A 57,671-nucleotide genomic window follows, 5' to 3' on the forward strand; every position below is an offset into this window, starting at 1 on the left:
GCTGTCTCTCTATTTCTCGCTTATTTGTCTCTTACTTAGTCGCTTGCTTGTTTCTTACTTGGTCGCTTGCTTGTTTCTTAGCTTGTCCCTGGCCTTGAGCACAACAGCGACCTACTCGCTATGCGCCAAGTCGAGTTCACCGCCGATAAACTTACACACGAATACCGCCTTGCCCCACTTCTGGTGCGCCGCCGCCATCTCTTTGGCAAGCATGGCCATGACGTCCGGGTAATCGCCGCACACCTGGGTCGCCATGGCGTTGGTGACCCTCTCTATGTTGGGGTAGGCATCGACCCGGGCGATGAACCACCTTATGGGGTCCAGGTAATTGTCTTGCAGCGGGTACATGCTGATTTCTGCCGTGAGTTTCATCTCTATCTCCGGATTGCGTGCTTTACTTTGGCTTGTGCCGGAACCGGCACAAGCCTAGAGTCATTGGCCTTGTCGTCAACTGTGATGACCGCCAGCCCTACAGATAATCGTATCTGAAGCTGATCCCCAACTGCCTGGGATCACCGTAACGTATATATTGTTGTTGCGATGCCCAGCCCAGGTTGGGTTCGTTGCCGAAGAAGAAACCGCGCACCCCGTAGGCTTCATCTGTCAGGTTGCGGCCCCAGAGATACACGGACCAGCTGGGCGTTTGGTATCCGAGGCGGGCATTGACTAACCTATAGTCGTTCGAGACAGAGTCATTGCTGTCAGAATAGTAGAAGGCGTCCATCCCCGTCAGGTTCAGGTTGGCGAACCAGCCGGTGTCGCTATGCCAGGTGCCGCCCAACTGGTAATTATAGTTGGGGGCATGGGCGAGCTCACGCCCGGACAGATCGACCAGACCGCCATAACCATCGTCATAGCTGTATTGATCATATTTGGCCTTGAGCAAGCCAAGGGAGCCATAGAGCTCCAGATTGCTGCTCAGATACCAGGTGGCTTCGGCTTCCAGACCATAGTTGGTCGAGCTGCTGGCATTGGCCGTGTACAACCGGAAATCGCCGCTGTTGGGAATTTGCACCGAGGCATCGACCTGTTGATCTTGTCTGTCCATGTAGAACACGGATACCCGGCTGGCGAGTGCGCCATCGAACCAAGAGCCGCTGTGGCCCAGTTCATAGTTGTACAAGGTCTCTGAGTCGAAGTTGCGGTACTGGCTCAATGCCACCGGCAGATCCATGTTGAAGCCGCCCGACTTATAACCACGGGACACCTTGGCGTAAAGCATCTGATCCGATTCGAATTGATAGCTCACAGACACATGGCCGCCCCACAGGTTTTCCGAGGGCGAGAAACGGTTGTCGGCTTGCTTCGAATCATCCTGATAATCGCTCTGCCAATGCTCGAAACGCACACCGGCGGAATAGTGCCACTGGCCCAGGTAGGTATCCAGTTGGGCAAAGCCGGCCAGCTTAGTGGCGTTGTAATCGCTGTTGAGGTTGCTCACATCCAGGGGATCCGGACTGTAACGCTGCTCTATCTGTAACGCATTGCCTTCGGACAAGCGATTGTAATAGCCGCCGAACAACCAATCTGTGGTGCCGGCGAAAATCCGCCCTGCCTGGCTGGACAGCAATCTCAGCTCCTGGGTGAAATTCTGCCTGTCGGCGGTCTTGTCCCACCAATAATCATAGACACAGGGCGCACCATAACAGCTCAGCTTATCCCAGTATTCAGGGTTGGCCCAGTCGCCGTCGTAGGCCTGACGCTGCTTGGTGTCGGCAAAGCTGGTGCGTGACTCGAGTGACCAATTGTCATTGGCCTGCCAAGTCACTTTCAGGCCAGCGGCCGTGGTGTCCTGGGTATCGACACCGGGTCTGTCCGAGTAGGTCGTATCGCCGTTGCTGTCCAAGGACCAGGCATCATAGCCATTGTCAAAATTGCCCTGCAACAGGGTGAAATCCAGCTGCAGTGCATCCGTGGCGTACCAACGCAGTTTGGCCTTGGCCGACAGCTCGTCACGGGCATTGGTATCGTCGCGTCCCAGGTAGGCGTTGTCCATGAAACCATCTTCCTTATGGGAAGAAACAGACACCCGCCCAAGCAAGGTCTCGTCGGCATTCAAGGCGCCGCTGGCATACGCCCCGGCGCTCCAGAGAGCGTCTGTACCCAGGGTCAACTCGGCGCCGGCTTCCGTCACGGCGGTTGGCTCGGCACTCTTGAGGTAAATCGCCCCGGCCAATGCATTGCCCCCGAACAGGGTGCTCTGTGGGCCACGCAGTACTTCCACCTGCTCTATGTCAAACAGATTGGATGCCATGCCCAGGCCGGACAAGTCTATGTCATCGATGAAGAAGCCGACCGAAGAGTTGGGCGCGCCCTGGTATTCTTCCTGATCGCCGACACCGCGAATTTGGAAATACCTGGCCCTGGAGCTGCCGCCGGACCAGTTCATGTTGGGAATGGCATTGAGCACATCCTGGAAGTTTTGTCCGCCATCGTCCAGCAAGCGCTGGCGATCCAGCACGCTGAGACTCGCAGGTACGTCTTCGATGGAGGTGGCACGAAAGTCGGCGGTCACGACCATGACTTCCATTTTTTCTTCGGGAAGGGTTTCGGTGAGCGTGGCGGTTTGTGCCAGTGCGGCCGGAGACAAGGCGGCTAAGATAGCCAGTGACAGCACGGACTCGGGTTTCAGGGTAAACATAGGACCTCAAATATTCAGTTTGAGATCCGGCAAAGTGTAAGCGATTCAGAAGTGCGCAATTGACAGGCCCATTCCTACGCCGGTATTAGCCGGATCAGGTTCTAAGGGTTCATCGTTCGACATCTCAGTTCGGTGCTTGGCACAGAACACCCCTTGGCGCCGGCAAGTATACCCGAGTTAGGCAACAAGATGACAGGTTTGTATCACTTTGATGTGGAACTCATTGCGGCAAAAAACAAAACGCCGGCAAAGCGGCGTTTTTATCTTCAGTTGGCCGCCAATGACGGGGCCTGCCTCAGTTGGAGATGGCTTCCCTGACATAGACTTCGAAGGCGACCGCATTGGCATTGGGTGCCAGCGCATTGACCTGCAGCTGCTGTTTGCCATGCAGCTTGAGCGGCTTCCAGCTGCCGGCCTCCCCTTCCAGGCTATAACCGCCGGCATCGAACCAGGTGAACTTGTACTGCAAATGCAGATCTGTGCCGACCTTGCTGGCAACGACCGCCGAGCCTTGCAACAGCCCGGCCTGCAGCCTGCTGCCGGCATGCTCGACCGCCACCTGGCGGGCCAGGCCGGCATTGTCTACCCTGACGTCGCCAGCGGAATTCACTGCGACCCCGGCGGTATGGGGGGCACAGGCGCTTAAGCCAACCAAGGCGGATGTCACCATGGCCGCCAATAACAGATGTGTCGCTTTCATCTCTACTCTCCCTGTTTGCTTAACTTGCTCGATACACTAGTCGACCAGGAAGTGAGCCCTGGCGGTAGCGATCAACTGTTTGCGGTTGGTCTGCCAACAGTTGATGTTGACGTTGGCGACCCTGCGTCCCTGACGGGTGATGCGGCATTCGGCGAAGGTATCCTTATGATAGCCGGCCCTCAGGTAGTCGATGGAGAAATCCACCACCTTAGGCACCTTGGAGGTCTGCATGAACACCATCAGCTGGACTATCGCCGACATCTCCATGAACCCGGCTATCACCCCGCCGTGGATCGCCGGCAACACGGGATTGCCTATGTTGTCGTCCTTGGCCGGCAATTTAAACACCAGCTCATCACCGAAACGCTCCACCGCCATGCCGACAAACTTGGCATAGGGCACATGCTCCAGCAGGTGACCGAAGTCGTTCAGCTCAGTGGCGCGTTTGACTATGCCCTTGACGTCCAGCGGGCCTTTCACATCCAGGGAAGTATGGGGCTGGGTCACGCTGGCCTCGTTGGCCTGGCCCTTGTCGCCATCCTTGCCCATCAGGGCCTTGCGAAACTCGTCGCCGACCATCTCAGGGCTGATGCGCATGAAGGACCCCACGGCATGGGCTATGGGATCGTCTATGCTGTCCTGGTAGGCGATCGCCCGGGTGAAGGCGATGCTGGAGGCCAGCTTATAGCATTCGGCGAACGCATAGACAGGCTTGTTGGGCTCGGCCGGTTTCATATAGTCGACCCGCAAGTCCAGGGTCGGCGAGATCTCCAGCGAGGCAAACTTGTCGAAGATGGCACACACCACGGCGCTGCCACAGGCGGTGTCCATCAGGGTGGTAATCACACCACCGTGGATCACCCCGGTATCTGGGTAACCTATCAATTCTTGGCTGTAGGGCAACTCGATCAACACATGATGCTCGCTGGCCTCATGCACCGTCAGCCCCAGACGCCGGCACTGGGCCAGCTGGTTGACGAAACGCCCCGCCAGCTGGGTCAGGGGAAAAAAGTCCGGGTTGACCTTCATAGACGCTGGCTCAGCATGGGGCCAAGCGGTGCGCCACCGAGCAGGTGCATGTGAATGTGATACACCTCCTGGCCACCGTGACTGTTGCAGTTCATTATCAGCCGATAGCCATCCTCGGCTATGCCTGCCTCGGCGGCCAACTTGGCCGCCACTGTGACCATGCGCCCCAGCGCCAGTTCATCCGATGCCTTGACATCGTTGGCGGTGGCGATCAAATGGTTGGGGACTATCAATATGTGGAGCGGCGCTTTGGGGAAGATGTCACGAAATGCGGTGACCAATTCATCCTGATACAGGATATCGGCCGGGATCTCACGACGAATAATTTTACTGAAAATGGTTTCTTCTGCCATGGGTCATTCCTCCTTGGGGCAACTTGGCTAGTATACTCGTAATTCAACACTTTGTGACGCGCCAATTGCAGCCAACGCCGTTTTTTGGCAGCATGTGGGCCACTGGCTCAAGCCGTATTCTAACAATAGCCGCTCAGGACAACAGATGATTAACTACCGGATAATTCCGCTGGACCCCAACGCCCATCTCTTTCAGGTCGAAATGACCCTGCTCAAACCCAACCCGGTACAACAGCTGTCGCTGCCGGCCTGGTTGCCCGGCAGCTATATGGTGCGGGACTTTGCCAAAAACATCATAGATCTGCAGGCAAAGGATGAGAAAGATAACAGCCTGACGCTGGAACAGCTGGATAAACAGACCTGGGCAGTGCTGGGCAATGGCCACGAGCTGCACCTGAGCTACAGGGTATATGCCTGGGACCTGTCGGTACGCACCGCCCACCTGGACAGCCGTCATGGTTTCTTCAACGGCAGCAGTGTGTTCCTGGCGGCCAAGGGCTTCGAGGCCAGTGAGCATAAGCTGGAGATCTGCGCCCCCGACGGCGAGCGCTTCACCTCCTGGCGCCTGGCCACCGCCATGACGCGCGCCTCGGGCGACGACTTCGCTTTCGGTAGCTTCACTGCCGCCAGCTATGATGAGCTGATAGATCATCCGGTGGAAATGGGTGATTTCAGCCTCGGCAGTTTCGAGGCCGGCGGCGTGCGCCACGACGTGGTGCTCAACGGCCGCCACCTATGCTGCATGGAACGCCTATGCCAGGATCTCAAGGCCATCTGCGACTATCAGGTAGCCCTGTTCGGCACCCCAGCCCCCTTCGAGCGCTACCTCTTCATGACCACAGTGCTGGACAATGGCTTCGGCGGCCTGGAGCATAGGGCCTCCACCGCGCTCATGTGTTCGCGCAAAGATCTGCCGCTGTCCATGACGGCAGAAGTCAACAAGGACTATCGCACTTACCTGTCGCTATGCAGCCATGAATATTTCCACAGTTGGAACGTCAAGCGCATCAAACCCGCGGCATTCGTGCCCTACAAACTGGACAGCGAGAGCTATACCGAGCAGCTCTGGGCCTACGAAGGCATCACCTCCTATTACGATGACTTCCTCACCTTCAGGGCCGGGCTGGTCGATGAGGCGAGCTACCTGGAGATGCTCAGCCAGACCATGACCCGGGTGCAGCGCAGCCGCGGCCGCTTCATCCAGAGCCTCAAGGACTCGAGCTTCAACGCCTGGACCAAGTTCTACAAGCAAGATGAGAATGCCGACAACGCCATCATCAGCTATTACACCAAGGGCGCCCTGTTTGCCCTGTACCTGGACTTGACCCTGCGTCTCGAGACCCAGGGGCAATACAACCTGGACCACCTGATGCGGGCCCTGTGGCAGGAGTTCGGCCTGACGGGCCGCGGCACGGACAACGACAGCCACCAGCGCATAGTCGAGCGTCTGCTCGGTCGCAACTGTGACGACATCTTCAGCTTCCTCAGCCGCACCGACGACATCCCCCTGGCCCCCTTGCTGGCGCAATTCGGGGTGGCCCTCAACCTCAGGGCCAGCAGCGGCCAACAGGATCTTGGCGGCGCCGCCCCAACGGGGCTCAAGCTGAGCCTGGGTGCCAAGTTCAAGGCCGAGACAATGGGGCTGAGACTCACCAGCGTGAGCCAGGGCGGCGCCGCCCACCGGGCGGGACTCAGTGCCGGCGACTTGTTGCTCGCCGCCGACAACTTGCAGGTGACCGCCCAGTTCGAGCAATTGCTGCAGAACTATCATGAAGGCGAGACCCTGACGCTGCACTGGTTCAGACGCGACGAGCTGATGACAGGCGAACTGCCGCTGCTGGCCGCGCCGTTGGATACAGTGTCACTGAGCATCACCCAGGCGGAACTCGCCGCCCGCTGGTTAACACGCTAACCAGCGCGCCATATCGGAAGGCCCGGCATGGCCGCCGCGCCATGGCACAGTTCCATGGCATGACGGCCATGCCGTAAACCCGTTCCTGCACACATAAAAAAGGGAGGCTTTCGCCTCCCAAACACACTTCAAACCTGGTTAACCTTATTAGCTTGCCTTCAGCGCCGCGATGCGCTTCTCCAGTGGCGGATGGCTCATCAGCATCTCGGCCATGGAACGTTTGCCGTTGATGCCGAATGCCGCCATCTGCGCCGGCATGGCGCCGCTCTCGGGCCCCTGACGCAGGCGCTCCAGCGCCGCTATCATCTTGTTCTTGCCTGCCAGGCGCGCCGCACCTGCATCGGCCTTGAACTCACGCACCCTGGAGAAATAGGCCACTATGATGGACGCCAGGATCCCCAGCAGCATGTCCAGCACGAACACCACAGCCATGTAAGCGAACATGCCCAGGCCTTCGCCTTCTTCATCGTTGCTGGCGACGAAGTTGTTGATTATGCCGGCAACAACCCGGGCGGCGAAGATCACGAAGGTATTGACCACGCCCTGGATCAGGGTCAGGGTCACCATATCGCCGTTGGCGACGTGGCTGACCTCATGGGCCAACACACCTTCAATTTCATCCTGGCTCATGCCGTAGAGCAAGCCTGTGCTCACGGCCACCAAGGCATTGTCTTTGCTTGGGCCTGTGGCGAAGGCATTCATCTCGGGCGATTGATACACAGCCACTTCCGGCATCTTGATGCCGGACTGCTTGGCCTGACGCGCCACAGTGTCCAGCAACCAACGCTCGGTATTGTCCCTCGGGCTGGTGATGACCTCACAGCCCATGGTCTTCTTGGCCATCCACTTGGAAATTGCCAGGCTGATGAAGGCGCCACCGAAACCGAAAATAGCCGCAAACACCAACAGGCCCGTCATGCTGGAAGTATTCACCCCAAGCAGGGACATCACAATAGAGGCCACCAGCAACACAGCCAGGTTGGTCCCTACCAACAATAATATACGCTTCATTCGAGCTCCTTAACGGCAACGAGATGCCAATACATGTTCTTGCAAGACATAATATGTCAGAACCAAATAAATTCAAGAGGCAGAAGATAAATATTTGTTCATCTGGGATAAATCGGTTACCCCAACGCTACCCGGGCAATGATGTGTTAAGCCTGTGTCGATTGGCTGGGATCTTTGTTAGCATAAGCAGATACCTCCCTTACAGGACATAAGAATGACAATCAACACCTTACTCATCAGCAGCTCCCGGGTGGGCGACACCCCCTACCTGGCCCACGCCATCCCCTTTATCAAGCCCCTGACCGCCAAGGCCCAGAAATGGGTATTCATCCCCTACGCAGGTGTCAGCATGAGCTACGACGCTTATCTGGCCAAAGTGGTCAGCGGCCTGAGCGAACTGCGCCTGGACATCTCTGGCATACATCAGCATGCGGATCCGCGTCAGGCACTGCTGGACGCCGACGGCATAATGGTCGGTGGCGGCAACACCTTCCACCTGTTGCATGAGTTGTATCGCTACGATTTGCTGCACCTGATCCGTGAGCAGGTCGCCAACGGCAAGCCCTACATAGGCTGGAGCGCAGGCTCGAACATCGCCGGCCTGAGCATACGCACCACCAACGACATGCCCATCATAGAGCCGCCGTCCTTCACCGCCCTGGGACTGGTGCCCTTCCAGCTGAACCCACATTACAGCAACTTCCAGCCGCCGGGACACAATGGCGAGACCCGCGCCCAACGCTTGTTGGAATTCACCCTGGTGGATCCGCTCACGCCTGTGGTCGGCATCCAGGAAGGCACGGCGCTGTGGCGCCAGGGCGATAAGTTATCCCTCATAGGCGACAAGCAAGGGGTGCTCTTCTGCGGCCAGCAACAGGAAATCCCCATTCCGGTCGGCAGCGATCTGTCGCACATGCTGAAGGCGAAATAACCACGCCCAAGCCAGCGGGCGGCTTAATCGCCGCCAAGTGTCCGGCTCAGAAGTTCATGGTGACGTTCAAGCCCGGCCCATCCTTGTCGCATAGCGCATTGTACGTTTAGTTGAAGATGCCTGCCGGCAATCGCATCGGCATTGGAGTTCAAGCTCCTTGTCTCTCTAGGCTCGGTGGCGCACCAGTGCCATTTGGGAAATGGATGGCTGTCAGCTTTATTTGTTTATTTCTTGAACATCAGATTTCCTTGTTCAAGTCATTGCATTGAAATACTGGATGTTCACACGATTGATTTTTTAGTCCCTGTCTAACATTGCGCGTTTGCACGGGAAACTATCAGCTCAATACGCACCCAAATCCCCTTTCTCTGGTCACGGCTAATTGTGATTTGCCAGCGCCTCCAGGCTGAGGAATTCGGCGGCCCTGGCCGGGTTGGCTTCCTCCAGGAAGGGGATGCAGCCAAGCATGGGCGCACTCATGATCTCCTTCAGGCTGTCGAGATTTTCCTCGAACATGCTCATCTCAGGGTCGACACAGTTGGCGACCCAGCCGGCGATCTCCAGGCCGTCGGCCAGTATCGCTTCCTGGGTCAGCAAGGCATGGTTGAGACAACCGAGCTTCATGCCGACCACCAAGATCACAGGGATAGACAGGCTCTGCACCAGCTCCGACAGGTAACGTCCCTGCCCCAGTGGCAAGCGCCAGCCACCGGCGCCTTCTATCAGGCAGAAATCGGCCTCGGCGAAGGCGGCTAAATCCAGCTGCGCCAACACCCCCTCTGGGCTCAGGGCCCCCCCCACCTTGGCCGCCGCTATATGCGGCGCTATGGCGGGTTCGAAGGCTATGGGATTGATCTGCCCGTACGTCAGCTTGACTGACGAGGCCGCCAGCAGCTGCAAGGCATCGCTGTTTCTCAGCCCGGCCGGTGTTAACATGCAACCAGAGGCTATGGGTTTGATCCCCAGGGTCGACATGGGCCGGTCCGTCTCGGACATTAGCCCTTTCGCCGCCAACAGGAGTGCCGAGCTCACCAGGGTCTTGCCGCTGTCGGTGTCTGTGCCTGCGACGAAGTACATCATATTAAGGCTCCAAGCGCCGGGCGCGGATCTGCGCTATGTGATAGGTCAAGGGCAAGCCTTGGGGGGTGCGCAGCGCTTCTGCCGCAGCCACCAGCCTGAGCCAGTCCCGGCGGCCGCGCAGCCCTTTTGCTGTGCCGGTCGCTGTACTGCCCGCTGGGCTGGCCGGGAGTCTGGCCTGGGAGTTAATGTTCTCGGCTGTGCCCTGCGGCGTTGGTGTCACATGAATAGAGGCCCCTACCCCCTTGATGGAATACAAGAGGCTCCTCAGATCCGGGAAGTAGACTGTCATGGGGACCAACTCGGCCGAGAGCACTTGCCACCGTGCCCTCTCTGAGCCTGGACCTGAGTCTGAACCAGTGCCATTGCCAGAGCCACAACCAGTGCCTGAGTCAGTGCATGGGCCAGAGCCGGGCGCACGCTCGAAGGCGCCGCGCAGCGCCGGCAGTGATCGGAAGCCATTGACCGCCAAACCGAGTTGACTGAGTTCGAACAGGCTGTCTTGCGCCACCAGGCTCAGATGAAACTCACCATCGGGGCGCAGCACCCGCGCCGCTTCCGCTACCGCTTGGGGAAAATCCGCACACCATTGCAACGCCAGGTTGGAATAGAGGCAATCGAAGCTGGCATCCTGGAAGGGCAGTCGCTGGGCGTCGCCCGCTACCGCAATGTAATCCGGATAAGATAGCGCCAAGGTTTCGAGCATGCCCTGGGCGATATCCAGGGCAAAGACTTGGGCACTGCCCGGAAAATCCGTGCCGGGTCCGGCGCCTATGTCGAGCAATCTGCCCTTGGGGCTGAAATGGCTCAACAGCGAACGGGCGCTGAGACGCTGCAACACATCGTGTTGCTTGTAGCGCCTGGCGGCGGCAGAAAAACGCGCGCCGACCTGCACCAGGCCGCCATCCGTTGCCCCCCTGTTTTGTGGACAAGTATTTTGTGGGCAAGTGTCTTGTGAACAAGTGTCCTGTGAACCCGTGTCTCGTGAATAAGTCTCTCGCTTCATACCTTGATTCATATCTTGCTGCAAAATGTTGGGCTGGTGCCCGGACTATGACTTGGGGCCACCTGCCTGGGTCAGCACCTGTGACAGCGCCGCGACACAGAATTCTATGTCCGCCCGGGTATGGCGGGCACTCAGGGTCAGCCGCAGCCGCGCAGAGCCGGCCGGCACAGTCGGCGGACGAATGGCGCCGACCCAGAGGCCGAGTTCGCGCAGCGCCTGGGCCACAGCCATGGTCTTGGTCGCATCCCCTATGATCACCGGCTGGATGGCGGTAGCCGACGCCAGCAGCGGCACCTTGGCCTCCCGGCATAGCCGGGTGAAGCAGCCGATGTTCTCCGTGAGTCCGGCCAGCAGCTGCGGATTATCCAGGGCAAAGCGGCTCGCCGCCAGCGCCAATGCCGCATTGGCGGGCGACAGGGCGGTGGAGTATATGTATTCACGGGCGTTGCTCACCAGGAAATCGATCAGCTCCCGGCTGCCGAGCACGGCCGCGCCCTGGCAGCCCAGGGCCTTGCCGAAGGTGATCACCTGCACGTCGACTCCGGCGGCATCAGCCTCTTGGCATAAGGCGTTCGCGCCCAGCCCCTGCTCACCCAGTACGCCGAAACCATGGGCGTCATCGACGATCAGCCAGCTGCCATGCTGCCGACATAGGGCAGACAACTCGGCCAAGGGGGCGATGTCGCCATCCATGCTGAACACACTTTCGGTGATCAGCGCCGCCGCCCCATGCCGGGCCAGCAAGCGCCCGGCGCCCTCTGTCGAATTATGCAGGAAGCGCTTCAGGGTCGCGCCGCTGTCCCTGAGGCCGTCGATCACCGAGGCATGCACCAGCTTGTCGGCCAGTACAGTGTCTTGGGCATCGAACAATGTCTTCATCAGGGCGCCGTTGGCACTGAAACCCGAACAAAACAGCAGCGCCGCCTCATGGCCGGTGAGCACACACAAGTGTTGCTCCAGCGCCTGGTGGGCCTCGCTGTAGCCCGTAACCAAAGGCGAAGCGCCGCTGCCGACGCCATAGCGTTTGGCCGCCAGATGCAAGGCATCGGCCAGCGCCGGCTCCAGGGACAAGCCAAGATAGTCGTTACTGCTGAAGTTGAGAAAGGACTTGCCCTCGAGCACGAAGCGCGGGCCGGCGCATGCCTGAGGCTGCGCCGGGGGCGATACCGCCAACGCCTGGCGGCGGCGCAGCAATCCCTGGGATGCCAGGGCGTACTGGCGGGCGGCTATCTTTGCCGTCAGTGGGCTCATCGACCGGCTCTTGAACAGGCTATCGCGGCATACATAGGGCGCAGATCACAGCGCCGCGGCGTCGTAGAATTGCGCCTCGGCCTTGTCCTGATGCGCGGCGGCCTTGGCCAGCAGCGCCTCTTCGGCTTCCAGGCTGTCCAGCGCCGGATTGCTGCTCCTGGCTTGCTCGGGACGCAGGCCCAAGCGGCGGAACAGGCTCATATCATCGTTTTCTTCCGGATTGGGGGTGGTCAGCAACTTGCAGCCGTAGAAAATCGAGTTGGCGCCGGCGAAGAAACACATGGCCTGCAGCTCATCGCTCATGCTTTCACGCCCCGCCGACAAGCGCACCCGCGACTTGGGCATCAGGATGCGGGCCACGGCTATGGTGCGGACGAATTCCAATGGATCCAGATCGTCAAGCTTCTCGAACGGGGTACCAGCCACCTTCACCAGCATGTTGATCGGTACTGAGTCCGGATGTTGTGGCAGGTTGGCCAGCTGTTGCAACAAACCCGCCCTGTCGGTGGCCTGTTCGCCCATGCCGACTATGCCGCCGGAGCAGACTTTCATGCCGGAGGCGCGCACATTGCTCAGGGTATCCAGGCGGTTCTGGTAGGTACGAGTGGTGATCACATCGCCATAGTATTCCGGCGAGGTATCCAGGTTATGGTTGTAATAGTCCAGGCCGGCACCGGCCAGCTCGTTGGCCTGCTCGGGTGACAGCATGCCCAGGGTCATGCAGGTTTCCATGCCCAGCGCCTTGACTTCCTGCACCATCTGCTTGAGATAAGGCATGTCTTTTTCTTTCGGGTTACGCCAGGCGGCGCCCATGCAGAAGCGTGACGCCCCGGCGGCCTTGGCGCTGCGGGCCTCGGTCAACACGGTTTCCATCGCCAGCAGACGTTCTTTTTCCAGGCCGGTATCGTATCTGGCGCTCTGGGGGCAATACTTGCAATCCTCGGGGCAGGCACCCGTCTTGATCGACAACAAACGGCTGATCTGCACCTCGTTGGGATCGTACACCTCACGGTGGATGCTGTGTGCCTTAAAGAGAAGATCATTCATTGGCAACGCAAATAACGCTTCTATTTCAGCGCGTTTCCAATCGTGGCGAACCTGCAATGACGACATGGTGTTTACCTTAATTTTCTGTTTTATCTTGGCTAGCATACCTTGAGGCCTTAAACTGTCAACGCCAACCAGTGTTTCACCTTTACTAATGATTAAAAATTAGGCGGAAATGTGAGCAAGCATCCCCAAGACAAGATAGATTTCGACTTCGACCGGCAGCATATCTGGCATCCTTATACCTCCATGACCCAGGCCCTGCCTGTGTTCGGCGTGAGTTCGGCCAAGGGGTGTGAACTCACGCTCGAGGATGGCCGCACCCTGATCGACGGCACCAGTTCCTGGTGGGCCTGCGTCCACGGCTATGGCCAGGAGCAGATACTGGCGGCCATGCAAGCCCAGCTTTCCCGCCTCAGTCATGTGATGTTTGGTGGCATCACCCACCAGCCGGCGGTGGAACTGTCGAAGAAACTCATCGCCATGACCTGCGAGCCGCTCACCAAGGTATTCCTGTGCGATTCGGGCTCGATCGCCGTCGAAGTGGCACTCAAGATGGCGCTGCAATACTGGCAGGGCCGCGGCCAACCCGCAAAGCAGCGCATTCTTACGGTCAAACATGGCTACCACGGCGATACCTTCGCCGCCATGAGTGTCTGCGATCCCGAAGGCGGCATGCATGCCATGTTCGGCCAGGCCGTCACCCAACAGCTATTCGCCCCCGCACCCCAGACCCCGTTCGGCGAGCCGCTGCGCAGCGATGATCTCCATGCCATGCGGGCCCTGATGGCCGAACAGCATCACAGCATAGCGGCGGTGATCCTCGAGCCTGTGTTGCAGGGTGCCGGCGGCATGCGCTGCTATGCGCCCGAGTATCTGGTCGAATTGCGGGCCCTGTGTGATGAATTCGATATCCTCTTGGTCCTGGATGAAATAGCCACTGGCTTCGGCCGTACCGGCAAGCTGTTCGCCTATGAACACGCTGGCATAGCCCCGGATCTCCTCTGCCTTGGCAAGGCCCTGACCGGCGGTTATATCAGCCTGGCCGCGACCCTGTGCAGCGACGAAGTGGCGGCCGGCATAAGCGACTCCCCCGCCGGGGTCTTCATGCATGGCCCGACCTTCATGGGCAATCCCCTGGCCTGCGCCGCCGCCTGCGCCAGCCTGGAGTTGATCAACACGAATCGATGGCAGGCGCAGGTGAGCCGAATCGAGGCCCAGCTCAAGGCCGAGCTGGCCGAGGCCGCCGACTATCCGGCAGTGAAGCAAGTGCGGGTGCTGGGCGCCATGGGGGTGCTGGAGATGCACCAAGCGGTAAACACCGCCCGATTGCAGCAGCAATTCGTCGATCTCGGCGTGTGGATCCGCCCCTTCGCCAACCTCATCTATATCATGCCGCCCTACGTCATAGATGAGGCGCAGCTGAGCCGACTGACCGCGGCGATGAAGCATGTCGCCCAGGCGTTGACGGCCAATGCCGGACAAGGCACTGAGCAAAGCACTGAGCAAGGCGCCGGTTTTATCAGCCACGGCTAGCCGCCAAGCAAAAAGCACCAACCATGGCGGGTGCTTTTCAGTGTCTAATGCGCTGTTTCACCAGGCTGTTTCACCAGACAGTTGTGCCAGATAATATCCCTGCTATTTCACCAGGCTGGAGATCAGCGCCCGCAGCGCCGCCGGCTTGATCATCTTGGCCATGTAATGATAGCCGCGGCGTTCCACGTCTTCGATAAGCTCCTTGCGGGTATTGGCCGTGATGAGAATACCGGGCAAATGCTGGCCATAGAGGCCACGTATGCCGTCCATGGCATCGACACCGTTCTGATCTTCGTCCAGATGATAGTCCGCCAGCACTATGTCCGGCGCCAGTCCCTTGAGCCCCAGCTTGATGCGCGCATCGGCCAGATCTTTGGCACAGACCACCTCACACTGCCAGCGGCTGAGCAGGCTCTCCAGCCCGGCGAGGATCGTCTCCTCGTTGTCGATGCAGAGCACCTTCACCCCGGCCAGAGGTTGCAACAGGGAAGACACTGCCTTGGGCTGAGCCAGGCTGACGCCCTGCCCCATGGGCACGCTCAGCAGCGGCACCCGGATCCAGAATACCGACCCCTTGCCCAGGATGGACGACACCCCTATGCTATGCTCCAGCACCTTGCTGATCCTATCCGCAATCGCCAGCCCCAGCCCCAAGCCACTGACGCTGTTGCTCTTGGGGTTATTCAGCCGCTTGAACTCCTTGAAGATTTCATGCACTTCCCCGGCATCGATACCACAGCCCGTGTCCAGTACCTGAATTTCCAGCTCGCTGCCACGGCGCCGACAACCCATCAGCACCCTGCTGCCCCTGGCATAACGATAGGCATTGGTCAGGAAGTTCTGCAGTACCCGCCTGAGCAAGGAGGGATCCGAGTTGACCGTCATGCCGGAGCCCATCATACAAAAGTCGATGTGATTGTCCTTGGCCATAGCCTCGAATTCCACCGCCAGGCCGTTGAGCAGCTCGGCGATGGCGAAATCCCGCCGGTTAACCTGCACCATGCCGGAGTCCAGCTTGGAGATATCCAGCAAGTCGGTCAGCAGCTCGCCGGCAATCTTCAATGAGCTGTTGACATGGGACAGCGTGGTTCTGGCCTCCAGATCCAGGTTGGCGTATTGGGACAGGGACGCGGTGAAGAGTCGCGCCGCATTCAGCGGCTGCATCAGATCATGACCCACGGCAGCGAGGAAACGGCTCTTGGAGGCGTTGGCCATTTCCTCCTGGGTCTTGGCCTCCAGCAGCTGGCTGTTGAGCAGCGCCAGCTCATAGGTGCGCTCCCTGACCCGGCTCTCCAGGGTCTCGTTGGCCTCCAGCAGGGCTTTTTCCTGTTGCCGATACTGGGTGATATCTGTGAAGGTCATCACGAAACCACCATCCGGCATGGGGTTGCCCTGGATCTTGATCACCTTGCCATCCCGGCGATGGCGCTCCGAGGTATGGGGGGTGCCGTTGCGCATGTGTTGCACCCGAGTCGCCACCTGCTCCTCTATCTCGCCCTCACCGCAATAGCCACGGGCGGCGTTGAAACGTATCACCTCGCTGATGGGCATACCCTGCTGCAGGAAATGCTCGGGATATTGATACAGTTCGACGTATTTGTAGTTCCAGGCGACCAGGTTCAGATCTTTGTCTATCACGCTCATGCCTTCGTAGGCGTGTTCTATGGCGCCGCGCAACATGTCCTGGCTGAGCATGATCTTGGACGAGGCCTCGTCCACCAGGCTGAAGACTTCATCCAGCGCCAGATCCCGGCCCCGCAATACCGAGTCCATCACCAGCGCCGCACTGGACGCGCCTAGCACCCCGGCCAACATATGTTCTGTGTGGGCGACCAGCTCGGGCGACGCCGCCCTATGGCCGCTCTCTGGCTTTACCGTCTCGGGGGAGAAACGGTTGAAGCTCTCATAGGCGCGGTTGGGGCTGACGAAACGACTCGCCAACAGCAGGAGATCTTGCTGGGAGATGGGGCCATGCTTCTTATGCTTGTCCGTGTCCTTCTTCAGCCTGCCAGGGGTGACGAAGGCACTGGCCTGGATGCGCTCGGCCACCCCGGCCCTGAACCAGACGGAGCCGAGCACATAGCAGGATAAATTGGCGAACAGGGCCGTCAGCGCATCGCGCACATTAGGGGTGATGGAGTCGAGCAGCGCCACCCCGGACAACATGCCGGCATTGTGATCCAGCCCCTGCAGCAAGATGTAGCCCCAGAGCCCGAAGCCGGCGCCCAGGCCGAGAAATACCCCGGCACGGTTGCCATGCTTCCAGTAAAGGCCGCCGATCAATGCCGGCGCCAACTGGGCAAAGGCGCCGAATGACAGCAAGCCAAGGTGCGACAACGAGTCGCTGTCCACCAGGCTGAGGTAACTGCCATAGCCCAGGGCGAGTATGATGATGATCGCCAGTCGCCTGGCGTTGAGCAGCAAGGATGAAAACTGGCTGAAGTTCTGCTCCCGTATCTGCCCGGTACGCAGCAGCATGGGCACCAGCCACTCGTTGCTGACCATCACGCTTATGGTCACCACCGCCACCAGCACCATGCCTGTGGCGGCAGACAAGGTGCCGAGCAGCGCCACCACGGCCAACAGGGGTTGATCCAATGCCAGCGGCAGGTTGATCACATAGGTATCGGCGGCCACAGAGTTGCCCAGCAGCAGTTTGCCGGCCAAGGCCAATGGCGCCACGAACAGGCCGAACAGCAGCAGATACAAGGGGAAAATCCACCTCGCCTTGGTCAACATGGCTTCTTCGGCGCACTCGACCACCATCACATGGAACTGGCGCGGCATGCAGAGAAAGGCCGCCATGCCCACCAACAGCTCAGGCATCAAGGCGCTGAGCTTCACCCCTGAATGGTCGAGCATGGCTTGCTGGCTCGCCTGCTGCCAGATGTCACCGAAGCCATCGAACACCCCGAAGCTGATGACTAAGCCTATCAGCAGAAAGGCCGCCAGCTTGACCACAGACTCGAAGGCGATGGCCAGCATCATCCCAGGGTTATGTTCGGTGGCATCCAGCTTGCGGGTGCCGAAGAGAATGGCGAATATCGCCAGCAGCGCCGTGATGATCAGCGGCACTGTCACCCCGTCGAGTGGCGCGTCCTGGGGCTGAAACAGGTTGAGGCTGAACACCATGGCCTTCAGCTGCAGCGCTATGTAGGGCATGATGCCAAACAAGGCGATCAGCGTGACCAGCGCCGCCAGCAGCTGCGACTTGCCATAACGGGCGGCGATGAAGTCGGCCACTGAGGTGATGTTCTGCGCCTTGGAGACGATCACCATCTTGCGCAGCATGCCGAACCCCAGGCTGAACACCAGAATGGGGCCGACAAAGATAGGCAGGAATGACCAGAGATCCTGCGCCGACTGGCCGACCGTGCCGAGAAAACTCCAGGAGGAACAATAGACAGCCAGGCTCAGGCCATAGATCCATACCTGCAGCTTTCTGGTGATGTTGCTGAACCAGCGCTCGGCGCCCCAGGCCAGCAGGAATAAGAGCGACACATAACAGAGGGCGATAATGGCCACTATCAGGGTTAAATTCATCTAATTCTCTTTTCTGGTTAATTCATTGCCGCTGCATACTCAGTTGATGCTAAAGTGTTAAAAGCCGCATCCTAGCCTGCCAGATTATAGGGTGCAACAGGTTAAATACTAAGGATATTTTTACACTAGACCAAGGTCTAATGGAGTGACCACAACAGGCGCCCCATACTCATATAACGCAATTTCTTAACTGGGAAGCCCTATGAGCACGCAGTCTCTCTATAAAGTCCCCGGCGATATCGCTGCCAATGCACTTATCAATAACGAACAATATAAAAAGATGTACCAGGAGTCGATCGTTAATCCCGATGGATTCTGGCGCGAGCAGGGCAAACGCATCGACTGGATCAAGCCCTACACCAAGATCAAACAGACCTCATTCGATGACAAAGACCTGTCGATCAACTGGTTCTATGACGGCACACTCAACGCCTCGGCCAATTGCCTCGACCGCCACTTAGCCGATGGCAGCGATAAAATCGCCATCATCTGGGAAGGCGACGACGCCAGGGATCAACGCACCCTCACCTATGGGCAGCTGCATGACCAGGTATGCAGGTTCGCCAACGTGCTGCGCAGCCAAGGGGTATGCCGCGGTGATGTCGTCACCATTTATATGCCCATGGTGCCTGAGACCGCCGTTGCCATGTTGGCCTGCGCCCGCATCGGCGCCATACATTCTGTGGTCTTCGGCGGCTTCTCGCCCGATTCCATCGCCTCGCGGGTCAACGATGGCCAGTCCAGGGTGATCATCACCGCCGACGAAGGGGTTCGTGGCGGGCGCAGCATTCCGCTCAAGCATAACGTCGACCTGGCCCTGGAGCACCCGGATGTCCAGTGCGTCGAAAAAGTCATAGTGCTGAAACGCACCGGCAGCGACATCTACTGGGTAGAAGGCAGGGATATCTGGTGGCATAGCCTGATGGAACTCGCCTCTGAGCATTGCCCGCCGGAAGAGATGGGCGCCGAAGATCCCCTGTTCCTGCTCTATACCTCGGGCTCAACCGGTAACCCCAAAGGCGTGTTGCACACCACGGGCGGTTATCTGGTGTATGCCGCCATGAGCCATGAATATGTGTTCGATTACAAGCCAGGCGAAGTCTATTGGTGCACCGCAGATGTGGGCTGGATCACCGGCCATTCCTACATGGTCTACGGCCCCTTTGCCAATGGCGCCACTGTACTGATGCACGAAGGTGTGCCCAACTACCCCAGTCCGGCCCGTTTGGGGGAGATGATCGACAGGCATAAGGTCAACATACTCTATACGGCACCGACTCTGGTGCGCGCCCTGATGGCCGAAGGCAAGGAGCATTTCGAAGAATACGATGGCAGTTCGCTGCGCATCATGGGCTCGGTCGGCGAGCCTATCAATCCAGAGGCCTGGCGCTGGTATCATGAGGTCATAGGACATGAACACTGCCCCATAGTGGATACCTGGTGGCAAACCGAAACCGGCGGCATATTGATCACCCCGCTGCCGGGCGCGACAGACACCAAGCCGGGTTCTGCGACCCGCCCCTTCTTCGGCGTGAAGCCGGCACTGGTGGATAATCAGGGCAACATACTCGAAGGTGCCAACGAAGGTAACCTGGTGCTGCTCGACTCCTGGCCTGGGCAGATGCGCACCATATATGGCGATCACGACAGATTCGTGTTGACCTACTTCAAGACCTTCCGCGGCATGTATTTTACCGGCGACGGGGCGCGGCGCGACGAGGACGGTTACTACTGGATCACGGGACGGGTGGATGATGTGATCAACGTCTCGGGTCACAGGCTGGGCACGGCGGAAGTTGAGAGCGCCCTGGTCGCCCATGAGAAGGTCGCCGAGGCAGCTGTAGTTGGCTATCCCCATGATATTAAAGGTCAAGGCATCTACGCCTATGTCACCCTGATCCACGACACAGAGCCAAGCGAAGAGCTGCGCCAAGAGTTGCGTCAATGGGTACGCAAGGAAATAGGCGCCTTGGCGACCCCGGATCTCATTCAGTGGGCCAGCGGCCTGCCCAAGACACGTTCGGGCAAGATAATGCGCCGTTTCCTGCGCAAGATCGCCGCCAACGAAGTGACCAATCTCGGCGATGCCTCGACCCTGGCGGATCCCGCGGTGATAGATACGCTGATCGAGTCCCGCCTAAATCGCAGCGAATAGCCTGGAGCGCTGCAGTTAAACCTTGTTTATCACCCTAAGCTTGGCCCCTCCCCGTGAGGGGCTTTTTTTCATCCCAATTCTCGACAGCCAGGTTTTATTCTGCGCCTGTGCAGGCCTGTGCTAGAGTAGCGCCATCCAATTCTTACCAGCAACGACTCCATCAGCGTGAAGCTCAGAGACTATCAACGAGACGCCGTCGATGCCGCGGTGCGGCATTTCAAAGCCAGCCAAGACTCGGCCGTCATAGTATTGCCAACCGGCGCCGGCAAGAGCCTGGTGATCGCCGAACTGGCGCGGATCGCCAAGGGACGGGTGTTGGTACTCACCCATGTGAAAGAGCTGGTCGCGCAGAATGCCGATAAAGTCGGCTTGTTAACCGACGAGGCCAGCATTTATTCCGCCGGGCTGAAACAAAAATCGGCCAAGGGCAAGACAGTCGTCGCCAGCGTACAATCGGCGGCGCGCTCGCCACAGAAGTTCGACAGCCCCTTCTCGCTGGTCATCATAGACGAATGCCATAGGGTCAGTGGCGATAAAGACAGTCAATATCAGCTGCTGCTGCAACACTTACGCAAGCAAAACCCGGGCCTCAGGCTTCTGGGCCTGACCGCTACCCCCTATCGCTTGGGCCTGGGGTGGATCTATCGCTTCCACTACCATGGCAGAGTGGGCAACATGGACAAGAGTGTGTTCGAGCACTGCATCTTCGAGCTACCGCTCAGGCCACTGATAAAACAAGGTTTCCTGACTCCGCCTAAGCTATTCGATGGCCTCAGCGCCCAATATGATTTCAACCAGTTGAAACCCGGCGAGAACGGCGAATATCGCGAGGCCGAAGTCAACAGCCTGCTGGGGCATTATGGCCGGGCAACCACAGAGATAGTCAAGCAGCTGATAGCACTCGGCAAGCAACGTCAGGGGGTGATCATCTTCGCCGCGACGGTCAGGCATGCCCAGGAGATCATGACCCTATTGGGAACCGAGTCGGCGGCACTGCTCACCGCCGATACCCCCCACAAGGAGCGGGATGAGCTCATAGGCCAGTTCAAGCAGCGGCAAATCAAGTTTCTGGTCAATGTCGCCGTGCTGACCACGGGCTTCGATGCCCCCCACGTCGATCTCATCGCCATATTGCGTCCCACCGCCTCCGTCAGCCTGTTTCAGCAGATGGTAGGTCGGGGCCTGCGCATCGCCGCCAACAAGTCAGAGTGCCTGGTGATTGACTACGCCGCCAACGGCTATGATCTGTATTTTCCCGAAGTGGGCCAGAGCAAACCCAACAGCAAGTCGGTACCGGTGCAAGTTCACTGCCCTGTGTGCGACTTTGCCAATATCTTCTGGGGTCTGGTGGATGAGGATGGCGATATCGTCGAACATTTCGGGCGTCGCTGCCAGGCTCTGATTGAAGCGCGGGGACAAAGATACCAGTGCGATTTTCGTTTCAGAGCCAAAGCCTGCCCGGATTGCGGTGAAGAGAACGATATCGCCGCCCGTATCTGCCACCACTGCGGCTCGACCCTGATAGATCCGGACACCCGCCTCAGGCAGGTCCTGAGTCAACAACATCATCACCTGTTTCGCTGCCAGGACATGCTGCTCTTCGCCGAAGAAGGCAAGTTGAAGGTGCAATACCTGGATGATGAGGGTAACGATTTTGTCCGCCGCTTCATGATGCAAACCCAGGCGCAGCGTCGTGCCTTGTATGCACTCTTCCTGCTGCCTCATAGCCGGACTCCCGGGATTAAATCACCCAATTATCAAACCCCTGAGGCGATAGTGCAGGATGCCGCCAGCTTCAAGAGGCCGGATCTGCTGTTACTGAAGAAGCACAAGCTGGGCTGGGATCTCCTGGAAACATTTTTCGATTACCAGGGACGCTATCGTACACCCAATAACCTGTAGCTATGATTATGAATTCCGCAGAGCCTATGGTATAAAGCCTGTGTTACTTTTCAAAGGAGCTAATATGTTTGTTGTTATTTTTGGTCGCCCTGGCTGCCCTTACTGCGTACGTGCGGTACAACTATCTGAGCAACTGGTTGAACAGCGTGATGATTTCAAGTTCAAGTATGTCGACATCCATGCTGAAGGGATCACTAAGGCAGATCTGGAGAAGACAGTTGGCAAGCCGGTAGAAACCGTGCCGCAGATCTTCATCGATGAGAAACATGTTGGCGGTTGTACCGATTTCGAACAATATGTCAGAGAGAATGAGCTGCTGGCTTTCGCCTAACCAGCCAATGCTTATCGATGACAGTAAAGAGGAGACCCTGAGTCTCCTTTTTCATTGGCGCGCAATCCAGAACAGGAGAATAAGGACAGGAGAGTAAATAGGGTTTACGCGACATGGCCACAGAGGCAAACAGGCATTAGCCAAAGCTGGCATTGACGAAAATAGATGTCGATTCTATATAATAAGGAAGCTGGGGTAAAAAGGGAAACATGAGGGAAATAACAAGAGAGTGGTGGTTCGTATCGGATTACAACCAATCGACTGACTGGTTAAAAGCCAACTGCCCTTTCTCTTACAAGAAGCGACTGAGCTAACGACCCATCTAGGTACTGCAATTTGTCTTTATCTAAGCTGAGATAAAGTGGTGGGTCGTGAAGGATTCGAACCTTCGACCAATTGGTTAAAAGCCAACTGCTCTACCGACTGAGCTAACGACCCATCTGGTATATCTCACTGATTTCAACACTTGAGTGTTCACTTTCAGCAAAGTGGTGGTTCGCATCGGATTACACCCAATCGACCGACTGGTTAAAGCCAACTGCCCTCGCGCTTACAAGAAGCGACTGAGCCAACGACCATCTAGGTACTGCGATTTGTCTTTATCTAAGCTGAGATAAAGTGGTGGGTCGTGAAGGATTCGAACCTTCGACCAATTGGTTAAAAGCCAACTGCTCTACCGACTGAGCTAACGACCCATCTGGTATATCTCACTGATTTCAACACCTGAGTGTTCACTTTCAGCAAAGTGGTGGGTCGTGAAGGATTCGAACCTTCGACCAATTGGTTAAAAGCCAACTGCTCTACCGACTGAGCTAACGACCCACTGATTTCGCACCCCGAACGGCCATGCCGCTCTGAGGGCGCCTATAATACCTTTTTCATCTTCTCATGCAAGCGCAAATTCCCGATTTTTTATCGTTTGCATGAAAAACAGACTAAGCGTCTGTTTTTTAGTTAATTAGCCTTTAATTGCGGCTAATTGTTGTTGTGCAATGCGGGCTGCAGCGCTGTTTGCATATTCTTTGACGACTCTGCGGTAATAACTTTTAGCCGCCGCCATATCACCGGTTTTTTCGGCGATCAGACCCAATTTAACCAGGCTATCTCCCCGCTTATTGGAGTCGCTAAAACGCTCGACCACAGTACTGAAAGCTTGCTTGGCTTCGGCGAACTCGCTCTTGTTGTAAAGCAACTGTCCTAACCAGTAATTGGCGTTGGCCGCATAGCCTGAATCCGGGTACTGCTTGATGAAGGCCCTGAATGCCGGAATAGCTTCATCATACTGACGCTCTTTCAGCACCAGGTTGACCGCATGTTCATAACTGGCGGTTTCCCCCAGACTGGAACTCGCCGCCGCACCGTTACCTGTGTCTACAGTGACAGATGTGGCAGAAGACTTGGCAGAAAGATTGGCAATTTCATCATACAACTGGCGCTGACGTTGTTGCATTTGGTTGATTTGGTAGTTCTGCTGCTCTGACAGCCCACGCAACTCCAGCACTTCCTGTTGCAGGGTATCCAGACGACGCTGCATGTCCAGCTCTGCTTGCTGGCGGGCCTTAATGATGCGCTCCAGCTTAGCGACTCTGTCGTTACCCGCGCCTGTAGCAATATCCTCAACGGGTGCGGGCGCTGCCATGGCAGCGCCCGTTCCCAAGAACATTGCCGCGATTAAAACGGCATGTTTCATTGTATTACTCCCCGAAATTCAATCTTAGTAAACTAAAACTGCACGACGGTTTTTACCAAAACCTTCATCGGTACGGGACATGTCCAGTGGCTTCTCTTCACCATAGCTGACGATACTCATCTGGCTGGGTTGCACACCCATGCCTTGCAGGTACTTGGCGACAGACTTGGCACGACGCTCGCCCAGGGCGATGTTGTACTCGGGCGTGCCACGCTCGTCTGCATGCCCTTCGATCAACACCCGCACGTTCGGATGCTCGACCAGATAAGTGCCATGGGCTTCCAGAATTTCAGCAAACTCGGTTTGCACTTCACTGCGGTCGAAGTCGAAGTAGATGATGTGCTCTCTTCTCAGTTCCTGTAACTTCAGACGTTGTTGCTCCGCAGGTGACAACACAGGCGCCACACCGCCGGTTTCAACACCACCCGTGCCATATTCAGTGCCGGAGGTACCACTCATGGAGCCAGATGCATCTGTTTCTGATTCAGAAGTTGAGCTACATGCACTGATAGCCATAATTGGAAGTGCTACCAACATAGCTTTTAACAACTTGTTCAGATCCATTATGTATTCCTTAATAAATGTTAGAGAAATGGGGACCAGGATGGTGATTTCACCTCGCCCTGACCTACTGGCAATCTTGCCTTGAAGCGACCATCCATTGAAACTGCGGCCAATACCTGCTTGCCTTGATGCGTCGTACCATAGATCACCATGGTACCGTTGGGGGCCACACTCGGCGACTCATCCAAACGGGTCGACGTCAGCACCTGCATGAAACGGCTTTCCAAATCCATACGGGCAATGTTGAACTTGCCATTGGTACGGTTCACCATGATGATGCTGCGGCCATCCGGGGTTATCGAACCACCCAGATTCCACTCGCCTTCAAATGTCATACGTGACACTTTGCCTGAGTCCAAATGTACGCGATATAACTGAGGTTTACCACCCCGCTCAGACGTGAATAACAAAGACTTACCATCGGGAAACCAGGCCGGCTCTGTATCTATGGCGTAGTGATTGGTCACCCGCTTGATGGCCTTAGTGGCTATGTCGATCACATAAATCTCCGGCTGACCGTCCTTGGACAGGGTCACTGCCAACTTTTTCCCATCGGGAGAAAATACCGGTGCGCCATTGATACCGGGAAAGCTGCTCACCTTGACTCTGGTCTGGGTGTAGAGATCCTGAATGAAAATCTCGGCTTTCCTGTTCTCGAAACTGACGTAGGCCAGGCTGCGACCGTCCGGTGACCAGGTCGGAGACATCAGGGGCTCGGGTGAACGCAGCAGCATCTGCTCGTTGTAGCCATCGTAATCGGCGATCATCAACTTGTAGGGAGATTTGTCACCATGATTGACCACCACATAGGCGATACGGGTCAGGAAGGCACCACGAATACCCGTCAGTTTCTCGTAAACGATATCGCTGATCCTATGCCCGTATTGGCGGAATTGCGCGGCGCTGAGCACAGTTTCCCGGCTGTCGAGCAGAAAATCCCTGGGGATTTTAGTGCCGGCCGCCAGTTGCTGTTGCATCTTAACCAAGTCGACCAGATCGAAGGTCACCAGGTACTGATCCGGGCCATAGGGCTTAATCGCCCCCATCACAGCCGCCTCGGCGGTCACACCGGCCCACGCCTTGGGCGAGAAACTGCTGACGGCGCCAATATCACGCTGTGGCAATGCCAGCTCGTCCACGGGCTTGAAGCTGCCGCTGCGTGCCAAATCCGACATCACCACATCGGAGATCTGTTGCGGCACAGGGCCGGTTCCCTGCCATACGAAGGGCACTACGGCGATGGGACGCGCCGCGTCCACCCCTTCGGTGATAACTATGTCCAACGCCGCTTGTGCCGACCAGGCACCCAGCACGAACAACAGTGCCAACCCTCTTGCCAAGATTTTCATGGGACTCCTTTAATTGAATTCCGGTGATACGGTTAAATTGATTTCTTTGAGTTGACTATACACATTCGCATCGCTCGATACAGGTAAACGTCCCGCCTTGTTGATCGCCGCTTTCGCGGCACGGCACACCACAGGATCGCCATCGAGTGTTTGACTGGCCGTCACGAAGCCATCATGGGCCAAGCGAATGAACACCCGGCAACTCTTGCCCCGCATCGACTCATCGATCAACAGGTTACGTTGAATCGTCGCCATGATCATCGCTTTATACTTACTGACTTCACTCAGCACTTGCCTGTTGCGGGTCTGCGACAGTGCCGCCTGCTCGGCGGCTAAGGCTTCGGCCATCTCACGTTCCTGCTGCGCCCTGGCTTCGGCCTCGGCTTTACGCTTACGTTCTGCCTCTTCCTTCTGCTTACGCTCCGCGGCGGCCTTGGCCGCCGCAGCCTCTTCGGCCTTACGTTTCTCGGCCGCCTTCTTCGCCGCCGCTTCGGCCGCCTGGCGCTCCTGTTCTTTCTGCTTGCGTACCGCCTCGGCTTGTTGGGCCTTTTCCTTTTCCTGCTGCTCTTTCAGTTGCGCCGCCTTGGCCGCCGCATTGGCTTTCTGGGTCTCGACTTCCTTGAGCTTACGTTCGGTTTCCAGGCGCTTGATCTGTTCCTGCTCCCTCTCCCTGGCCTTTTTCGCCTGCTGAGCCTTGCGTTCCAGCTCGGCCTGACGTTCCTGCTCCTTCCGCTCGCTGGCGAGCTTCTGCTGCTTGAGCCTTTCGACCTGCTCGGCGACCTTCTGTTGATCTACTATCACGGCCTGAACCGCGGGGGCACTGGCCTGTGGCGTGGGCTCAGGTTTCTCGGAAAAATCGATACCCAAGGCCAAGATCACTATCACACCCAGATGCAGGCCGGCAGAAATCGTCAGTGGGATGGTAAAACTCGTGTTATCGGCCACCTACTTCTTCTCCTTGGGGGAATCTGTCATCAGGCCGACCGAGGGCACGCCTGCGCCTTGCAATGTCACCATCAACTGGATCACTTTATCGTAGGCTATGCTTCTGTCGGCCTTGACCACCACGGGACGTTCGGGTTCGAGCTGGATGAGCGCCGCGACCCGCGTCGCTATCTCTTCCAGATCCAACACTTCGTTGTTGGCACCGCCACCCATGTTGAGAAAATAATCCCCTTCGGCATCGATAGAGGCCACCACAGGCGGCTTGCTGTCTGCCGGCAATTTTTCGGCCCGGCCCTGCGGCAGGTCGACCTTGACCCCCTGGGTCACTATCGGCGCCGTCACCATGAAGATAATCAACAGCACCAGCATCACATCGATATAAGGCACCACATTGATTTCCGCAACGGGACGGCGACGTTTACGCTGATATCCTTGCATCACGCTTCATCCTTTTCAGAATATGCCTGGCGATGCAAGATGCTGGAAAACTCTTCCATGAAGTTGGCATAGGCCATTTCCAACTTGTCGACCTGGGTCGAAAAACGGTTATAGCCGATCACCGCCGGAATAGCGGCAAACAGACCCATGGCGGTAGCGATCAGCGCTTCGGCGATCCCGGGTGCCACCATGGCCAGAGTGGCATTTTCGACGGCTCCCAAGGCGATGAAGGAGTTCATGATCCCCCACACGGTACCGAACAGGCCTATATAGGGGCTGGTCGAGCCTATGGTCGCCAACAGCGGCAGATGGGTCTCCAGCTTTTCCATTTCCCGCGACAGGGTCACCCGCATGGCGCGTGAAGTGCCATCCATCACGGCATCCGGTACCCGGCCATTGAGCTTGGTCAGGCGCGAGTATTCCTTGAAACCTGTGACGAACAGGGACTCGAGCCCGGTATTGCCTTCGGGACGGGCAGACAATTCCTTGTAGAGGCGGTTAAGGTCGACGCCGGACCAAAACTTGTCCTCGAAACGCTGCGACTTGCTTCTGGCCCCCGTCAGCAGCTTACGCCGCTGCAAAATAACGGCCCATGACATGATGGACAGGCTGAGCAAGGCCAGCATGACGAACTTCACCAACAGACTGGCTTGTAAAAATAATCCAATAAACGAAATTTCAGCTTGCACCGTTAAACTCCTGCACAATATTGAGGGGAATGGCCCGGGGACGCATACGCGAGAGCGCGACACAGGCAACCAACACAGTGCCCTCGCAATAACAGATCCCTGAGTCATCGATCAGACGCTGCTGGAACACCAAAGACGCCTTTTTCAACTCTATGACCTTAGACTCGACGATAAGGTTCTGTTCAAATTTCGCTGCCCGGCGAAAATCTATCTCGGAGCGGCTGACAACGAAGGCGATATCATCGGCCAACAACAGCGTCTGACTCACCCCCATGGCCTTGAGCCATTCGGTTCTGGCACGCTCAAAAAACTTGAGGTAGTTGGCGTGATATACCACACCACCCGCGTCGGTATCTTCGTAATAAACAGTTATGGGCCAATGAAACATAATAAGAGGACAGCAGATTTGAATGATCGAATAGAGGCTTACTATACCTAGACAAGCAGCACTTGTGAATGATCCCACCCAGATATAGTCACAAACCACCGCCTTTCAACTTTCACAGCCCCCTAAGCCCAAAAATAAAGGGGCCCTGGGCCCCTTCATTAGCTTATAAAAGCCTAGCTGTATCGCTACTGAACCAGACTTTCGGGCAATGCCAGTTGAAAGTTATGCCACAGGAAACTGTAGATATCGGCAAACTCATCTATCTTCATCGCCGTTGGCTTGCCCGCGCCATGACCTGCGTTGGATTCGATACGCATGATGACGGGTGCCTCGCCCCTTTGTTGTTGCTGCAGCAGCGCCGCAAACTTGAAGCTATGCAGAGGCACCACACGATCGTCATGATCCGCCGTCATCACCATGGTCGCCGGATAGTGGCGCGGCTTGATGTTGTGATAAGGCGAATAGGCCAGCAAGGCCGGGAACTGTCCAGCATTATCGGCACTGCCGTATTCGCTGGTCCAGGCCCAGCCTATGGTGAACTTGTGGAATCTCAGCATATCCAGCACCCCGACGGCGGGCAGCACTGCGGCAAACAACTCGGGCCTTTGAGTCACAGCCGCCCCCATCAAGAGGCCGCCATTGCTGCGACCATAGGCCCCCAGTTTTGTGCTGTTGGTATATTTTTCGGCTATCAGGTACTCGGCGGCGGCAAAATAGTCGTCGAACACGTTTTGCTTCTTATCGAACATCCCCGCCTGGTGCCAATCCTCACCGTATTCGGCGCCGCCCCTCAGGCTGGGCACGGCATAGATACCGCCCATGTCCAGCCAGGCTATGTTGGCCGGACTGAAGCGTGGGGTGATGGAGATCCCGAAGCCGCCATAGGCGTACAGCAAGGTGGGATTATTGCCATCGCGCACCATGCCCTTCTTGTATGACAGCATCATGGGCACCCGGGTGCCGTCCTTGCTGGTGTAGAACACCTGCTTAGACACATAGTCATCCGGGTTGAAGACGACCTTGGGCTTGGCATAGAGGCTGGACTCCCCCGTCTTGAAGTCGAACCTGTAGGTGGTTTCCGGTTGCACATAACTGTTGAAGACATAGTAGAAATAGTCTTTGTTGCGCTTGCCGTAGGGTCCGGCGATCTTACCCTTGCCCGGCAGCACCACATCCTGACGTTTCACACCGCCCATGCTGTAGATGCTCAGCTTGCCCAGCACATCATGCAGGTAGCTGACGACCAGATGATCGTTGATCAAGGCAACCGAGCTGATGGGATCTTCCGACTCTGGGACCAGTGTCAGCCAATTGGCCTTAGCGGGCCTGCGGGTGTCGATGGCGATGATCTTGCCATTGGGTGCCGCCAGGTTGGTCTTGAAATAAAATACCGTCTTGTCGTTGCCCAGAAACTGATACTCGGCTTCAAGATCGCCGATCAGCTCCACCACGGGGGAATTGGCTTGGGTCAGGGAGCGGTAGAAGAAACGGTTGCTGCTGTCCGTGCCCTGGGAAACGGACAACAGCAGGTAGTCGCCCTGCTCGGAGACTTCTATGCCGAAGCCCCAGTCTTTATTCTGTGGACGCTCGTAAACGAGCCTGTCCTGCGCTTGTGGCGTGCCTAACTTGTGGTAATAGACCTTCTGGTTGAAGTTGACATCGGCCAGCAAGTCCCCCCCTGCCGGGGCATCGTATCTGGCATAGAAGACCCCCTGGTTATCATGATCCCAAACGGCGCTGGAAAATTTGATCCACTGCAACTCATCCCTGAGCGGCTTGCCTGTGCCGATATCAATGAAATGCCATTGCTGCCAATCCGAGCCCGAGGCCGATACCCCATAGGCCAATATCTTGCCATCGTTGCTGACGGAAACGCCCGACAGCGCCACTGTGCCGTCGGCGGACAAGGCATTAGGATCCAGCAACTGATGTTCCACGCCATCCACGCCTTTGACATACAAGACAGATTGCGCCTGCAGGCCGTCATTACGGTAATAGAAGCTGCGTTTGCCCTGTTCGAACGGCGCCGAGACTTTTTCATAGTTCCATAACTGGGTGATACGTTCGACCACAGCTTGTTTGCCGGGGATCTTGGTCAGATAGGCCCGGCCCAAGGCTTGCTGGGCTTTAACCCAGGCATCCGTCTCCTGGGTATTTTCTTCCAGGTGACGATAGGGATCCGCGACAGCCACCCCATGAAGCGTCTCCATCAATTCAGAATGCCGCGCTTGTGGGTACTGTGACTGTTTTACCGCATCTTGTGTCTCTTGGGGCCCCGCCTGACATCCCGCCAGAACGAGCCCTAAGCCCAGGGTCAACAAGCCTCGCTTGGCCATAGTGCCTGTCATTATCATATTGCCTTGTCCTTTTCGTTATTTTGGCCGATACCGCTTTGTCGGTGAATACTATACAAGTAAACAAAATCAAGGCAATAACACAAAAAACATTTGTTTAGGCCTTAATCTACGCAATTTTGCAATAAAGGACTAACAACCATGAATTTTATAAAGTGTATTTTTATGCTTAAAATATGCTTAACTAGACAATAGCCAGCCAAACCAGGCGTCACAGCCGACATGGTTAAACGTAAAGGATTAGTTTTACTAATTCGAAAGGGTAATTTTTCTAGTTTGTCTCTGTCGTTGCCAGACACTAGAATGAGCTTGTTTTCAGAAACCTCTGCTTGCAGACGGTGAAAACAAAGAACTTTAACCTTGGTGTGATCCCATCACCTCAAGGTGTTCCCTGGTTCTTGTGCTTGACTTCCTTCCTTCAATTTGTTGATTGCAATGCAATATTTTTGCGGCCCGCTTATCTAAGCGGGCTTTTTTTTTGCCAGCCAATTACCCTATGCCAGCCAAATAAAAACCCGGCACCATCATTGAATGCCGGGTCGAGTGTCTACCACTGTGTGTCGTTGCGGGGCGCCCCGAGTCAGCCTCACATAGGCTTGCTGATGCGTACCACCACTCTGCGGTTGCGGGCGCGCTCATCAATTTCGCCATTGGACGCAACATGACGGCGCTCACCATGCCCTTCCGTGTGGATCCGCTCCTGGGGGATGCCCTTGGCAACGAAATAGCCTTTCACCGTCTGTGCCCTTTCCTCCGAGACTCTCTGGTTCACCGAGCGGCCGCCGAAGCTGTCGGTATAGGCATCGACCAGGACGAGTTCCACCTGGGGATCATAGGATAAATACTCCTGCACCCGCGACAACTGTTGCTTGGAGAAAGGCGTCAGCTCGGTGCCGCCCGCCTCGTAGTTGAGCACGGTAAAGGCGATATCATCGAAACTGTAAGGTAACAGGCTCGCCAGACAGGACTTGAACTCACGGTAGGTGCGGCCAAAATTGGCGGCCGACAGGCCAACGGCGATCTTGTTGGCCTCATTATGCCAATCGGCATAGTAAAACGTCGGCTCCATGCCCCGCTCCAGCTCGGCCAACATGGACCAGGCCGCCTTCTTGGGCACCTCGCCATTGAAGTACCTCTGATACTTGAGTTGGGTGATCTCTTTGGACTCGACACCCGGGCGCCAACTGGGAGCGCGGCTCATCAGCGTCGCCCGGGTAACGGCATCGGGTTTGACCCACATGTCCAGGGTGAAGTTCAGCTCGAGGTTTTTACTGGCTCTACTGCTGAATACCGCCTTGCCGTAGGCGGGAATATTATGTTCCAGACGGCAGGCAATAGGCGAACTCTGGCTCATACGCCACTGGGACTCCCCCAGGGAAGCCACATAATGTCTCAACTCGGCCGTCGCCGTTAACGGCAAGCATAGAGCCGAGACCAGTAATACTTTTCGCCACATACGCAGTACTCTCAATAAATCGGTCACAAAGCTATATCGGCAATCTTTTTCATTCCTTTAGCCTACTAAACGCGCAATCGCACATGACACCCGGAAGGAGTTTGCGCATAATAGCCGCTTGCTAATTCTTTCGGGTATTTTAATGAGCAATATTTGCGACGCCAACAAAATGAAACACAGATTTCGGGGTTATTTTCCTGTCGTCATAGATGTAGAAACTGCAGGCTTCAACTCCCAAACCGATGCGTTGCTGGAAATTGCTGTCACCATGCTGAAGATGGACGATGAGGGTGTGCTTGCCATAGACAAGACCTTGCACTTTCATATCGAGCCCTTCGAAGGCGCCAACCTGGAGCCGGAGGCATTGGCCTTCAACGGCATAGATCCCACCAACCCCTTGCGCGGCGCCGTCAGCGAGAAAGTGGCATTTTTAGAGATCTTCAAGCAGGTCAAGAAGGCGCAAAAAGCCGCCGACTGCCATCGCAGCATCATAGTGGCCCACAATGCCGCCTTCGATCATGGCTTCGTCAGTAAGGCCATAGAACGCTGTGAGTTGAAACGCTCGCCCTTCCACCCCTTCGCCACTTTCGACACAGCTACCCTGGCGGGACTCGCCATAGGCCACACGGTTCTGGCTAAGGCATGCAAGATGGCCGGCATAGACTTCAACAACAGCGAAGCCCACTCGGCATTATACGATACGGAAAGAACTGCCGAGCTGTTCTGTTACATAGTCAATCGCTGGAAAGCGCTCGGTGGCTGGCCCATGCCGGTGGAGAGTACCGACGACTCGGATGAGAAGGCCACCCGCACGGCGGACAAGACGGCTGAGCGCACCGAGGACATGGAAACCGCCGGTTCAGAGACACGGGTCAATTCTGAAACAACGAGCTAACGCCTGAGCGCCAGGTCTAAGCTCTCATCGAGTAAGCTCTCATGGGGAAAGTTCCCATGAAGCGCCCATAAAAAAAGCTGCCGAGGCAGCTTTTTTTATGCAATCTCGACTTACAGCTCGGCAGCATTCTCAGCCAGGTAAGCGGCAACGCCTTCTGGATTAGCGCTCATGCCTTTGTCGCCTTTTTCCCAACCGGCAGGGCAAACATCGCCGTGCTCTTCGTGGAATTGCAGTGCATCTATCATGCGCAGCATTTCGTCGACGTTACGGCCCAGTGGCAGATCGTTAACCACTTGGTGACGAACCATGCCTTCTTTGTCGATCAGGAATGAACCACGGAAGGCCACACCTGCTTCTGGGTGCTCAACATCGTATGCCTTGCAGATCTCATGCTTAACGTCGGCAACCAGAGTGTACTTAACTTGGCCGATACCGCCTTTCTCTACCGGCGTGTTGCGCCATGCGTTGTGGGTGAACTGAGAATCGATAGACACACCTATCACTTCAACACCACGCTTGGTGAACTCTTCCATGCGGTGATCGAATGCAATCAACTCTGATGGACAAACAAAAGTGAAGTCCAGTGGATAGAAAAAGACTACCGCAGTTTTTCCCTTGATCGCTGCAGACAGGTTGAAGCTGTCGACGATTTCGCCAGAACCCAGTACCGCTGCTGCATTGAAATCGGGTGCCTGACGGCCTACTAATACGCTCATTTTATATCTCCATCTATGAATTGAACTAAGGATAAGACATTAGCCTTCGAAGTCTCAACGCATTATAAGTGGTGTGTTAAGCCTTACAACCTATTTAGGATTAATATCGTTATTTTCAAGCCATTCCCGCACCGGCTGGCCAAGGAAGCGCCAACAAGACCACACAAATTAAAGTGCTATAAAATGATCTGCATCCCCATGGACGAATGCCGGCCCTATCCAGGGACTTTTTCCGTCACTTGCGCCGGCAAACTGGACAAGTAACCGCATTAACGGCAAGAATAGCGCCCTCGTGAAATAGAATAAGAATTTGCCTATGAATGCCGTCGTAATTGCCGTCTGTTTAATGCTCGCCCTCAGTATCGCCAGGGTCAATGTGGTTATCGCCCTGACCGTCAGCGCCCTGGTGGCCGGCCTGATTGGAGGCTTATCCCTGCATCAGACGATCGACGCCTTCAACCTGGGCTTGGGCGGCGGCGCGCAGATCGCCCTGAGTTACGCCCTGCTCGGCGCCTTCGCCGTGGCCCTGTCGCACTCAGGCCTGACAACCCTGATCTCCAACGCCATCATCCGCCGTTTGGGCCGCGCCCCCGATGCCGCCGGCAACCGAGCCATACGCTATCTGCTGTTGCTGGCATTGCTGGCGATGTCGGTGGCGTCGCAGAACGTTTTGCCTATCCACATCGCCTTCATCCCCATACTGATCCCGCCACTGCTGCATGTGATGTCCAGACTCAACCTGGACAGACGCCTGGTGGCCTGTGTGCTCACCTTCGGTTTGGTGACCACTTACATGGTGCTACCGGTCGGTTTCGGCGGCATCTTCCTCAACGACATACTGCTGGCCAACCTCAACACCAATGGCCTCAACGCCGTCAGCGAGCAGGTGCCGCAGGCCATGTTGATCCCCGCCCTCGGCATGTTGGTCGGCCTGCTCATCGCAGTATTTATCAGTTACAGAGCGCCACGCAGTTACGATGAGGAAAAGATCCTCAGTGCCGAACCCGAGGAGAGCCTTAACCGGCGCAACCTCATCATAGCCGGCGTCGCCATAGTGGCCACCTTGGTGGTGCAACTGGAGACAGATTCGATGATCTTCGGCGCCCTGGTCGGCTTCATGATCTTCAGCCTAGGTGGCGCCCTCAAACATGTGGCCGGCGAAGATATCTTCAATCAGGGGGTGCGTATGATGGCCAACATAGGTTTCATCATGATCGCCGCCGCCGGCTTCGCCGCGGTAGTCAAAGACACGGGCCAGGTTGCCAGCCTGGTAACCTCCCTTGGCGAGCTCATAGGCGACAACAAGGCGCTGGCGGCCTTTCTGATGCTGCTGGTCGGGTTGCTGATCACCATGGGCATAGGTTCATCCTTCTCCACCATCCCCATCATAGCCACCATCTATGTACCACTGGCGCTGAGTTTCGGCTTCTCTGTGCCGGCGACCATAGCCCTGGTCGGCACGGCCGCGGCACTGGGGGACGCCGGCTCACCCGCGTCGGATTCGACCCTGGGCCCCACCGCAGGACTCAATGCCGACGGTCAGCACGACCATATACGCGACAGCGTGATCCCCACCTTCATCCACTACAACATCCCGCTGTTGGTATTCGGTTGGGTAGCAGCCATGGTTTTATAGCTCAAACGCTTTTTTAGCTTTGGGCTTCAGCTCGATGTTGCAGCGCGAGTGCTGTTATCAAGCGACCGAGAGAATAAAATCAACGTAAGGCATACGAAGCAGCCTCGGCCCCTTCGTATGCCTGACGGGCTATTCGCTACGCCGCTAGCCCCAGCGTTTGCCGAGCCCCTCCAGCCCCGCCATCGCCATGTCCTCCGGCGTCATGGCTGTGTGGAATTCACACTTGGCGTTGAATTTGAGGAACAAAGGTTCGGCAATGGCTGGGATCTGAGCCGCTTCCTTGAGATCGACAACCAGGGTGCCTCCCCGGCAACCGTTTGGGGCATAAAAGTACACAGCCTCCGGCTTGATATCATCCAGGATAGATTTCATGACCTCGTCTGCGGTGCCTTCACGTACCAAGGTATTAAAAGGTTCGAGCGGGAATTCAAAATTTATGATGGTCTTCATCAGCTTATCCTAGGTTTATTGTGTTGGTTGGCGGATAGATACACAGGTAAGTGACCCAAGCGATAGGCATCGCCAGATCAAAGTATAATCCAGCAAAAACGCCTTCCCCGGATTTCTGCCGAATCCCCGCAACACACAGGAGCCGACAAACCACAGCCGATGAAGCTTAGGTGGAGACGCTAAGGACGCTAAGCAGGTATCGGCTATTGGGTCGCTACCGGCTCAAGAGGAAATAGATAGGAGGAAATAGGTAGGATAAGAAAATACAAGGGCTCTAAAAATGCAAGCGCCATATCCCAATTGGGATATGGCGCCAGTTATTTGGGCGAGTCTCACTGCTTCAGGTTTAGGGTCTAAGAACAAGTCCCCCAAGCCACGCCATCCTGACTGCACTCTTTGAGATAGGTGCCGTCATCATGATAACTCAGGCGCTCCCACTGACCGGTAGAATATTTATCTATTTGGATCCGGTTTCCATGGCTATCATCGGTCGAACGCTTGGACCAGGCTTCATACCTGGAGTTATCCACAGCGGTATCGAACTTATACTCCAAGGTTTCAAAATGCGCGATCAACTCACTGAAATCGAGTGGTTGCGCCTTATCTTCAAGTTGAGTCCAGTCCGGTAAGGCATAGTAATCGCTCTGCGCCTCACCGACATCAAAGCGCGCATCGTAGTCAATGCTCTGCGCCTTATAGCCGACGTAGAAATATCTTCTTGGATCGCGAACAAGACCGTCATTCACACAATCTTCCACGGTATCCGCCTGACCGCCGGACGAACCATTGTCGAGCTTATAACTGACACCATCCTTGATTACCGACACAGCCTCACTGCTCGAGCAAGTGTAAGGGCTGTCATCACCGCCTTGGCTGGCGATATCGTGGGTAATGCTCAGCTTGCCGGTACCCCAGGTTTTTTCACTTTCCTTACGCAGATAGATGGGCCTGACTTCCTGGCTTAGGTCGTCTGACATCTTCACCAGTTCGCTCGCGAAGCCATCGGGTAACCAAACTGCCGTCTGACGGTACCAGGCATCCGGGTAGGCACCCTGGTTGTCTGTTTCGCTGCCCTGGAAATACTCCACCCGGATATAGCTGGCGTCCGGATACTTGGCCTTGGCTGTCGCCATGAAGACATAGCTTGCCTTCAAGCCCTTGACTATGTTCAGTGCCAATTGCTTGGTGGCATCATCTTCGGCATGAATAAAGTCCGCGAAGATGGTATCGGCCGCAATATTATAATGGGCGACTACGTTTCTGATGGCCTCATCCAACTTGGCCTGAATGCTATTTCTTAGCTCAGTATTTTCCTTCAGCGCGTTGCAAGATGCGGCGTTGCTGTTCTCCTTGGCCAAGTCTGCCTTAACGACATCCGCCAGCACAGTCGTCAGCGGCGAGATATTGAAAATGGCCTCATCTGTCAGTGGCGACAGGCGCGCAGGCAACATCATCTGATAGGCTTCAGTAACCGGGCCAGTATCCTCATCCAGTGCGCCGACCGGCACATCGACATAAAGGTTGCTGTAGGAGATGCATTCTTTCAGCTCCTCCGGCAGTTCCAGGTTGTACTCCCCGCCGGCTTCCGAAATCGTTTTGGGCTCAGACTCATCGAATACACCGTTGCCATTGATATCCAGCCAAACGGTCGCACCCGAGACATAGCCATCGATCACCTTACCCCCTATGTTAGTGGCTACAGGTGGTGGCGTAACAGGTCCAGGGGACTCTGTCGTGCCCGAACCGCCACAACCGCTCAACAAGCTGCTTGCAATAATGCAAGCCAAATACAGCTTCTTTCTATCCTTGATCATTACTTCTCTTTCTCCATTCTAAATGGCTATCTGGGTTTTATGATATCTGTTGCCAATAATCATCGGTCTTCAACGACCATAGGCTGACAATGACGAATTATCTTTATGACGGCCCGCTTAAGTTAGCTGTAGATTGCCATGCGATGCTGTTACGGCTGCAGCACGCTTTTCCGGCTACGGATTATGCCGCGCCGAAAAACCAACAACTTCACAACAAAAAGCCGTGCTTGGCCGTCATTTGGATGTGTGTTTACGCATCATTAGCGTAGAGCGCTGACTATAATGACTTTTTATCTTTAACACAATGTTAAAAATATGAATTAAATAGCATTCAGAATCATGGATTATACGAGTAATGCCTAAGGGGAATAAATAATGGGCTTGTCTGGGCCCCTGCTCTGCCTATTTATGCCTGTGGCATCCAGATGACTTAATAAGTTGGAATAAAGGAGTCAAACACCGGAGAAGGTTTAAGACCATGAAGGCTCTGTATGGCGACGAATGAGAATCAACCTGGGTTGTAGGAAACATTTACCCTGATATTAAGAAAGGGAGCCTAAGCTCCCTTTCTCATCTCAGTCCGGTGCCGAATGGATCGGTACAAATTACTTGGTACCGAAGATCTTGTCGCCGGCATCACCCAAGCCGGGCAAGATGTAGCCCTTGTCGTTGAGGCATCTGTCGATGGCGGCAGTATAGAGTTCGATATCCGGATGAGCCTTTTCCAACGCGGCAATGCCTTCCGGCGCCGCCACCAACACCAGGGCTTTGATCGACGTGCAACCACGCTTCTTCAGCAGATCGACAGTGGCTATCATGGAGCCGCCGGTCGCCAGCATAGGGTCGACCACCAGGGCGATACGCTCATTGAGATCGCTGGCCAGCTTCTCGAAATAGGGCACAGGCTCCAGGGTCTCTTCGTCGCGATAGACGCCGACCACAGAGATGCGGGCGCTGGGAATGTGTTCCAGCACACCATCCATCATGCCGAGGCCGGCACGCAGTATGGGCACTACTGTGACTTTCTTGCCTTTAATCTGATCCACTGCCACGGGGCCATTCCAGCCTTCTATGGTGACAGTTTCGGTTTCGAAGTCGGCAGTCGCTTCATAGGTCAACAGGCTGCCTACTTCGGCGGCCAATTCGCGGAAACGTTTGGTGCTGATGTCGCCCTCACGCATGAGACCTATCTTATGGCGCACTAAGGGATGCTTAACCTCGACAACTTTCATTTCTCTCTCCTGCTTTCGTTCGATATATTTTAGGCAAATTTTGACGATCTTAGTCGATTTGTTCACGTCATAAAACAGAAAGTTTTACTTATCAGGCCAATCGTGAACTCAGTCGCATCAATTGCTTAAATGTAACACCAAAAATGCCGGCCCGAGCAGGATAAATCCAAATCATGGCTTCCGAGCCCCAGTACAAACTGGTAGAATACCGCCGCATAAAATCCAATAACGATGTACCCGAGAGGATCCTCCGTGAGCACTCCTACCCCACTGAGCTATAAAGATGCCGGCGTTGATATAGATGCAGGCAATGCGCTGGTAAGTAACATCAAAGCCGCAGTAAAACGTACCCGTCGCCCGGAAGTCATGGGCAACCTGGGTGGTTTTGGTGCACTCTGTGAGTTACCTACTAAATACAAGCACCCAGTGCTGGTATCAGGTACCGACGGCGTTGGTACTAAACTACGACTGGCGATTGACTATAAGAAACATGACACAGTCGGTATCGACCTGGTCGCCATGTGTGTCAACGACCTGATAGTTCAGGGCGCCGAACCCTTATTCTTCCTCGACTACTACGCCACCGGCAAGCTGGATGTCGCCACCGCGACTTCCGTGGTCAACGGCATAGGCGAGGGTTGCTTCCAATCCGGTTGTGCCTTGGTCGGCGGTGAGACAGCCGAGATGCCAGGCATGTATGAAGGCGAAGATTACGACTTGGCCGGTTTCTGCGTCGGCGTGGTCGAGAAGGCCGATATCATAGACGGCACCAAAGTCGCCGCCGGCGATGCCCTGATCGCCCTGGCCTCCAGTGGTCCTCATTCCAACGGTTATTCTTTGATCCGCAAGGTATTGGAAGTGAGCCAGGCGGATCCGCAGCAAGATCTCAATGGCAAGCCATTGATCGAACACCTGTTGGAACCGACCAAGATTTACGTGAAATCCTTATTGAAACTGATTGAAGCCTCTGACGTTCATGCCATGGTGCATATCACAGGCGGCGGTTTCTGGGAGAATATCCCAAGGGTATTACCGGAACATTGCAAGGCCGTCATCCAAGGCGATTCATGGCAGTGGCCTGCGGTATTCGACTGGTTGATGCAGAACGGCAACATAGCCGAGTACGAAATGTACCGCACCTTTAACTGTGGTGCCGGCATGGTCGTCGCCCTGCCAGCCGATAAGGTCGAAGCCGCATTGGCGTTGCTGGCCGCCGAAGGCGAGCAAGCCTGGCTCATAGGCAACATTGCCGCCCGCAATGGTGACGAAGAGCAAGTGGAGATCATCTAATGCCGAACAGCTGTCGCGTTGTGGTATTGATCTCCGGCAATGGCAGTAATCTGCAGGCGATTCTCGATGCCTGTGACGATAACCTGCTGGCCGACGTCGTTGGTGTCATCAGCAATAAGCCGGATGCCTATGGCCTGGTGCGCGCCCATCACAGCGAGGTCGATACCAGTTGCGTGATAGCCGCCAAGGGCGAGAGCCGTGCCGAATATGACGCCCGTCTGAGCGCCGTCATAGACGATTATCGCCCGGATCTGATAGTGCTGGCGGGTTTCATGCGCATCCTGAGCGCAGACTTGGTCACTCGCTACCTGGGGCGGATGATCAACATACATCCATCCTTGTTACCCAAGTACATGGGCCTGGATACCCACCAGAGAGCCATCAATGCCGGCGACAGCGAACACGGCGCCAGTGTGCACTTCGTCACCCCAGAGCTGGATGCCGGCCCTGTGATCCTGCAGGCCAAGGTGCCCGTCTATGAGGGTGACAGTGTCGAACTCCTCGCCGAGCGGGTACATGAACAGGAACACGCCATCTATCCCTTGGTGGTTAAATGGTTCAGCCAAGGCCGGCTGCGGATGCAAGACGGTGTCGCCTACCTGGACGACCAACCGATAGGCCCAAGCGGCTACGCACCTGACTGAGGCTCTGCCTGCAACGTCGACAAAGAGGCCATCAGGCCTCTTTTTTATTGCTCGTTTTCCCTTTCCTCCCCATTGCGCCAGTTAACACCCAACGCCCAAGAATAATTCAGCTGAGGATTGTTTTTAGCCCGGATTTGGCTTTAGATACATTAAGGTTCTCAATGGATTTGGCAGGGATAACGAGATGAAGAATATTATCTGTGATATCGATGGCGTGTTACTGCACAATAACAAGCTGATCCCCGGCAGCGACACCTTTATTCACCGGATACTCGCACAAGGCAATCCCCTGGTGCTGCTCACCAATTACCCGGTGCAAACCGGCAAGGACTTGCAGAACCGCCTCGACGCCGCCGGGATAGAAGTGCCCGAGGCCTGTTTCTACACCTCGGCCATGGCCACCGCCGATTTCTTAAAACACCAACAAGGCAGCAAGGCCTTCGTCATAGGTGAAGGCGCCCTCACCCACGAGCTCTATAAGGCGGGCTTCACCATCACAGATATCAACCCTGACTTCGTCATCATAGGGGAAACCCGCTCCTACAATTGGGACATGATCCACAAGGCGGCGGGTTTCGTCGCCAACGGTGCCCGCTTCATCGCCACCAACCCTGATACCCATGGTCCGGCCTATAGCCCGGCCTGTGGCGCCCTATGTGCGCCTATCGAGCGCATCACCGGCCGCATGCCCTTCTACATAGGCAAACCCAGCTCCTGGATAATACGTTCGGCGCTCAACCATATCGACGGTCACTCTGAAGACACTGTCATCATAGGCGACAACATGCGCACCGACATTCTCGCCGGCTTCCAGGCGGGCCTGGAAACCATACTGGTCACCAGCGGCGTCAGCAAGCTCGAAGACATAGACAAGGAGCCCTTCAGGCCGAATCATATCTTCGCCTGCGCCGGTGATATCGATGTGGTGTAGAGCTAATGTCTGACTGTGAACCAGAATTCCACCACAGATACCAAGCCTCAGTTCAATCAGCATCATAGGCGAGACCCGCTCCTACAACTGGGGCATGCTCCATAAGGCGGCGGGCTTCATTGCCAGGGGGGCGGGCCTCATAGCCTGCGGCACTGTTACACCAATGACACGCAGCCGGTTCGTCCCTGAATGCGTTACGACCAAGTCCCTTTCGTCGAAGGTCATTGGCGCAACAATGCCTACCCCGAAGTCTCACTTTGAAATTGCAGCTCACAGCCTTGCCCGCAGTGACTCATTCGCTGATGTGTCACGGTTAGATTGGTATTAGCCAATCACTTGCCGTGGGTGCAGTGCAGGATACCAAAGAGTGACAAGGGTACTGGCGCCGCAGTGTCAGCGTGAGCTTCTCTTCGATTCACACTATCAATTGCAAGATATTTCCCCTTGCACAGGGATACCTATCTCTGCCAAGATGCTGATTCAAAGAGATAAATCAAAATTCAGGGACGAAGCACATCACTTCGCCCCGTGCGGTAGCCATGGCATTTTGCTCAAATCCACGGCCCCTACTGGACGAAATACTGAATGAAATGCTGGTATAGCTGGTAATCTATGCCGAGCATAGACTGCTTACACTCTGGTTTATATACAGCATTATTGGGATTGCCAAAAAATCAAGCACGCTTTGCCAACCAAACCATTGAACAAAATAAGAAATACCAGTAACTTAATCTAAAAGTGATTGTAGATAACAGGCACAGATTAAAGTGATAACACGCCCACACGCTTTGCACTGGTCTGAAGGCGAAAACGTGCCGCCAAGGCAACGGAATGAACTGCTTCATTCCGTTAGTTGAAGCCGAAAGGCCTCCGGCCTGCCACGCGGTGATAAAAACGCATGCGCGTTATACAAAGGTTAAATTTCTAGAGGTATTCTTTGAGATCTGAAATTCTGAAGTTCTTCTCTGAAAAAATTGACTCTATAGAGGGCTGTGATGGTGGAGGATTACAATTCTCTTTACCTCCATTTGATTTAAAGCCTAAAGATTTTTTGTCCTTTTCTGAGTTAGATCTTAATAGTGAAAATACTCAGCATAGTTTGGTTAATGCTACTAGCAATCTGAAAAGGGCTATGGACTGCGAACTAGATACACTCATGTTCGTCTTAGGGTTGGATGATTTTTATAGAAAAAAGCGACTCGGCATTGAGAAGAAACTTGGATTTCTGAGACGTTCTGAAATATTTAAAGCAACTTCACTAGATAGATTAAATAAATTACGAAACAGGCTCGAACACCATTACGAAATACCAAACTTAGAAGATGTGGAAGTATATTATGATTTGGTAACAGCGTTTATTTCTATTGGAGATAGCTTTTTATATAAATTGAGAAGTGTTAGTGTAGTTAGCTTGAGTTATATCGACAGCAATTTTAAGACTGCTGCTGGCTCATCAATTTGCTTGCAGTCCCCTAAAGTTGAACTCGACTTATTTAATGAAGGGAATAAGAAAAGGAGTAGCTTTTGTATAGAGCCAAATAAGAAAGCTACGGTAGAGAGCTTAAACAATTTCGCGTACCTCTTAAAAGTGAATCTACTAATGGGGGATTTCTACTACGGAAGTATTTCTAAAGATGAGTTTATTTCGTCTCTTGAAAGTGAAATTTAACAAGTTTATCAATCATCACCCTAAAGGGCTGGAGGATCCCCTCATAATCCTGGCATGCCTCCGGCATGAACTCGCTTGATCTATTCCAGCATTGTCCGACGAAAAGTCGACTCTTTAATCTGACTCTTTTTAACTTAAATGTTAGCTCGCCGCCGGACTTCTTTCCCAAGCCGGACGATTGATAATACTGCCCTGCTACGTATCATGTTGGCCTGAAAATGCCGTTGTTAAGCAAGGCTTCTGTGGCAACCACCAGAGAATTAAGGCGTTTTGATGCTTTCTTCGTGTTCAAGAGTGAGGGCATTGCATTTTAAGTAAATAGTGCGGAATTGATTAGATCAAACAACACCATGCGTGTCTACTAATTTGAATCTAAAAGGAATTACCTGGGGATTCGCTAGAGCAAGGCGTTAGCATCTCCGATTAGTTGTCGAGGCGCATATTGAAAGAATTAACTCCACGGGAAAGGTCAGAGATATTGACGAGTTTAGGCAGGCTTCTGGCGCAAGCTTGGTCGAAGTAGATAGTTATCTGTCTGGTGAGTGGGAGTGGTATGAGCTTTGGGATTACAATTTTGATTTGGTAGTGTCATCGTCAACAAACTGCGGTTGCAAATTTGAAGGTCTGAGAGCATCTGGTCGGCGTAAAGGATATCCCAGAAGTATTCATGATCTAAAGCGCTTAGGGTTTAAGTTCACTTTGATCCGGGGAGATGGCAATTGGTATGTCGACGCGTATTATCAGTGTTCCTGCGGTCAAAAGTGGAAAGAGGTATTTGTGGAAGCAATGCAATACAACGGGAATCATGCTCACCCGATTAGTGATGAAGATTTCAGCTCATCAACGTAAAATGTAAGTAGCTTGTCGAAGGCACGAATGTTGATGGTAATGGTGCCGTAATAGGTTACAGTATCGCCAATAGTGTCAGAAACCAGAGCAACATCAGTCATTTCCTTGTGTATGTCCAAACCGATGAAAAGTGTGTTAGATTTTAACATGTCGACCTCCTGTGGTGTTTGCCTACTGGACTGAAAGACATCAAACAGTGTGGCTCTGGTTTTGCCTGTCTCAGGAGAATCAGGATAAAACGCGCAGGCCGACACTTGCACAGGGAATCATTATGTCTAGGGGGAATGATGTCTGAAACAGTCATGGTGTCTTTGATTGCGGGATCGGTCTCACTAATAGTTGCTCTTTTTGGTATATTAGCGACACAGATCCAATATAGAAATGCCTTAAGAAAAATAAAAATAGATCTTGAGAATAAATACACTGAAAGGCTATATGAAGAGAGGATAAATATTTACCCTGAAGGCTTTCGGATTGCGAGTAGGATAAGGAAATTGAGAAAGCCAGAACTAATAACACCAAAACATGTACAGGAGGAAATATTAAAAGAACTTAATATATGGAGTGAAGGGAGTGCAGGATTATATTTATCAAATAATGCAATAGATGCTTACTTTAAGCTTCGAGAGGCTTTGGCTAAAAATCCGGGCAATGGAGAATTCTATACCGAAATCCAAGCCGATAATCTCTGGAAGGCTAGGTCAGAGTTTAGGAAAGCATTACGTGAAGATATTGGTAATCTACATAAGTAACTCCCCTAGCAAGTTGCAGCACTTCAGCCGCTTTGCGGCTCGGACCTCCACAAGCTACGCTTGTTCCGGCCGGTGTGCAAAGCGTTAGTCCCAAGGATTCGGCATAAGGCAACATAAGCTAACACTTTTACACACAGGAACTCTGGCAAACACGGGCGTCGTGTTTCATCATAGCCGCCATGTTTTAACCCGAACCTCAACGATTACAATAGGATTAACCTATGCGATGTCTTTATCCTCTCTGGGCCGCCGCCCTTCTCTGCGCCTGCAGCCCGAATGAATCCGCAGTCAGTCCCGCCAACCCAAATAAAGCCAGTCCAGTTAGAGCCAGTCAGGATCTAGCCGGCAACACCTTGGTCGAATTTGACGAAGCGCGTTTTCGCAGCGACATCCAGGCCTTATCTTCGGATGAATTCGAAGGCCGCGCGCCTACGACCCGGGGAGAGCAGCTTACCCTGGACTACCTGTCGAAGGCCTTCGCCGACATGGGACTTCAAGGTGCCTACCGGGGCAGCTTTCTGCAACCCGTGCCCATGGTGAGTTACACCGCCAGCGAGCAGCAGACAATCCGCATCGCGGATCTGCCGTTGCAGTACCGCAAGGACATAGTGCTCAGCAGCCGCCACGATAACGGCGGCATAGATATAGCACATGCGCCGCTGGTGTTTGTCGGCTATGGCGTCAATGCCCCCGAGTACCAGTGGAATGACTATCAGGGGCTCGACATGAAGGGCAAGATAGCCGTGATCCTGGTGAACGACCCCGGCTTCGCTCGCCCGGACTCGGGCAAGTTCAACGGCAAGGCCATGACCTATTATGGCCGCTGGAGCTATAAATTCGAGGAAGCCAGTCGCCAGGGGGCACTCGGCGCCTTGATCATTCACGACACGGCTCCGGCCTCTTACCCTTGGTCCGTGGTGGAGAACAGCTGGACCGGTCCCCAGCAGGATCTGGTGCTCAGCAAGGCCGAGCGCGACAGCCGGGTGCAGGTCGAAGGCTGGCTGACGCTGGATGCCGCCAATCGCATCTTCGACAAGGCAGGCCTGTCGCTGCCGAGCCTGATGGCACGCGCCGCCGACGGCCCAATACACCAAGGGCTCCAACAGACCGCCAGCATGGCATTCACCAACCAGGCGCAATATGCCACCAGTTACAATCTGGTGGCAACCCTGCCCGGCAGCACCAAGCCAGATGAACAGATACTCTTCACCGCCCACTGGGATCACCTGGGCAAGGATGAGACCAAGGAAGGCGACAAGATCTACAACGGTGCCCTGGACAATGCCTCGGGCACGGCCGGCATACTGGAAATCGCCCGCCAGTTTGCCCAACGGGCCAAACAAGGCCAAGGCCTGCAACGCTCGCTCACCTTCATCGCCACCACAGGTGAGGAGCAGGGCCTGCTGGGCTCCCGTTACTACGCCGCCAACCCCATCTATCCTCTGGCCAAGACGGTGGCGGTACTGAACCTGGACAGCACCAACGTCTATGGTCGCACCCGGGATTTCACCATAGTGGGCAAGGGTAAGTCTGAGTTGGAAGACTATCTGGTCGAGGCCGCCAAGGGACAGAACCGCATCGCCATGGGAGAGAAGAATCCGGCCTCCGGCGGCTTCTTCCGCTCGGATCATTTCAGCTTCGCCAAGTTCGGTGTGCCGGCCGTCTTTGCCGGTGGCGGCAGCGAGCCTCTGGACCCTGCGACCGCCAGCTATAAGGCGCAGATGGAGGCGAAGATGAAGGGCTGTTACCATAATGCCTGTGATGAATATCGTGAGGACTGGGATCTGAGCGGTGCCTTGCAGGACATGCAAGTCTACTACCAGGCCGTCGCCAAGCTCGCCGACTCAGACCAATGGCCAGGGTACTACCCCGATACCGAATTCTACAGTCTGCGCCCGGCCAGCAAGCAAGCCGCACGCTAGCTGCACATTTATTGCTGCATTTATTGCACATTTACTGCAATAGCTAAGCATGAGCCCGCCGCTGCGGGCTTTTTTTTTTGCCCATTTCTTAGTCAGTTAGTCGCTGCTGTTTGCAAGATACGGTTTCCGTTGCCGGGTTCCGGAATCGCTAAATCTCGGGGGGATAGTGGCATGACAAAATAAACAATATTCACAAAATAAGCCTGAATATTTAGAATTATTAATTTTAAATCTCAAATTACACGACAAAAACACGCTAAAACGGCATATTTTATGGTGTTTTGATAAAATTAAGATTTGCCGCGCAGGAGGAATGCTGGCAGAGTAAGACCCATCATCTTCATCAGCGCTTCGTGGGAGTCCCTTATGTGTTCAATTTTTTCTATTCTGGATATTCAATCCGATGCCAAGGCGCTGCGCCAGACCGCCCTGGAAATGTCCAAGCTACTGCGCCACAGAGGGCCGGATTGGTCGGGGATCTATGCCGATGACAAAGCCATTTTGGCCCATGAACGCCTGGCGATAGTCGACATAGAACACGGTGCCCAGCCCCTGCTGAGCCAGGATGAGAGCCTGATCTTAGCGGTCAACGGCGAGATCTATAACCATAAGGAGCTCAAGGCGCAGCTCGGCGATAAGTACAGCTATCAGACCAACTCGGACTGCGAAGTCATTCTGGCACTGTACCAAGAATACGGGGTGGATTTTCTCGACATGCTCAACGGCATCTTCGCCTTCGTGCTCTATGACAAGGCCAAGGACAGCTACCTGATAGGTCGGGATCACATGGGCATCATCCCCCTCTATACCGGCCGCGACAGCGCCGGCAACCTGTATGTCGCCTCGGAAATGAAGGCGCTGATGCCTGTATGCAAATCGGTAGCCGAATTCCAGCCGGGGCAATACCAGCACTCAGCCGACGCAGCGCCCGTGACTTATTACAGCCGCGATTGGCGTGACTATGAGGCGGTCAAAAACAACGGCGCCAGTCAGGAAGAGTTGCGCTGCGCCCTGGAAGCCGCGGTCAAGCGCCAGCTGATGTCGGATGTGCCCTATGGCGTCTTGCTGTCGGGTGGACTGGACTCTTCGGTGATCTCCGCCATCACCCAGACCTATGCCAAGCACCGCGTCGAAGACAACAGCCAGAGTGATGCCTGGTGGCCGCAGCTGCACTCCTTCGCCGTCGGTCTCACTGGCGCGCCGGATCTGATCGCGGCCAAGAAAGTCGCCGATGCCATAGGCACTATCCATCATGAGATCAACTTCACCTTCCAGGAAGGTCTGGACGCCATCAAGGAGGTCATCTACCACCTGGAAACCTATGATGTCACCACCATACGTGCCGCCACCCCCATGTACCTGATGGCGCGCAAGATCAAGGCCATGGGCATCAAGATGGTGCTGTCGGGCGAAGGGGCCGACGAGCTATTCGGTGGCTACCTGTATTTCCACAAGGCGCCCAACGCCCAGGCCTTCCACGAGGAATTGGTGCGCAAGCTCGACAAGCTGCACCTGTTCGACTGCCTGCGCGCCAACAAGGCGATGGCGGCCTGGGGCCTGGAGGCGCGTGTGCCTTTCCTCGACAAGGAGTTCATGGATGTCGCCATGCGCATCAACCCCGAGGCCAAGATGTCCAAGGACGGTCGCATAGAGAAGCATATATTGAGGCAAGCCTTCGAGCACAAGCTGCCCAAGGAAGTGGCCTGGCGCCAGAAGGAGCAATTCAGTGACGGCGTGGGCTACTCCTGGATAGACGGTCTGAAGGAGCATGCGGCGACCCAGGTGGAGGATTTACAGCTGGCCAACGCCAAGTTCAGGTTCCCCTACAACACCCCCGAAACCAAGGAAGCCTATTTCTACCGCTGCTTCTTCGAGGAACAGTTCCCGCTGCCGAGCGCCGCCGAAACCGTGCCCGGCGGCAAGTCGGTCGCCTGCTCTACCCCGGAGGCGCTGGCCTGGGATGCCAGCCTGCAGGGCATCATAGATCCGTCCGGCCGTGCCGTGCGCTCGGTACACAGCAGCAGTTACTGAGTAACGGCCACCAACATTGAAAGCTCCCTGATACCCATACGCCAGCTCATATGAGCTGGCGTATGGGTATTTAATGTGACCGTGGCTGTCAGCTCACTTGTTTGAAATAAGTGGCATGGTCCAGTTCGGTGATATTCATGGTCAGGCTATCCACCTCGGCGACAAGATGGGCTATCAGATCATATACAGCCTGGGTCAGCTGTTGTTTCTGCGCCTGACTGCGGCCCGGCATGATGGCAAAACCTATGTGGATGAAACTGCCGGCGGCCTCACCGACGGCAAAATGTTCACAACACAAGGCGCGGGTCTTGATGGATGCCGGCTCGAACAGTGCCGACGCGATCGCGCCCTGATGCACGCACCGCACCAGCTCATCGATCGCCAGCACCTCGGCCAGCGGCGCCGAATACTCTATGACACAATGTGGCATTGACTACACCTTATTCCGACCAGACGGCATATTCGTTGCCGTTGATGTCGCTGAAATGAAATCTGCGACCACCGGGAAAACTGAAGATGGCTTTCACCAGAGTGCCGCCGGCATCGAGCACGTCCTGCTGGGTCTGCTCCAGTTTCGCACTGTAGAGCACGATCAGCGGACAACCCTGGGCCAGGTTAAAACTCTGGGGCGATTGATAAAAGCCGCCGGTGATCCCCGCATCGAGGAAACAGCTGTATTCGGGACCATAGTCCTGGAACTGCCAGCCAAACACCCGGCCGAAGAAGTCCTTGGTCCCAGGCAAATCTTTCACCGGAATTTCGAGGTAATTGATACTGTTATGACGATTCATCCGCCGCTCCTTATGTTGAACTCTTTGCTGGAAAGTATGAGGTAAAAACGGGAGCCTGGGCTCCCATCACGAGTGTCATCAGCTTAGTGCTGGATGAAGGCGGCGGCAAGGCCAATCAAGCCACCGAAGACCCCACCCCAGACCACCAGCCAGCCCAGATGTGTCTTGATCATTTCCTGCACTATCTGCTTAACCATCTGCGGCGTCAGCTCATCCAGGCGCTGACTGACGATTTTCTCTACCTTATGGCGCATGTCCGCCAGCACATTCGGCTGCTCCAGCTCCTCTTTGAGCAACTCGAAGAAAGCCTCACTCTGGGCCAGTTCGGTCAGGGACACTTTCATCTTGGCGATGAAAGGCTCCTTGAGTGGCACCAAGGCCTCGGTGCCACCGAACATGGCCAACATGCCGCCGAAGGAGGACTGGGCCACGGTACTGACCAAGGCATCGAAGGCCGGCGCCAGATCGACCTTCTCTATCACAGGGGTCAGATCCAGCTGTCCCACGCCGGACTCTTTTTCCGACAGGAACCTGTCGATATTCTCGTCGGTAAAGAACTGCTTCATCATCAGGTGTGAGATCCCGGCCTTAAACTCTTCGAACCGCGATGGCACCACGCCCGAGCCATAGAGACCAGGCACTTTTTCGAACAACATGTACACGGCCAACCAGTTGGTCACGGCTCCCGACAAGGCAAACAGCCCAACTGTCAGCACCAAGACATTGTTCAATCCATAACCAGCCAAAACCAGGATGGCTGCGATAAGATTTGTTGTCACACTCTTATTCAATCTCTGTATCCCCATGCTAAAAACCGGCCAAACCACGCGGCCAAGGTCGTCGGCTCAATGCGTCGCCGACGAAAACCGTCGTATATTATCAACTTCATAGGGGATTAAACACAGCTAATCTCTGCCGCCTGGGCAGAGAACCCGGCCGAGCCATGACATAGGGCATGAGGCATCTGAGGTTAACTCCTGGGGTACTTGCGCAGGTCCTGATAATCGAACGCCAACAGATGGATCTTGTCGAAGGCGACACCATTGAGAAACGCCCACTCCTGCCCCTTGGCAACCTGTTGCGGTTCTCCACAGAGATAGATGCGATGCTCCCGGGTCACCCTATGGCGGGCGGCAACCAGCTCCAGGACATCTCCCAGCACTATCCTATGTCCATCCACCTTGGCCTGCTCGGCCGGCGCAGTAACGCAGCCCTGATAATGAAAGTTGGGTTGCGCCAACATGAGCTTGAGCAGTTCTCTATGCCAGTAGAGATCGTCGCAATACCTGCCGCTGTGGTACAGATAAATAGGCCCCCTATGCCCGAGCGCTATCGCCTCACGCACTATCCCGAGCGCCGGCCCAAGGCCGGCACCGCCCGCCACCAGCAGCAGGCTATCGGCCCCGTATTCGGGCCGATAGCAGCATTCCCCCCAGGGCCCCTGGACGCCGAGGGTCTCACCTACCCTGACCTTGTGATAGAGCCATTCGCTCATCAGGCCTGGATGTTTATGACGTATATGCAACTCGAAGGTGCCGGTGTCGGGCAGGCTGGCGATGGCATAGCTGCGCATCAGGCCATCACTGCGGCGAAGGTTAATACACTGACCGGCACGGAAAACCACAGCGGCAGTTGGCTTGATGATGAGTTTGACTATGGTGTCTGACATCAGCTGTTTGTCCACCAGATGCGCCGGCACGAACAACTCATCGACAAGGGGGGATGCCAATTTTAAATAATCACTCGGATAACATTGGCAAGCATAGATATAACCCGCCTGGGTTAACGCTTCACTCAAGCCCCGCTGGGCACCGAACGAAATATCCCCTTCCAGATGACGCACCAAACAACTGCGACAACGCCCCTTCTTACAGGAAAACTTCATCGGCAGCCCCTGGCGTACCAAGGCATCCAACACAGTTTCCCCTGGCTTGGCGGTATAAGCCTCATCATTCCAGTAAAATAATGTCATTGCCTTTATATCCATTACAGGACCCGCAGTAGAGCCCCAATCCCTGTGACCCTTTAAGATGTAATCGATTTAACTCATTGTCAATAAAAGGTTAAATATTAACTTAGCCTGAGTTGTCCCCTGAGCTATATTTAAGCACAACAGGCACACTCTTTCGGTATTTCTGCTGCTAAAGCATATTTTCAGCCCATGATATTCGTTAGAATAGCGACAATTCCCCGGTAATCGGCACTTGTTAAGTCATTCAAACTTTTCGGATACTGACATTGGTTATGCGCATTAAACTCTCATCGTTCACCCAAAGATTTTTCCGCCTGCCGCGCGCTATGCGTGTCGCCGGTTACTGCCTGTTAGGCTATTTACTCTATGCCGCCCTGCTGGGGCTGTTGACGCCTTACCTACTCAAGACCCAGGCGCCGGCCAAACTGAGCGAGCTGCTGGGTCGCCCCGTCAGCATAGCCGAGATAAAGATCAACCCCTTCCTGCTCGATGCCGAGATACGTCGGTTCAGAGTCGATGCAGTGGATCACGCCGACTTTGCCGCCATAGATCGCCTCAGCGTCGAGGTCAATTTTTGGCGCTCCGTTTTCCAGCAGACCCTGGATCTCGAAAGGCTGCAGATAGCAGGCTTGTCTGCCAACCTGGCCAGACTGAGCGATGCGCCACAAGCCAGTTTCAATTTCAGCGACCTACTCACCCGTTTCCAGAGCGAGGCGCCGCCGGCAACTCCCGCAGCCGAGACGGCGGCATTAATGCCGGTCAAGATAGCCGACTTTGAGTTGACGGGCGCCACACTGCGACTCGAAGACAAGGTCACCGGCGGTATACTCAGCTATCCGGAGATCAATCTGCAGCTGACGCAATTCGACAGCCGGGGGTTGCTGGCCAGGGCCGAGGCAGATGCCAGGGCGATCAACAGCTATGCCCTGCAGATCGATGATCAGGATGAAGCCAGGATAGGGCTGCAGGGGCAATTTCAGTTGCAACCGCTGCGGGTCATGGGCGAGCTGCAGCTGGAGCGGCTGCAACTCACGCGCTTCTGGCCCTTTGTCGCCGCCGAATTCGCCGCCAGGCTCGACAGTGGTCAACTGGGGCTAAAGAGCCACTACCAGCTGAGCCAAGATAAGGACCAACAGCTGCAACTGCAAAGCGACCAGGGACACTTGAGCCTGGAGCGGCTCGAGTTCAGCCATAGGGAGCAGACGCTCCTGGTGCTGCCTGAATTTGTGTTGGACGACATAGCAGTGGATCTTGCCGCCCAGCGGGTCACCATAGCCGACAGCCGCACCCGGGGGCTGATGCTCAAGGCCGCCATAGACAAGGACGGGGTGGATCTGCTGCCGCTGTTCATGCCCAAGTTTTTGGCCCTCTCTCAGCAAGAGTCACCCAAAGCCGCGCAGGTGAAGCCAGAACCACAGGCAGAAGCGCAAACCGCCACTGAGATGGCGTCAGACGCCGCGACCGGCAACATCACAGCCAAAGCCGCTGCCGAGGCCAATTGGCTGGTGACCTTAGGCGGCTTCACCCTGCAGGACTATGACATCAACCTCAGCGAGCAAGGGCTCGCCCAGACGCAAGTGCAATGGCGCATCTACCCGCTGAACTTAAGCACGGGCGAGATCCGCAGCGACTTGAGTCAGGCTGTCGACTATGAACTGTCGCTGGAGCTCAACCAACAGGGCAAACTGCAGGCCCAGGGCCGGGCCGATCTGCTGCAGCAAACCCTAGACACCAAGATAGCGCTGACACAGCTGGCATTGGCGCAATTTGAGCCCTATATCAGTCCTTTCCTGAGCATAGACATAGACTCAGGCTCGCTCAGCACCCAGGGCGAGTTGCGTGCCGATGCCGCCGGCAAGGCCATCTATAAAGGATCGGCCCGGGTCGATGAACTGCTGATAAGAGACAAGCAGCTTAAGGCACCCTTGCTGCAATGGCAGTCTTTGGCCGTCGAGCAGCTGGCGTTCGATGCCGGCGCCCGGCAACTGACGATTGACACCCTCGCCTTCGCCGAGCCCTATGCCAAGGTCATCATAGCCGAAGACAGGAGCACCAACATAGGCAACCTGGTCGTCGCCCAAGCGGCGCAGCCGTCGGCCGCCGAGGCGGCAACCCCAGTGACTGCCCAAGCCGAGTCCGGGGAAACATCCACAAAAGATGCAACGGCCGCTGAAGATTTCAACGTCACTATCGATCAGATAAGCTTCGCCAATGGCTCGGCCTTCTTCGCCGACAACAGCATCAGCCCCAATTTCGCCGCCAGCATAGAAAGCCTGGAAGGCCAGATAAGCGCCTTGTCCTCCACCCCAGGCACCAAGGCCTCCGTGGATATCCGGGGCAAGATAGACAAGTATGCCCCTGTGACCCTCAAGGGCGACATCAATCCCCTGCTGGAGCAACCTTTCCTGGATCTCGATCTCGACTTTAAGAATGTCGAGCTGACCTCGGTCAATCCCTATTCGGGTACGTATGCGGGATATTACATAGACAAGGGGCAGCTGTCCCTGGCACTCAATTATCAGCTGGAAAACAACCAACTCAAGGGCAAGAACCACCTGGTTATAGATCAGCTGGAACTGGGGAAACCCAGCGACAGCGATCTGGCGACCAGCCTGCCGGTCACCCTGGCGGTGGCACTGTTGCAGGACAGGAACGGGGTCATAGATCTCGGGATGGAAGTCTCAGGCGATCTCGATTCACCGGATTTCAGCATAGGTGGCATAGTGCTGACCGCCTTCACCAATGTGATCACCAAGGCTGTGACCGCCCCCTTCTCCCTGTTGGCCGGCTTGTTCGGCTCGGAAGAAGCCCTGGACAAGATCCACTTTGCCGCAGGCATGGCGACGCTGGAGGCCAGTGAAGGCGAGAAGCTGGCAATCCTGGCCAAGGCACTGGCGGATCGTCCCAAGCTCACCGTGAGCATAATGGCGGGAGTCGATGCCAAAAACGACAGCCAAGCCTTGGCCGAAGCACAAATGAAACGCCAACTGGCAGAAATCGCCGCCATAGAGGTCGAGGCGTTGCCGGCCAAGCTCAGCGCCAGTCACTTCCCCATCCAGGGCCCCTTATCCGTGGCGCTGCAGCAACTGTATCTACGCCTGTTGGAGGCTGAGCCGGCGGACATCAAGGCCAAGATCCTCGCCGAGGCCGGCGAACAGGAGCTGACCGAAGAGACACTGCTGACCCGCTGGCACCTGGCACTCTACAATCTATGCCGCAACGCCATCAAGCTTGGCGAAGACGACTTGGGCGATTTGGCCCAGGCGAGATCCAAGGCGGTCAAAGCCTATCTGGTCGACACCCAGGGCGTGGCTCCCGAACGTGTATTCCTGTTGGAGAGCCGCATCAATCTCAGCCAGAATGCCCAGGAGGCCCAACTGACCTTAGGCGCAGAATGAGCCAGGACCCGCCGGCAGCCCTGATGGTTTGCCGGCGGGCCCTGTTCGCCGGGTCCTCACCCTTTGCTTTTCTGCCTTTGTCCTTTTAAGCCCCATCCCCTTGGGTTACACTCTGCGACTTTCAACACAGCACAGATTGGATTAAAGGTAACCTATGTTTATTATTCGCTGGCTCTTGGGCCGGATTATTTTAACCCTTAACTTTATCTTCGCCCCCAAGAAACCCCGACGTCCGCAGGCGGAGCAAGCGGCGCTCGATGCCCAGACCCAAGGCCTGTCCCTGTATCAATATCCTGCCTGTCCCTTTTGCGTCAAGGTGCGCCGTGCCGTTCGCCGTCAAGGGTTGAACATAGCGACTATCGATGCCAAACAAGCCGCCAACAAAGACACCTTGGTCAGCCAGGGCGGCAAACTTCAGGTGCCTTGCCTGAGGATCGAGACCGATGGTCAGGTAACCTGGCTGTATGAGTCATCCGAGATCATAGACTATCTCGAACTCAAATTTGCCTAGCCCTGATTTGCCTAGCTCAGAGTTGGCCTGGTTCAGGCGCTCAAAATCGCAGCTCATGATAGCGCGTCATGACAGAGTCTCATGACAGAGAGCCCTAATGTGCCCACGCCTGTGGGCACATTGCTTTCCGTCAAAACTCCGGCTGAGAGGCCAAGATCACTGGCGCCAGAAATAGGCCCGGTCCGAATAGTCATACAGCCAGAGTGGCCTATATACCACCAACAGAGTCACCGCCATGCCATTGAGCAGCGCCTCGGGAAAACCCAGCAGCGGGATCAAGAGCAGGTAATTATCCACCAGGGTCGGCCAATCATAGTCTGTGGCCAGCAAGAGCCAGAGCGCCCAACCCAACTCATGAGTCACCATGGAGAGGCCGGCGTTGATGAAGGCACCGCAGAAGATAAACACGAACAGATTGCGCGGCAACTTGTGGTAAGTCCAGCTGTAGAACGCGAAGCTGAGCCCCAGAGGCAGACACACACCGAACAGGGCATAGGCCCCCATTGCCGCGGGTTGCTTGAACAGCAAGAGGCTGAAAAATGCCACCGGCAGCAGCAAGGCGACACAGCTCAGGCGCCAGCCGAACATCAGCATGCAAGTGACCAGCCCGAGAAAATGTGCATCCAGGCCTGGCATGATGCTGGCGTTAAGCAACCATAAGCCATTGATGCCAACCAGGATCAACAACAACCGCGACTGCTGCGACCTATCCGCCAACAGCGACTTGATATCCTCTGCCGGCCAGATGAGCTTCAGCCACAGGAGCAATAGCCCCAGCGCTATGGCATCGGCCCGGGTGAATTGCCAATCTATGTCGGCGAACAGATGTGACCAATAGTCAATCAAAGCTATCCCCTTTACATCCCTGCGTGGATTAAAAACCTCATCAGCTGATATTACACCTTATTTTAAGGTAATCTGCTTGACTAAGATCATGACGTTTTTAATGGACCTCGGATGAATCAGCACTTTACCCGGATAATCTTGCTCACTTGCGGCCTGTTGTGCGGCTGCAGCAACACCCTGGATCCTGGCGAGTATGCCGGCAAGCTCAAGGACAGGCTCGCCACCGACATCAAGGACAATGGCCTGAAACTCTTTACCTACAGCGCCAGGCTGGTCGACGCCCCGTTGCCTGACGCGAGCGATGCCGGGGAACGGCCACTGCGCGCTGCCGGACGTATGAGCCCCAAAGATAGGCAGCAGGCCGCGGCGCACCAAGCGCAGGCATTGGCAGACTGGGCGGCCCAAATAGAACTTGGGTTAGGAAAAACCCTGGAGATGACCGGCTATTGCCGTCAGGGTTACATAGAGCTCTATCGCTCGATAGCCTATGGTCGAGGTGAAATTCACGGCGAGTGCAACGAAGGGGCCGATGCCGGCGACAGGCAAAAATTTACCCTGCAATGAGCAACGGACTGAAGCGCAGCCGAGCCCAAATACGGGTCGCTGGCCTCAGCCTCAACATAGCTTGAAACAGATCATATACAGGGATTTCTCATCCGGATAGATGCGGCTAATCACCGCCAGCAGCTCGTCCAGCGGCATGTTTTCCTGCAACGCATGCCGTTCATCTATGTCGTCTACTTCGAGCGGGGTCACAGACAAGATCTGAATATTGCAGAACCAGCGGCCGGTTTCGAAGGTCGAAACACTCACTATCTCGCCGGGCAAGAAATCCGCCTCGGCATGGTTCCTGATGGTGATAGTCTTGGCGCCACTGAGAATATCCTTTTCAAATCTATGATAAAAAGTCATTTGCTTTAGGGGTCGAGTCATGCGCCAGCTCCTTAGGGTCTATGCAGATATTCCAGTTTCATCCAAACCTAAGCTTACTCAATAGATGGGATCGAAGCAAAACATGGTCAGC

General features: G+C 55.4%; 49 protein-coding genes, 3 tRNA genes and 1 riboswitch. Of the genes, 18 read left to right on the forward strand and 34 right to left on the reverse strand.

Features of this window, described 5'->3' with window-relative positions; genetic code table 11:
- Nucleotides 1–111 precede the first annotated feature (111 nt).
- From HC757_RS03700 to hinT, 5 genes are all read right to left on the reverse strand, one after another.
- Nucleotides 112–372 carry a hypothetical protein gene (locus tag HC757_RS03700; protein ID WP_169562961.1) on the reverse strand — a complete coding sequence of 87 codons (261 nt, stop codon included), beginning with the start codon at nt 370–372 and terminating at the stop codon, nt 112–114.
- A 97-nt stretch (nt 373–469) separates the two neighbouring features.
- The gene (locus HC757_RS03705) at nt 470–2,641 is read right to left on the reverse strand and encodes a TonB-dependent receptor (RefSeq protein ID WP_169562962.1); all 2,172 of its coding nucleotides are present in this window, start codon (nt 2,639–2,641) and stop codon (nt 470–472) included.
- Nucleotides 2,642–2,695: 54 nt separating this feature from the next.
- Nucleotides 2,696–2,805, reverse strand: a riboswitch (TPP riboswitch).
- Between the two features lie 131 nt (nt 2,806–2,936).
- The gene (locus HC757_RS03710; RefSeq protein ID WP_169562963.1) at nt 2,937–3,341 is read right to left on the reverse strand and encodes a YcfL family putative periplasmic lipoprotein; all 405 of its coding nucleotides are present in this window, start codon (nt 3,339–3,341) and stop codon (nt 2,937–2,939) included.
- A 36-nt stretch (nt 3,342–3,377) separates the two neighbouring features.
- Complete coding sequence (locus tag HC757_RS19175; protein WP_169562964.1) at nt 3,378–4,370, reverse strand: PaaI family thioesterase; 993 nt, start codon at nt 4,368–4,370, stop codon at nt 3,378–3,380.
- Nucleotides 4,367–4,723, reverse strand: coding sequence for a purine nucleoside phosphoramidase (gene hinT / locus HC757_RS03720; protein ID WP_169562965.1), 357 nt, complete (start codon nt 4,721–4,723; stop codon nt 4,367–4,369). The genes HC757_RS19175 and hinT overlap by 4 nt, the downstream gene beginning before the upstream one ends.
- Before the next feature lie 145 nt (nt 4,724–4,868).
- Here hinT and HC757_RS03725 point away from each other — a divergent pair, with 145 nt between their 5' ends.
- A complete protein-coding gene (locus HC757_RS03725) occupies nt 4,869–6,635 on the forward strand; it encodes a M61 family metallopeptidase (RefSeq protein ID WP_169562966.1) in 1,767 nt (588 codons plus the stop codon).
- A gap of 147 nt (nt 6,636–6,782) precedes the next feature.
- Here HC757_RS03725 and htpX read toward each other — a convergent pair whose 3' ends face one another.
- The gene (gene htpX, locus HC757_RS03730; RefSeq protein WP_169562967.1) at nt 6,783–7,646 is read right to left on the reverse strand and encodes a protease HtpX; all 864 of its coding nucleotides are present in this window, start codon (nt 7,644–7,646) and stop codon (nt 6,783–6,785) included.
- A 214-nt stretch (nt 7,647–7,860) separates the two neighbouring features.
- Here htpX and pepE point away from each other — a divergent pair, with 214 nt between their 5' ends.
- Nucleotides 7,861–8,577, forward strand: a complete 717-nt coding sequence (gene pepE / locus HC757_RS03735) for a dipeptidase PepE (protein ID WP_169562968.1) — start codon at nt 7,861–7,863, stop codon at nt 8,575–8,577.
- A 378-nt stretch (nt 8,578–8,955) separates the two neighbouring features.
- On the opposite strand, the gene bioD is transcribed toward pepE, so the two are convergent.
- From bioD to bioB, 4 genes are read right to left on the reverse strand one after another with little or no spacing between them, the layout of a single operon-like run.
- Nucleotides 8,956–9,654, reverse strand: coding sequence for a dethiobiotin synthase (gene bioD / locus HC757_RS03740; RefSeq protein ID WP_169563326.1), 699 nt, complete (start codon nt 9,652–9,654; stop codon nt 8,956–8,958).
- Nucleotides 9,655–9,658: 4 nt separating this feature from the next.
- Nucleotides 9,659–10,660, reverse strand: coding sequence for a methyltransferase domain-containing protein (locus HC757_RS03745; protein WP_169562969.1), 1,002 nt, complete (start codon nt 10,658–10,660; stop codon nt 9,659–9,661).
- A 45-nt stretch (nt 10,661–10,705) separates the two neighbouring features.
- Nucleotides 10,706–11,911 (reverse strand): aminotransferase class I/II-fold pyridoxal phosphate-dependent enzyme, encoded by a 1,206-nt coding sequence (locus HC757_RS03750; RefSeq protein ID WP_169562970.1) that lies wholly within the window; start codon nt 11,909–11,911, stop codon nt 10,706–10,708.
- A gap of 45 nt (nt 11,912–11,956) precedes the next feature.
- Complete coding sequence (bioB, locus tag HC757_RS03755) at nt 11,957–13,024, reverse strand: biotin synthase BioB (RefSeq protein WP_169562971.1); 1,068 nt, start codon at nt 13,022–13,024, stop codon at nt 11,957–11,959.
- 111 nt (nt 13,025–13,135) lie between these two features.
- Between bioB and bioA the strand changes: the two genes are divergently transcribed.
- Nucleotides 13,136–14,494 carry an adenosylmethionine--8-amino-7-oxononanoate transaminase gene (gene bioA / locus HC757_RS03760; RefSeq protein ID WP_169562972.1) on the forward strand — a complete coding sequence of 453 codons (1,359 nt, stop codon included), beginning with the start codon at nt 13,136–13,138 and terminating at the stop codon, nt 14,492–14,494.
- A gap of 102 nt (nt 14,495–14,596) precedes the next feature.
- Here bioA and HC757_RS03765 read toward each other — a convergent pair whose 3' ends face one another.
- Entirely contained in the window at nt 14,597–18,037 is a 3,441-nt protein-coding gene (locus HC757_RS03765; protein WP_169562973.1) for a hybrid sensor histidine kinase/response regulator, read from the reverse strand.
- A gap of 202 nt (nt 18,038–18,239) precedes the next feature.
- Between HC757_RS03765 and acs the strand changes: the two genes are divergently transcribed.
- The 3 genes from acs to HC757_RS03780 all read left to right on the forward strand — a co-directional run bounded on the left by acs (nt 18,240) and on the right by HC757_RS03780 (nt 22,425).
- Complete coding sequence (gene acs / locus HC757_RS03770; protein ID WP_169562974.1) at nt 18,240–20,192, forward strand: acetate--CoA ligase; 1,953 nt, start codon at nt 18,240–18,242, stop codon at nt 20,190–20,192.
- A 159-nt stretch (nt 20,193–20,351) separates the two neighbouring features.
- Nucleotides 20,352–22,094, forward strand: coding sequence for a DNA repair helicase RadD (radD, locus tag HC757_RS03775; protein ID WP_169563327.1), 1,743 nt, complete (start codon nt 20,352–20,354; stop codon nt 22,092–22,094).
- 64 nt (nt 22,095–22,158) lie between these two features.
- A complete protein-coding gene (locus HC757_RS03780) occupies nt 22,159–22,425 on the forward strand; it encodes a GrxA family glutaredoxin (protein WP_169562975.1) in 267 nt (88 codons plus the stop codon).
- 362 nt (nt 22,426–22,787) lie between these two features.
- On the opposite strand, the gene HC757_RS03785 is transcribed toward HC757_RS03780, so the two are convergent.
- The 12 genes from HC757_RS03785 to HC757_RS03840 form a co-directional block, all read right to left on the reverse strand.
- A tRNA-Lys gene (locus tag HC757_RS03785) sits at nt 22,788–22,863 on the reverse strand.
- Between the two features lie 181 nt (nt 22,864–23,044).
- Nucleotides 23,045–23,120 (reverse strand) — tRNA-Lys (locus HC757_RS03790).
- A gap of 51 nt (nt 23,121–23,171) precedes the next feature.
- Nucleotides 23,172–23,247 (reverse strand) — tRNA-Lys (locus HC757_RS03795).
- Nucleotides 23,248–23,383: 136 nt separating this feature from the next.
- A complete protein-coding gene (gene ybgF / locus HC757_RS03800) occupies nt 23,384–24,115 on the reverse strand; it encodes a tol-pal system protein YbgF (RefSeq protein ID WP_169562976.1) in 732 nt (243 codons plus the stop codon).
- A 24-nt stretch (nt 24,116–24,139) separates the two neighbouring features.
- Entirely contained in the window at nt 24,140–24,679 is a 540-nt protein-coding gene (pal, locus tag HC757_RS03805) for a peptidoglycan-associated lipoprotein Pal (protein WP_169562977.1), read from the reverse strand.
- A gap of 20 nt (nt 24,680–24,699) precedes the next feature.
- Nucleotides 24,700–26,028 (reverse strand): Tol-Pal system beta propeller repeat protein TolB, encoded by a 1,329-nt coding sequence (tolB, locus tag HC757_RS03810; RefSeq protein WP_169562978.1) that lies wholly within the window; start codon nt 26,026–26,028, stop codon nt 24,700–24,702.
- A gap of 9 nt (nt 26,029–26,037) precedes the next feature.
- Nucleotides 26,038–26,973, reverse strand: coding sequence for a cell envelope integrity protein TolA (tolA, locus tag HC757_RS03815; RefSeq protein WP_169562979.1), 936 nt, complete (start codon nt 26,971–26,973; stop codon nt 26,038–26,040).
- Entirely contained in the window at nt 26,974–27,414 is a 441-nt protein-coding gene (gene tolR / locus HC757_RS03820; RefSeq protein ID WP_169562980.1) for a protein TolR, read from the reverse strand.
- A complete protein-coding gene (gene tolQ, locus HC757_RS03825; RefSeq protein WP_169562981.1) occupies nt 27,411–28,100 on the reverse strand; it encodes a protein TolQ in 690 nt (229 codons plus the stop codon). Before tolQ ends, tolR begins: the two co-directional genes overlap by 4 nt.
- Nucleotides 28,090–28,491, reverse strand: coding sequence for a tol-pal system-associated acyl-CoA thioesterase (gene ybgC / locus HC757_RS03830; protein WP_234233311.1), 402 nt, complete (start codon nt 28,489–28,491; stop codon nt 28,090–28,092). The genes tolQ and ybgC overlap by 11 nt, the downstream gene beginning before the upstream one ends.
- A gap of 182 nt (nt 28,492–28,673) precedes the next feature.
- Nucleotides 28,674–30,836: a prolyl oligopeptidase family serine peptidase gene (locus tag HC757_RS03835; protein WP_425313946.1), complete on the reverse strand. Its 2,163-nt coding sequence runs from the start codon at nt 30,834–30,836 to the stop codon at nt 28,674–28,676.
- A 592-nt stretch (nt 30,837–31,428) separates the two neighbouring features.
- On the reverse strand, nt 31,429–32,298 hold the full coding sequence (locus HC757_RS03840; RefSeq protein WP_169562984.1) for a flagellar protein MotY: 870 nt from the start codon (nt 32,296–32,298) through the stop codon (nt 31,429–31,431).
- 142 nt (nt 32,299–32,440) lie between these two features.
- On the opposite strand from HC757_RS03840, the gene rnt reads away from it, so the two are divergent.
- Complete coding sequence (gene rnt, locus HC757_RS03845; protein ID WP_169562985.1) at nt 32,441–33,193, forward strand: ribonuclease T; 753 nt, start codon at nt 32,441–32,443, stop codon at nt 33,191–33,193.
- A 110-nt stretch (nt 33,194–33,303) separates the two neighbouring features.
- Here the strand turns inward: rnt and HC757_RS03850 are convergent, their stop codons facing one another.
- Nucleotides 33,304–33,909 (reverse strand): peroxiredoxin, encoded by a 606-nt coding sequence (locus tag HC757_RS03850; protein ID WP_169562986.1) that lies wholly within the window; start codon nt 33,907–33,909, stop codon nt 33,304–33,306.
- A gap of 316 nt (nt 33,910–34,225) precedes the next feature.
- On the opposite strand from HC757_RS03850, the gene HC757_RS03855 reads away from it, so the two are divergent.
- Nucleotides 34,226–35,545 carry a Na+/H+ antiporter family protein gene (locus tag HC757_RS03855; RefSeq protein ID WP_169562987.1) on the forward strand — a complete coding sequence of 440 codons (1,320 nt, stop codon included), beginning with the start codon at nt 34,226–34,228 and terminating at the stop codon, nt 35,543–35,545.
- 144 nt (nt 35,546–35,689) lie between these two features.
- Here HC757_RS03855 and HC757_RS03860 read toward each other — a convergent pair whose 3' ends face one another.
- The 3 genes from HC757_RS03860 to upp form a co-directional block, all read right to left on the reverse strand.
- Nucleotides 35,690–35,995, reverse strand: coding sequence for a panthothenate synthetase (locus HC757_RS03860; RefSeq protein WP_169562988.1), 306 nt, complete (start codon nt 35,993–35,995; stop codon nt 35,690–35,692).
- Between the two features lie 353 nt (nt 35,996–36,348).
- Nucleotides 36,349–37,809: a hypothetical protein gene (locus HC757_RS03865; RefSeq protein WP_169562989.1), complete on the reverse strand. Its 1,461-nt coding sequence runs from the start codon at nt 37,807–37,809 to the stop codon at nt 36,349–36,351.
- Between the two features lie 605 nt (nt 37,810–38,414).
- Entirely contained in the window at nt 38,415–39,041 is a 627-nt protein-coding gene (gene upp / locus HC757_RS03870; protein WP_169562990.1) for a uracil phosphoribosyltransferase, read from the reverse strand.
- 252 nt (nt 39,042–39,293) lie between these two features.
- Between upp and purM the strand changes: the two genes are divergently transcribed.
- The 4 genes from purM to HC757_RS03895 all read left to right on the forward strand — a co-directional run bounded on the left by purM (nt 39,294) and on the right by HC757_RS03895 (nt 43,575).
- Nucleotides 39,294–40,331 carry a phosphoribosylformylglycinamidine cyclo-ligase gene (gene purM, locus HC757_RS03875; protein ID WP_169562991.1) on the forward strand — a complete coding sequence of 346 codons (1,038 nt, stop codon included), beginning with the start codon at nt 39,294–39,296 and terminating at the stop codon, nt 40,329–40,331.
- On the forward strand, nt 40,331–40,975 hold the full coding sequence (gene purN / locus HC757_RS03880; RefSeq protein ID WP_169562992.1) for a phosphoribosylglycinamide formyltransferase: 645 nt from the start codon (nt 40,331–40,333) through the stop codon (nt 40,973–40,975). Before purM ends, purN begins: the two co-directional genes overlap by 1 nt.
- Nucleotides 40,976–41,159: 184 nt before the next feature.
- Nucleotides 41,160–41,906: an HAD-IIA family hydrolase gene (locus HC757_RS03885; protein WP_169562993.1), complete on the forward strand. Its 747-nt coding sequence runs from the start codon at nt 41,160–41,162 to the stop codon at nt 41,904–41,906.
- A 937-nt stretch (nt 41,907–42,843) separates the two neighbouring features.
- Nucleotides 42,844–43,575: a hypothetical protein gene (locus HC757_RS03895; protein WP_169562994.1), complete on the forward strand. Its 732-nt coding sequence runs from the start codon at nt 42,844–42,846 to the stop codon at nt 43,573–43,575.
- Nucleotides 43,576–44,384: 809 nt separating this feature from the next.
- Here the strand turns inward: HC757_RS03895 and HC757_RS03900 are convergent.
- The gene (locus HC757_RS03900) at nt 44,385–44,573 is read right to left on the reverse strand and encodes a hypothetical protein (protein ID WP_169562995.1); all 189 of its coding nucleotides are present in this window, start codon (nt 44,571–44,573) and stop codon (nt 44,385–44,387) included.
- A gap of 138 nt (nt 44,574–44,711) precedes the next feature.
- Between HC757_RS03900 and HC757_RS03905 the strand changes: the two genes are divergently transcribed.
- From HC757_RS03905 to asnB, 3 genes are all read left to right on the forward strand, one after another.
- A complete protein-coding gene (locus HC757_RS03905) occupies nt 44,712–45,176 on the forward strand; it encodes a hypothetical protein (protein ID WP_169562996.1) in 465 nt (154 codons plus the stop codon).
- Between the two features lie 221 nt (nt 45,177–45,397).
- Nucleotides 45,398–47,098, forward strand: coding sequence for a M28 family metallopeptidase (locus tag HC757_RS03910; protein WP_169562997.1), 1,701 nt, complete (start codon nt 45,398–45,400; stop codon nt 47,096–47,098).
- A gap of 366 nt (nt 47,099–47,464) precedes the next feature.
- Entirely contained in the window at nt 47,465–49,129 is a 1,665-nt protein-coding gene (asnB, locus tag HC757_RS03915; protein ID WP_169562998.1) for an asparagine synthase B, read from the forward strand.
- An 88-nt stretch (nt 49,130–49,217) separates the two neighbouring features.
- Here the strand turns inward: asnB and HC757_RS03920 are convergent, their stop codons facing one another.
- The 4 genes from HC757_RS03920 to HC757_RS03935 all read right to left on the reverse strand — a co-directional run bounded on the left by HC757_RS03920 (nt 49,218) and on the right by HC757_RS03935 (nt 51,892).
- On the reverse strand, nt 49,218–49,559 hold the full coding sequence (locus tag HC757_RS03920) for a 5-carboxymethyl-2-hydroxymuconate Delta-isomerase (protein ID WP_169562999.1): 342 nt from the start codon (nt 49,557–49,559) through the stop codon (nt 49,218–49,220).
- A 10-nt stretch (nt 49,560–49,569) separates the two neighbouring features.
- Nucleotides 49,570–49,920, reverse strand: coding sequence for a VOC family protein (locus tag HC757_RS03925; RefSeq protein ID WP_169563000.1), 351 nt, complete (start codon nt 49,918–49,920; stop codon nt 49,570–49,572).
- Between the two features lie 83 nt (nt 49,921–50,003).
- Complete coding sequence (locus tag HC757_RS03930; protein ID WP_169563001.1) at nt 50,004–50,711, reverse strand: DUF445 domain-containing protein; 708 nt, start codon at nt 50,709–50,711, stop codon at nt 50,004–50,006.
- A 179-nt stretch (nt 50,712–50,890) separates the two neighbouring features.
- The gene (locus HC757_RS03935) at nt 50,891–51,892 is read right to left on the reverse strand and encodes a 2Fe-2S iron-sulfur cluster-binding protein (RefSeq protein WP_169563002.1); all 1,002 of its coding nucleotides are present in this window, start codon (nt 51,890–51,892) and stop codon (nt 50,891–50,893) included.
- A gap of 272 nt (nt 51,893–52,164) precedes the next feature.
- Here HC757_RS03935 and HC757_RS03940 point away from each other — a divergent pair, with 272 nt between their 5' ends.
- Together HC757_RS03940 and HC757_RS03945 are read left to right on the forward strand one after the other, a co-directional pair.
- The gene (locus HC757_RS03940) at nt 52,165–55,290 is read left to right on the forward strand and encodes a DUF748 domain-containing protein (RefSeq protein ID WP_169563003.1); all 3,126 of its coding nucleotides are present in this window, start codon (nt 52,165–52,167) and stop codon (nt 55,288–55,290) included.
- A gap of 154 nt (nt 55,291–55,444) precedes the next feature.
- Complete coding sequence (locus HC757_RS03945) at nt 55,445–55,801, forward strand: glutaredoxin family protein (protein WP_169563004.1); 357 nt, start codon at nt 55,445–55,447, stop codon at nt 55,799–55,801.
- Nucleotides 55,802–55,957: 156 nt separating this feature from the next.
- On the opposite strand, the gene HC757_RS03950 is transcribed toward HC757_RS03945, so the two are convergent.
- Entirely contained in the window at nt 55,958–56,647 is a 690-nt protein-coding gene (locus HC757_RS03950) for an energy-coupling factor ABC transporter permease (RefSeq protein WP_169563005.1), read from the reverse strand.
- A gap of 111 nt (nt 56,648–56,758) precedes the next feature.
- On the opposite strand from HC757_RS03950, the gene HC757_RS03955 reads away from it, so the two are divergent.
- Nucleotides 56,759–57,211 (forward strand): hypothetical protein, encoded by a 453-nt coding sequence (locus HC757_RS03955; protein WP_169563006.1) that lies wholly within the window; start codon nt 56,759–56,761, stop codon nt 57,209–57,211.
- Between the two features lie 51 nt (nt 57,212–57,262).
- Here HC757_RS03955 and yqfB read toward each other — a convergent pair whose 3' ends face one another.
- Nucleotides 57,263–57,580, reverse strand: coding sequence for a N(4)-acetylcytidine aminohydrolase (yqfB, locus tag HC757_RS03960; protein ID WP_169563007.1), 318 nt, complete (start codon nt 57,578–57,580; stop codon nt 57,263–57,265).
- Between the last annotated feature and the right edge of the window lie 91 nt (nt 57,581–57,671).

Origin of the sequence: Shewanella salipaludis, from assembly GCF_012911865.1 — a bacterium.
In the GTDB taxonomy this organism is placed as follows: Bacteria; Pseudomonadota; Gammaproteobacteria; order Enterobacterales; family Shewanellaceae; genus Shewanella; species Shewanella salipaludis.

Excerpts from the sequence above, each read along its gene's own strand:
- HC757_RS03835 (WP_425313946.1), bottom strand. The coding sequence starts at position 30,836 with ATGACAGGCACTATGGCCAAGCGAGGCTTGTTGACCCTGGGCTTAGGG.
- HC757_RS03725 (WP_169562966.1), top strand. The coding sequence starts at position 4,869 with ATGATTAACTACCGGATAATTCCGCTGGACCCCAACGCCCATCTCTTT.
- HC757_RS03860 (WP_169562988.1), bottom strand. The coding sequence starts at position 35,995 with ATGAAGACCATCATAAATTTTGAATTCCCGCTCGAACCTTTTAATACC.
- upp (WP_169562990.1), bottom strand. The coding sequence starts at position 39,041 with ATGAAAGTTGTCGAGGTTAAGCATCCCTTAGTGCGCCATAAGATAGGT.
- HC757_RS03920 (WP_169562999.1), bottom strand. The coding sequence starts at position 49,559 with ATGCCACATTGTGTCATAGAGTATTCGGCGCCGCTGGCCGAGGTGCTG.
- hinT (WP_169562965.1), bottom strand. The coding sequence starts at position 4,723 with ATGGCAGAAGAAACCATTTTCAGTAAAATTATTCGTCGTGAGATCCCG.
- HC757_RS19175 (WP_169562964.1), bottom strand. The coding sequence starts at position 4,370 with ATGAAGGTCAACCCGGACTTTTTTCCCCTGACCCAGCTGGCGGGGCGT.
- acs (WP_169562974.1), top strand. The coding sequence starts at position 18,240 with ATGAGCACGCAGTCTCTCTATAAAGTCCCCGGCGATATCGCTGCCAAT.
- htpX (WP_169562967.1), bottom strand. The coding sequence starts at position 7,646 with ATGAAGCGTATATTATTGTTGGTAGGGACCAACCTGGCTGTGTTGCTG.
- HC757_RS03865 (WP_169562989.1), bottom strand. The coding sequence starts at position 37,809 with ATGATCAAGGATAGAAAGAAGCTGTATTTGGCTTGCATTATTGCAAGC.
- HC757_RS03855 (WP_169562987.1), top strand. The coding sequence starts at position 34,226 with ATGAATGCCGTCGTAATTGCCGTCTGTTTAATGCTCGCCCTCAGTATC.
- purN (WP_169562992.1), top strand. The coding sequence starts at position 40,331 with ATGCCGAACAGCTGTCGCGTTGTGGTATTGATCTCCGGCAATGGCAGT.
- bioD (WP_169563326.1), bottom strand. The coding sequence starts at position 9,654 with ATGTACTTCGTCGCAGGCACAGACACCGACAGCGGCAAGACCCTGGTG.
- pal (WP_169562977.1), bottom strand. The coding sequence starts at position 24,679 with ATGGATCTGAACAAGTTGTTAAAAGCTATGTTGGTAGCACTTCCAATT.
- HC757_RS03700 (WP_169562961.1), bottom strand. The coding sequence starts at position 372 with ATGAAACTCACGGCAGAAATCAGCATGTACCCGCTGCAAGACAATTAC.
- tolB (WP_169562978.1), bottom strand. The coding sequence starts at position 26,028 with ATGAAAATCTTGGCAAGAGGGTTGGCACTGTTGTTCGTGCTGGGTGCC.
- HC757_RS03940 (WP_169563003.1), top strand. The coding sequence starts at position 52,165 with ATGCGCATTAAACTCTCATCGTTCACCCAAAGATTTTTCCGCCTGCCG.
- bioB (WP_169562971.1), bottom strand. The coding sequence starts at position 13,024 with ATGTCGTCATTGCAGGTTCGCCACGATTGGAAACGCGCTGAAATAGAA.
- HC757_RS03935 (WP_169563002.1), bottom strand. The coding sequence starts at position 51,892 with ATGACATTATTTTACTGGAATGATGAGGCTTATACCGCCAAGCCAGGG.
- HC757_RS03710 (WP_169562963.1), bottom strand. The coding sequence starts at position 3,341 with ATGAAAGCGACACATCTGTTATTGGCGGCCATGGTGACATCCGCCTTG.
- HC757_RS03955 (WP_169563006.1), top strand. The coding sequence starts at position 56,759 with ATGAATCAGCACTTTACCCGGATAATCTTGCTCACTTGCGGCCTGTTG.
- HC757_RS03840 (WP_169562984.1), bottom strand. The coding sequence starts at position 32,298 with ATGTGGCGAAAAGTATTACTGGTCTCGGCTCTATGCTTGCCGTTAACG.
- HC757_RS03900 (WP_169562995.1), bottom strand. The coding sequence starts at position 44,573 with ATGTTAAAATCTAACACACTTTTCATCGGTTTGGACATACACAAGGAA.
- HC757_RS03850 (WP_169562986.1), bottom strand. The coding sequence starts at position 33,909 with ATGAGCGTATTAGTAGGCCGTCAGGCACCCGATTTCAATGCAGCAGCG.
- HC757_RS03750 (WP_169562970.1), bottom strand. The coding sequence starts at position 11,911 with ATGAGCCCACTGACGGCAAAGATAGCCGCCCGCCAGTACGCCCTGGCA.
- ybgF (WP_169562976.1), bottom strand. The coding sequence starts at position 24,115 with ATGAAACATGCCGTTTTAATCGCGGCAATGTTCTTGGGAACGGGCGCT.
- pepE (WP_169562968.1), top strand. The coding sequence starts at position 7,861 with ATGACAATCAACACCTTACTCATCAGCAGCTCCCGGGTGGGCGACACC.
- HC757_RS03745 (WP_169562969.1), bottom strand. The coding sequence starts at position 10,660 with ATGAAGCGAGAGACTTATTCACGAGACACGGGTTCACAGGACACTTGT.
- asnB (WP_169562998.1), top strand. The coding sequence starts at position 47,465 with ATGTGTTCAATTTTTTCTATTCTGGATATTCAATCCGATGCCAAGGCG.
- yqfB (WP_169563007.1), bottom strand. The coding sequence starts at position 57,580 with ATGACTCGACCCCTAAAGCAAATGACTTTTTATCATAGATTTGAAAAG.
- HC757_RS03705 (WP_169562962.1), bottom strand. The coding sequence starts at position 2,641 with ATGTTTACCCTGAAACCCGAGTCCGTGCTGTCACTGGCTATCTTAGCC.
- HC757_RS03925 (WP_169563000.1), bottom strand. The coding sequence starts at position 49,920 with ATGAATCGTCATAACAGTATCAATTACCTCGAAATTCCGGTGAAAGAT.
- rnt (WP_169562985.1), top strand. The coding sequence starts at position 32,441 with ATGAGCAATATTTGCGACGCCAACAAAATGAAACACAGATTTCGGGGT.
- HC757_RS03910 (WP_169562997.1), top strand. The coding sequence starts at position 45,398 with ATGCGATGTCTTTATCCTCTCTGGGCCGCCGCCCTTCTCTGCGCCTGC.
- HC757_RS03780 (WP_169562975.1), top strand. The coding sequence starts at position 22,159 with ATGTTTGTTGTTATTTTTGGTCGCCCTGGCTGCCCTTACTGCGTACGT.
- HC757_RS03905 (WP_169562996.1), top strand. The coding sequence starts at position 44,712 with ATGTCTGAAACAGTCATGGTGTCTTTGATTGCGGGATCGGTCTCACTA.
- HC757_RS03945 (WP_169563004.1), top strand. The coding sequence starts at position 55,445 with ATGTTTATTATTCGCTGGCTCTTGGGCCGGATTATTTTAACCCTTAAC.
- HC757_RS03885 (WP_169562993.1), top strand. The coding sequence starts at position 41,160 with ATGAAGAATATTATCTGTGATATCGATGGCGTGTTACTGCACAATAAC.
- HC757_RS03765 (WP_169562973.1), bottom strand. The coding sequence starts at position 18,037 with ATGAATTTAACCCTGATAGTGGCCATTATCGCCCTCTGTTATGTGTCG.